A 57671-nucleotide genomic window follows, 5' to 3' on the forward strand; every position below is an offset into this window, starting at 1 on the left:
AAGAAAATTTTTAAAAAATTTTTTTAAAAAAATTGTGAAAGAAGCAAACGTTTTCTTAAATAATAGGCTTTCCAAGGCCTTTATGTATAAAGTTTGTGAATTAAAAATGCAGATGTAAGGGCTTTACAAAAAGAAAAAAAGTGGTATAATAGTAGGTGAGATATGCAAACGTTTTCTTATATGACGGGCATTTCAAATTTATAAGGAGGTCGAATGATGAATAAACAATCATTCAAAAGTCTATTTAGCTTTGAATTTTGGCAAAAATTCGGTAAAGCGTTGATGGTGGTCGTTGCAGTTATGCCGGCGGCGGGTCTGATGATCAGTCTTGGTAAAACGATTGCAATGATTAACCCAGAACTTGGTTTCTTGGTAACTACCGGTGGTGTTCTTGAACAAATCGGTTGGGGGGTTATCGTTAACCTTCACATTCTTTTTGCATTGGCTATCGGTGGTAGCTGGGCAAAAGAACGTGCAGGTGGTGCCTTTGCGGCAGGTCTATCCTTTATCCTGATCAACCGTATCACTGGTGTGATGTTCGGTGTAACAGGAGATATGCTGAAAGATCCAAAAGCACAAGTTCATACTCTTCTTGGTGGATCTATCAAGGTTGCTGATTACTTTACGAGTGTTTTAGAATCACCTGCCTTGAATATGGGTGTTTTCGTTGGGATTATTGCTGGTTTTGTAGGGGCAACAGCCTTTAATAAATACTACAACTACCGCAAGTTACCAGATGCCCTATCATTCTTTAACGGGAAACGGTTTGTTCCTTTTGTCGTTATCCTTCGTTCTGTAATTGTGGCTCTTGTCTTGTCATTCTTATGGCCAGTAGTCCAAACAGGAATTAACAATTTTGGTATTTGGATTGCTAACTCAAAAGAGACTGCTCCAATCTTAGCACCATTTGCCTTTGGTACTTTGGAACGTCTCTTGCTTCCATTCGGTCTTCACCACATGTTGACCATTCCAATCAACTATACGCAATTGGGTGGTACTTATCATATTCTAACTGGTATTGATCAAGGTAAAAATGTATTTGGTCAAGATCCACTTTGGTTGGCTTGGATCACAGACTTAGGAAATACAAAAGTTTCTGACCCTGCTACATACCAACAATTATTGGATACCTTTACACCTGCTCGTTTCAAAGTGGGACAAATGATCGGTTCATTCGGTATCTTGATGGGGGTTGCCCTTGCCATTTACCGTAATGTAGACCCTGATAAGAAACACAAATACAAAGGGATGATGATTGCGACTGCTCTTGCAACCTTCCTCACAGGGGTTACAGAACCAATCGAGTACATGTTTATGTTCGTAGCTATGCCTCTTTACCTCGTTTATGCAGTGGTACAAGGTGCAGCCTTCGCGATGGCAGATGTCGTCAATCTCCGTGTCCATTCATTTGGATCTATTGAGTTCTTGACTCGTACACCAATGACCATTAAAGCCGGTATTGGTATGGATATCATTAACTTTATCTGGGTAACTGTTCTCTTTGCAGTGATCATGTACTTCATTGCAAACTTCATGATCCAGAAATTTAACTACGCAACTCCTGGACGTAACGGAAACTACGAACAAGCTGAAGGTGGATCAGATGAGTCTGAAACTTCAGGTTCAGGTAAAGTAGCTGCAGCTTCTCAAGCAGTTAACATCATTAACCTTCTTGGTGGACGTGCCAACATCGTCGATGTGGATGCATGTATGACTCGTCTTCGTGTGACTGTTAAGGACGAAACTAAAGTTGGAACAGAAGAACAATGGAAAGCTGAAGGAGCTATGGGACTTGTCATGAAAGGACAAGGGGTCCAAGCGATTTACGGTCCAAAAGCTGACGTATTGAAATCAGATATCCAAGATTTGTTAGATTCAGGTGAAGTGATTCCTGAAACTCTTCCAAGTCAGCAGACAGCGACTCAACAAGCGGAAGTTGCCTTTAAAGGGGTGACAGAAGAAGTTCACTCAGTTGCTGAAGGACAAGTCATTGAATTAGAAAAAGTTCAAGATCCAGTCTTCTCACAAAAAATGATGGGTGACGGATTTGCAGTTGAACCAGCAAATGGTCAGATTGTTTCACCAGTAGCTGGTAAGGTGACAAGCGTCTTCCCTACCAAACATGCCCTTGGTTTGGTAACAGAATCAGGTCTTGAAGTTCTCGTTCATATCGGTCTTGATACTGTAAGTTTGGAAGGCAAACCTTTCACAGTGAAGGTAGAAGAAGGACAAACAGTGGCAGCGGGAGATTTATTGGTAGAAGCAGATTTGGATGCTATTCGTGAAGCTGGACGTGCAACTACAACAGTTGTAGTCTTCACAAATGCTGCAGCTATTCAATCTGTCACTCTTACACAAACTGGTCAACTTCCAGCAGATGCTGTGGTTGCTAAAGTTGAATTATAATCTATGAGAGTCATTCCTTGTATCCATTGGATACAAGGAATTCTCTATTAGGAGAGTAGGATCATGAAATTTTTAACTTTAAACACTCATAGTTGGATGGAAGAAAATCCCCAACAAAAATTCGAGGACTTAGTAACAGACATTATTGAAAAGCAATACGATCTGATTTGTTTCCAAGAAATCAATCAGGCCATCGAAAGTCCAGTTGTTCCAGTTAATAACTTATATCATCCAACTCCTTCTGCGGAGCCGATCCATCAGGATCACTATGTTCGTTGTTTAGTTGAAAAATTAGAAGAAGAAGGATTGAGCTACCACTGGACCTGGGCTTACAACCATATCGGTTATGACCGTTATCATGAAGGTGTAGCAGTTCTATCACGTACCCCAATCCAGGCAAGCGAACTCTTGGTTTCAGATGTGAATGATCCAACAGATTATCATACACGACGGATTGCCATTGCAGAAACCCAAGTTGATGGGAAAGAAATTGCGGTTGCCAGTGTCCACCTTTCTTGGTGGGACAAAGGTTTCCAACAAGAGTGGGCACGTTTAGAAGAGCGCTTTAGCCAATTGCAAAATCCCTTGATTTTAGCTGGAGACTTTAATAATCCTGCTGGGCAAGAAGGCTATGAGGCCATTTTAGCGAGTCCGCTAGCTCTTCAAGATAGCTTTATTGAAGCCCGTCAGACCAAGGGGACTTACACAGTAGGTCCTGGAATTGATGGATGGGATGATAATCAGGTACCTTTGCGGATTGATTATGTTTTCACTTCAAAAGAATGGGTTATCGAACGACTAGAAGTTGTGTTTGATGGTTCCAACCAACCTCTCGTCAGCGACCATTATGGTTTGTCAGCTGACTTGCATTTACCATAAGATTCAAATCCCTATGCCTTTAGGAGGCTAGGGATTTTCTTTGTTTCGCTTGCTTTCACTTTAGCCCTAAATATGATAGAATAAAGTATTAAGAAACGATAAGGAGGGTGTCCATGCGGTGTCCAAAATGTGGCGGAAACAAGTCTAGTGTTGTAGATAGTCGCCAGGCAGAAGATGGGAAAACGATTCGTAGAAGAAGAGAATGTGATGAATGTCATCATCGCTTCACCACTTATGAACGAGTAGAAGAGCGGACTCTTGTTGTGGTGAAAAAAGATGGCACCCGGGAACAGTTTTCTAGAGATAAAATATTTAATGGGATTATTCGATCAGCTCAGAAACGTCCCGTATCGAGTGACGAAATTGAGGAAATTGTGGTGCGCATCGAACAAAAGATTCGAAGCCAGAGTGAAAATGAGATCCAGAGTGACTACATCGGATCACTGGTCATGGACGAGTTAGCAGAGTTGGACGAAATTACCTATGTCCGCTTTGCGAGTGTTTATCGTAGTTTCAAGGATGTTGGTGAATTGGAAAGTCTCTTAAAACAGATTACCAAAGGAACGAAGAAGAAAAAGGAAAAATAGATGAAGCCCAATACTTCATTTTCTTTCTTGCAGAATAATTATTTGGCGCCTACAGGAGCCTCCTTTACGCATCTGTATGGACCAATATTAGGTGTTCAAGCAAGTCAATTATATACTTTTCTGCTGAGTCTCTATGATCAGGGGAAAGAAAAACGGCTGATTGCTGTCATTTTAAATCATCTGGATCTAGGTTTTGCTCATTTTCTCGAAAGTCTAGACCGCTTGATTGCCATGAATTTATTAGAAGTTTATGAAACAGAAGAAGGACTTCAGTTCCGATTTGTGCCTCCGCTAGAAGCAGATCAATTTTTTGCCAATGTTGCTTATCAGAAATTGCTGGAGAAAAAAATAGGAGAAGTGGCAGTTCGTGACTTGCTTCCTGAAAAACCTGAGGGCGAGAAACGGAAGGTAAACTTTGCCTCTGTCTTTGGGATTGATAGTGTTTCGACCCCTCAGAGGAAAACATCTTCCTTCAGTTTGGAGCACTTTAAACAATTAATGGCGCGAGATGGTCTCCGTTTTGAGAACGAACAAGAAGACATCTTGCTTCTCTATGCTATCACAGAAGAGAAGAATTGGACTTGGTATGAGACCTATCTCTTGGCCAAGGAGACAGCGGCTAATAGGCTCATTTCGACCAAGCGGATGAGACAGAAATTAACCCAACAACCACAGGAAAAAGGTAAGGATGAGTTCACTCCGCAGGAAAGAGCCATTATCCGGGAAGCAAAAAATAAGACCAGTCGTCAATTTTTAGCAGGAATTAAAAAAGCACGTAAGGCTGTCGTGACCCAATCTGAGCGTCAAGCGATTTCTGATTTGGCCCAGTTAGGCCTATTAGATGAAGTCATAAACGTGATCTTGTTGTTGACCTTTAATAGGGTTGCTTCTGCCAATCTTAATGAAAAATATGCCTTGAAAGTTGGGAATGATTTTGCGTATGAGGGAATTAAAACGGCTGAAGAGGCTGTCCTGAAGATCCGCCAGCGCCAAGACTCCCATGCACAAAAAGCAAAAGAGAAAGCGACTAAGAATGGACAAGCGACTGGAAAAACCAATGTTCCTAAGTGGAGTCAGCCTAACTATACCAATCAGACCAGCCAGGAAGAACAGGCTGATCTGGAACAACAAAAACGGGCCTTGCTCGAGAAATTAAATCAAGGAGGGGAGTAAATGGAGAGCGTAGGGAAAACCATGTCCCAGATGAATCGATCACAGCAGTTCAATTATGAAGAATTGGTAGCTCAAATTCTCGCCGAACCTGAGATTGCAAACTTTATTCAAAAGGAAGCCTTGTCGGAAGCAGAAATCCGTCGTAGCATTTCCAAATTTAACCAATACATCAGTGAACGGAATCGTTTTGTCCTCGGGGATGAAGATTATATTGCAAGAGGGTATAAGCCTGTATTGGTCATGAATGAGGGCTATGCGGATGTTTCCTATGAAGAGACACCTGAGTTGATCGAGGCACAAAAACAAGCTGCTATCAATAAACGCTTGCAACTGATCAACTTGCCAAGCACCTTGAAGGAAGCTTCCTTAGCGAAAGTCGACTTGGATGATCGGGGACGTTTTGGAGCCTTTGAAGAGTTAGCCAATTTTGTTGCTTCCTATCCTCAAGCCCGGAAAGGAATTTTTCTATACGGAGATTTCGGAGTTGGGAAAAGCTATATGATGGCAGCTCTTGCTCATGACTTATCTGAAAAACGTCAGGCTTCCTCCACCATTCTACATTTCCCAAGCTTTGTCATCGATGTCAAAAATGCCATTAATACAGGCCAGGTTAAAGAGATGTTGGATCAGGTCAAGAAGGCTGAAATTTTGATTCTTGATGATATTGGGGCAGAGCAGATGTCGCCTTGGGTCCGGGATGAAGTCTTGCAAGTGATTTTGCAACATCGGATGCAGGAGATTCTTCCAACCTTCTTTACTTCGAATTTCAATTTTGAAGATTTGGAACGTCATTTTGCTACATCTCGGAATGGAGATGAGACTTGGCAAGCCAAACGTGTTATGGAGCGAATTAAGTTCCTGGCTAAAGAAGTGCGCCTAGAAGGAGAAAATCGCCGATGAATACCGTTATTGATTTGATGAAATCTCATTCCTCTGTCCGTCGCTTTAAGGAGGAGGACATCAAAGAGGAAGACCTTCAAGCGATTCTAACAGCAGGACAGATGGCTTCCTCTTGGAAGAACTTCCAGTCTTATTCCATTATCTTAGTGAGAAGCCAGGAAAAGAAAGATGCTCTCTATCAATTGGTCCCTCAGGAGGCGATTCGTCAATGCTCTGTTTTCTTACTGTTTGTAGGAGACCTCAACCGAGCTGAAAAAGGGGTTCGGATGCATACGGATCAATTCCATCCAGAAGGACCAGATAATTTATTGATTACTTCTGTAGATGCGGCCTTGGCAGGTCAGAATACCTTGCTGGCTGCTGAAAGTCTAGGCTACGGAGGAGTCATTATTGGTTTGGTTCGGTATGAAGCAGCTGAAGTGGCGAAACTATTTAACTTACCAGACTACACCTATCCTGTCTTTGGGATGGCTTTAGGAGTGCCGAATCAGAACCATCCTATGAAGCCCCGCCTTCCTTTGGAAGCTGTTGTCTTCGAAGAAAGTTACCAGGAGCAGACTCCTGAAGTGATTGAAGTCTTTGATCGAGTACAGACTACCTATGCTGGAGCACGGGCAACGGATACTTGGAGCCAACGCTTGGCTGCCCAATTTGGACAGGAAGAACCAGCTGCTACGGCAGAATTATTAAAGAAACACCAACTAGAAAAATAAGAGAAAAGAGGACACCATGGCTTTACCTACTGTTGCCATTGTAGGACGTCCAAATGTCGGGAAGTCAACGCTCTTTAACCGGATTGCCGGTGAGCGGATTTCCATTGTCGAGGATGTCGAAGGGGTTACTCGGGACCGTATTTATGCAACGGCTGAGTGGCTCAACCACCAATTTAGTATTATTGATACTGGCGGGATTGATGACGTGGACGCACCTTTCATGGAGCAAATCAAGCACCAAGCGGAGATTGCCATGGATGAAGCAGACGTCATTGTCTTTGTCGTATCTGGAAAAGAAGGGATTACCGATGCAGATGAGTATGTGGCTCGGATGCTCTACAAGACCCATAAACCAGTCATTTTAGCAGTCAATAAAGTCGATAATCCAGAGATGCGAACTGACATCTATGATTTCTATGCTCTTGGCTTGGGAGAACCCTTGCCAGTGTCATCTGTGCACGGGATTGGTACAGGGGATGTCTTGGATGCTATTGTTGAAAACCTTCCGACGGATCGGGAGCCAGAAAATCCAGATGTCATTAAGTTCAGCTTGATTGGCCGCCCAAATGTCGGAAAATCTAGTCTGATCAATGCCATCCTTGGGGAAGACCGCGTCATTGCCAGTCCTGTAGCAGGGACTACGCGGGATGCGATTGACACCCATTTCACCGATGCAGAAGGCCAAGAGTACACCATGATTGATACAGCCGGAATGCGAAAATCTGGTAAAGTATATGAAAATACAGAGAAATATTCTGTGATGAGGGCTATGCGGGCTATCGATCGCTCGGATGTGGTCTTGATGGTCTTGAACGCAGAAGAAGGAATCCGCGAGTACGATAAGCGGATTGCCGGATTTGCCCATGAAGCTGGGAAAGGGATGATCATCGTGGTCAATAAGTGGGATACCCTTGAAAAGGATAACCACACCATGAAGCAATGGGAAGATGATATTCGAGATCAATTCCAATACTTATCTTATGCACCTATTATCTTTGTCTCTGCTTTGACCAAACAACGCTTGCACAAGTTACCAGATATGATCAAGCAGATCAGTGAAAGCCAAAATACACGGATTCCTTCAGCTGTCTTAAACGATGTTATTATGGATGCCATCGCCATTAATCCGACGCCGACAGATAAAGGAAAACGTCTGAAAATCTTCTATGCGACTCAGGTTGCTACCAAGCCACCAACCTTTGTAGTCTTTGTCAATGAAGAAGAGCTCATGCACTTCTCTTATCTTCGTTTCTTAGAAAATCAAATTCGGAAAGCCTTTGTCTTTGAAGGAACCCCAATCCATTTGATTGCTCGGAAACGGAAGTAGGTGTTTATGAAAATTTTGAAACAAGGACTCATGCTGCTTGTCTCATTCTTTGTATTTCTGGGACTAACAGCTTGTAGCGTTGAAAGAGAAGAGACCTACGAGAAAAACTATACAGATAGTCTTGTTCGAGTGACGATTCGACATAGATCCAATCAAATGATCTCTGAAGAGTTTTGGGCTGATAATTTTAATTTAAATATTGAAGATGATTCTGAATTCGAATATATTAAAAAAGAAATTGTTGATCCTAAAAAAGGAATTTCAGGCTATACAACAGATGTGACTCGTACGAAAGAGAACGGGTTGATGATTCATAGCAAGATCATCTACCAAGACTTAGATGTTGAAGCCTTAAATAAAGCCAATGGTGAGAAAAAAACGATTGGAGAACTGGCCGATTATTCCGATCATATCAAGAACCTCAAAAAAGAAGGTTATAAGAGAGTAAAATAAAAGGAACACACCTGGTGTTCCTTTTAGAATCTAAACAAACCATTTTTAACATAAAATAGCTAGCTATAATTCAAATAATGACTTTTATTTTTGGAGTCATTCAAGTAGATCTGAAACTTTCCACCGTGAGTAAAGTGCTAGAAACAAGATTGTTTCTAGCACTCGGGAGTTTTGGAACCTTAGGTCCAAAACTAAGTCATGGAACTTCATAGAAGTTCGCTGACGTCCGTACTCACCTACGGGAAGTTTCTAAGAATACTTCTTCTTTAATTTGAATGGAAAAAAAGTAGAGTAGGTGATAGTAAAATCAGGCATTGAATTCTTTACAATTCTTTGTCTTTTTTTCTATTTTAGAAGGGATATGATATAATAAAGAGATAAACATAAGGTGGTAAATATGGCAAAATTAATTCCTGGGAAAATCCGTTCAGAAGGAATTCTTCTTTATGAAAACGGAAAAGTAACCCTACAGGAAATGAAGAATCAGTACCTCTATTTTAGAATTGAAAATGAGTCCCTCCGCTATAGTCTAGATGATCAAGCAATTTTTTGTAGTTGTGAGTTTTTCCAGAAGAAAAAATTCTGTGTGCATTTAGCCGCAGGAGAAGCCTTTTTAAAAAATGATGAAGAAGGGAAGGAACTCTTGCTTGGTTTGGAGCAAGATGCAACAGAAAGTCAAGAAACAAAGGAAAAAGTATCTTTTGGAAGTTTGTTTTTAGATCAAGTCCTACCAAAAATTGAAAGCAAAGAAGTCCGATTTGGTCTCTCAGCAACCGGTCATATAGACGACTTTTCCGGTCAGTTTTTGTGGACCCTACGTATCTATCGTAGACCGGATGAGAGATCTTATGTGGTGCGGGATGTTGTAGCTTTCTTGCAAGCTATCAGAAAACAGTCCCATTTTGCGATTGGAAAAAGTTATTACGAGCCGATTTCCTATGCAGCCTTTGACCCTGAGAGTCGTGCCTTGATTCGATTCTTAGAAGGCTTGTTATCGGGAGATACGGTGCATGATGCCCTCTTCTTTCCAAATGGTGGACGTCATCTTTACTTTCCAATGAGCTTCTTTGAAGAAGCTGTGCAATTATTGATGGACCTACCGTCCTTTACCCTTGAAGTTGGACTGGATACCTATCAGGAAGTATTCTTTCAAGAACTCCAGGAAGATTCCGGCTTGTTTTCTTTCCAAGTAGTGGAAATGAAGGAGTTTATCGAACTACAGGTCCAAGTGGCTTCTTATAAAATGGTGGAAGGTCGCTTTCTTTTGGCGAATGGTCATTTTTACCAAATATCACCGCTTCAAAAGATTTTGATTGAGGCTGTGCAGAGTTTACCCCTTTCCAGTGATCAGAAAAGACATGTTCAATTTGATTTGTCTGATCAGACCAAATTAACCTATAGCTTAGAGCAATTCAGGAAAATTGGTGAGGTGAAAGCACCAAGTAATTTCTATATTCACGATTTTCAACCTCACTTTGCTTTTGATTTATCGGAGCAAGGAGAAGTGCTACTGGATCTAGTTTTTGTCTACGAGGACCGCATCGTTCGATCTGAGAAAGAACTTAAGGATCTGCCTTATTCCAGTAATTTTGATAAGGAACGTTTGGTTTTTGAAACCATCTTGACAGCTGGCTTTACCAATCAATTTCAATCCAAACGAGCTCCCCTCCTTCCCAAGCAGATCTATCCCTTCTTTCAGCGGACCCTTCCCTTGTTTGAAGAACTGGGAGAGGTCGAAGTTTCGGACAAGTTGTTAGACTTGTATCAGGTTGAAAAGCCGACGATTGCTATTCAAACCAGTGGTCGCCTCCTTGAGATTGGTTTTGAATTTGACTCCATTGATCCCTCTGAGATTGAGCAAGTTATGAGTGCCTTGGTTGAGAAGAATGACTATTATATCAGTCAATCAGGAAAGGTTCTAATCTTTGATGAAGAAACCAAGCGGATCAGTCAGACCTTATTGAATCTTCGTGCAAAGAAGACAAAAACAGGTCAGTTACAAACCAATCGCATTGCAGCATTCCAGCTCTCCCAGTTATTTGAGTCAGCTGACAATGTCCAATTTTCTGAAGAGTTTCGTCACTTGGCTCATGATTTGATTCATCCAGAGCAATTTCCATTAGGTAAGCTACAAGTAACTGCTAAACTTCGAGATTATCAGGAAGTCGGAGTCCGCTGGCTATCCATGCTCAATCACTATGGTTTTGGGGGGATTTTGGCAGATGATATGGGGCTTGGAAAGACCCTCCAGACCATTGCCTTTCTCTCAAGTGTTGCGACGGCGGATTCTAAGATTTTGATTTTAGCCCCATCTAGTCTAATCTATAATTGGAAAGAGGAATTCGAAAAGTTTGCTCCACAAATGGAAGTGGAGGTCATCTATGGCCTCAAAGCAAGTCGAGACGAGGTGATTGCAAGCAACCCTCAGGTAGCAATTACCAGTTACGCTTCCTTCCGCCAGGACGTAGAGCAATACGAAAAAAATCAGTACCAATATTTAATCTTGGATGAAGCCCAGGTCATGAAAAATTCCCAAACCAAGATTGCTCAATACTTACGGAAATTCGATGTTCCTCATACCTTTGCTTTGTCGGGAACGCCAATAGAAAACCATGTAGAGGAACTCTGGTCGATTTTCCAAATTGTTCTTCCTGGTTTGTTTCCGGGTAAAAAAGAATTTAAACAATTGAGTCCAGCGACTATTTCTCAATACGTCAAGCCCTTTATCATGAGACGGAAAAAAAGTGAAGTCTTGCAGGAGCTTCCAGATTTGATTGAGATGACCTATAAGAATGAATTGGCTGACGATCAAAAAACGATCTATTTAGCCCAGTTGAAGCAAATGCAAGACCGCATTCTAAGCTCTTCTGAAGAGGAACTCAATCGCAGTAAGATGGAAATCTTATCTGGTTTGATGCGTCTTCGTCAGATTTGTGATACTCCATCCCTCTTTTTAGAGGACTATACTGGAGAAAGTGGGAAGCTGGATAGCCTTCGAGAATTGCTAGAGCAGATCAAAGATGGAAACCAACGAGTGTTGATCTTCTCACAATTTAGGGGCATGTTGGATATCATTGAAAAAGAGTTGGATGCTCTGAAGATGACTTCGTTTAAAATCACAGGATCTACGCCAGCTAATGAGCGCCAAGATATGACTAACGCATTTAACTCCGGTCAAGGGGATGCCTTTCTCATTTCCTTGAAAGCAGGTGGAGTTGGCTTGAATTTGACAGGTGCTGACACGGTTATTTTAGTTGACCTATGGTGGAACCCTGCGGTAGAAGATCAAGCCATTGGTCGTGCCCATCGAATGGGACAAGATAAGAATGTTGAGGTTTACCGAATGATTACTCGTGGGACCATCGAAGAAAAAATTCAAGAGCTCCAGACCAGTAAACGTCATTTAGTTTCTACCATATTAGATGGTACCGAAACGCGCTCCAGTCTTTCTATTGAAGAAATTCGGGAAATTTTGGGTATTTCGGTAGAATAACTTGAAAAATAAAATGAATAGTTTATAATTAATGAAGTGTCGAAAGGAAGAAATAGGATGACGGATAAGCATTTCCCTCAAGTAGCAGATGATGAATTGATGCTAACTCAAATGCCCCATATGAATTTATATGATGATGGGGACTTCATTAGTAATATTCTTGGGGAGTATACAGATAAAAACTATTTAGAATGGGAGCCGATTGCTACTAGAAAGGTAGCAGAGCAACCTTATCAAAAAAATCTACAAAAATCCCTTCAAAAACCATTTGAAGTGCCTAAGTCAAGAAGGCAGCCAATGACTCCTGATTTCAAGGAGCCTGTTGATAAAAAGAGCCCGGCGAATCGCTACGCAGAGGAAGCTCGGGAAGCAGCGCGTGCCGATTTGAAAAAGAAGCGGACGGCTCCGTATTTAACAGCAGATATTGCATCTAAACCCAATCGTAAAAAATTCACCCCTTCTTTCATGCCAAAAGGGAAGCCGACAGCTCCTTTTCAAAAAGAAAATCCAGGTGAATTGATCAAATATGGTGAGCGACTGAAACAAGAGCAATTGATACTTTTAGAAGGTGCTGAGGAACATCCAGTTCAAGAATCCCACCAAGAAGAGAAACCCCAAAAAAATAATTTTGATTTCTTGAAAAAGAGTCAAATCTATAACAAGGATCAACAAAACATTCCAACGAGACTCATTAAACAAGAACTCAATGTGACCAATCTGGACTAGCGAGAGGAGAAACTATGTCAAAAACATTTCATTTTATCGGAATAAAAGGAGCTGGTATGAGTGCCTTGGCTCTCATGCTCCATCAGATGGGACACACTGTACAAGGATCTGATGTAGAGAAATATTACTTTACTCAAAGAGGTCTAGAACAAGCAGGGATTACCATCCTACCATTCAGCGAAGAAAATCTTACTGGAGATCAAATCTTGATCGCTGGAAATGCCTTTAAACCTGAGAACAACGTAGAGATTGCTTATGCAGATGCTCAAGGCTATACCTATCAACGCTACCATGAATTCTTGGGTGAATTTATGCGTGATTTTGTCAGCATGGGAGTAGCAGGAGCTCACGGGAAAACCTCTACTACAGGGATTTTGTCTCACGTTCTGTCTAATATCACAGATACTAGCTATTTGATTGGGGATGGAACTGGTCGTGGTTCGAAAGGTGCTAAGTACTTTGTCTTTGAATCAGACGAGTACGAACGTCACTTCATGCCTTACCACCCAGAGTATTCAATCATCACCAATATTGACTTTGACCATCCTGATTACTTTACTGGCTTAGAAGATGTCTTTAATGCCTTCAATGATTATGCCAAACAAATTTCCAAAGCCTTGTTCATCTATGGTGAAGATCCTGAACTTCGTCGGATCACAGCCAAGGCTCCGATTTACTACTATGGATTTGAAAAAGAAGGCAATGATTTTGTAGCCAGTGATCTCTTGCGTTCTACTACGGGATCAATCTTTAGTGTTCACTTCCGTGGAGAAGATTTGGGACAATTCCAAATCCCATCCTTTGGACGTCACAATATCATGAATGCAACAGCAGTCGTTGGTTTGCTTTATATAGCTGGATTCGATCTTGATTTGGTTCGGGAACACTTAAAAACATTTGGTGGGGTCAAACGTCGCTTTACAGAAAAGATTGTCAACGATACCGTCATCATTGATGACTTTGCCCACCATCCAACTGAGATTATTGCCACTTTGGATGCGGCCCGTCAAAAATACCCAAGTAAGGAAATCGTAGCGGTCTTCCAACCTCATACCTTTACTCGGACGATTGCCCTCTTGGATGAGTTTGCGGATGCCTTGAACCAGGCAGATGCGGTCTACTTGGCACAGATTTATGGATCAGCTCGCGAAGTGGATCATGGGGATGTCAAAGTCGAAGATCTAGAAGAAAAAATTATCAAGAAATCCGGTGTGATTACAGCTGAAAATGTTTCTCCACTCTTGGATTATGACAATGCTGTTTATGTCTTCATGGGAGCAGGAGATATCCAGACCTATGAATATTCATTTGAACGTTTGCTTGGGAACTTGACCAATAACGTTCAATAAGGAGATACCATGCAACCAAGCGTTAGGATTCGGTTTGCTAAAGAAAATGATTGGGATGAGATCGAACAGATCACGTCCCAAAATTTTTCTTTTCAAAGAGAGAAGCTACAAGAACTGAATGGGTTTAGGACCCTGGTCTTGGAATTTGAAGGGCGAGTGATTGGAACTTGCCTGATTCAGATGGATGAACAATTCGAGAATCCCTCTTTAAAATTATTGTGGTTGGAAATTCTTCCAGACTTTAGAAAACAAGGGTTTGGCACCTTGCTACTCGCCACACTCAAGTCTCTTGTAGCTCAAGAATCCTTGTTAGAGATCCATGTGACCTGCCAGGAGGAGTTGATTCCGTATTTTGAAATGAATGATTTCCAACTAGAGATAGGGGATAAGGAAGAAGGAGTTGAGGGGTATCAACTAATGTGGTACTTGCCCCTATAGAAAGGAAGAAAAATGAACATTCGTCGTGCAACTATTGATGATTTAAAAGCCATCGTTGCCATAGAACTAGAAAATTTTAGTCCAGAAGAAGCAATAGATAAGACAGTGCTTGCAAAACATATTGAAACGTTTAATAATAGCTTTATAGTCGCTGAAAAGGATGGCCAAATTCTTGGCTATCTAGAAGGCCCAGTGACACAAACTAGATATGTTGATGACCATTCTTTTACGGCAGACGTAAAGGACGAGTCCCATCTACCAGGAGGTTATATTACCCTTACGAGTCTTTCGATTTCTCAGTCTGCCCAAGGTTTAGGAGTTGGGAAAGCACTACTTGAAGCCATGAAGAATCTTGCCTTAGAAGAAGGACGGGAAGGGGTTAGTTTGACCTGTCATGATTACTTGATTGAGTATTATGAAAGGAACGGCTTTGTAAACGAAGGACGCTCGGCCTCTAACTATGCTGGGGAAGTCTGGTACGATTTAGTATGGGAGGTCCCATCAAGTAACTGATCAATAGGATTTAAGGCCCTCAAGCCTCGTTCCTATTGCTTTTCTATCCCTTTTAAGATATAATATTAAGGATTATGACAAGGGGGGTCAAGTATTTGACTGAAAACCAACAAGAGAATGAGAAATTATTAAGCTTCAAAGAGCGGATTCTCCGTGATCTTGAAGAAGCCAATAAACAGATTGTACAGGTAAAAAAAGAAAATGACTTACCTGTTCAAGAAATCACTATTCCAGAAATCAAAGAAGACGAGACGGAAGGGGCACTTTCTGAGCTTGTGTCAGAAGAGTCCGAAGTTCAGGAAACCGTAGAGATTCCAGAGAAAGTAGAAAAAGTAGAAGTACCAGAGGTTACAGAGGTTCCTGCAATTCAGGAAGTAGCCGAAGAGAACCAAGAAGAAACACCTCTACCAATCAAAGAGCCAACTCGAGAAGCAGAAAGCTCAAGTCAGCCTGTGGCTGTTTCGAGAAAAGAAAAACCTGTATCTAGTTTTTCGCGCAAGGATCGGGATCAACGCGTTCAGAAAAAGAAAAAGCAGAACACCATTGCGAAACGAATCGTCTTGACGGTTCTAGGAATTCTTTTTGTCTTAATGGTTGCAACTGGAATTTTTGCAGTGACCTATGTTCAATCTAACTTAAATGCTATGGATGCCAAGGCTACAGAGTTTGTAACCGTTGAAATTCCTGCTGGTTCTAGCAATCGTGAAATTGGGACTATTTTGGAGAAAAAAGGCTTGATTAAGAATGGCCAGTTCTTCAACTATTACACCAAGTTCAAGAATTATGGGAACTTCCAATCCGGTTATTTCAATCTTCAAAAAAGTATGGATCTCGATACCATTATTCAAAAATTGCAAGAGCAAGGATCTAAAACTCCGGAACCACCAGTCTTAGGAAAAATTACAATTCCTGAGGGCTACACGATTGATCAAATCGCGGAAGTGGTTTCTGTGGATGCGAGCTCCAAATCTGGTGCCAAGACTCCGTATACGCAAGAAAAATTCCTAAAAGTCATCCAAGATGATGCCTTTATTGAAAAGATGGTAGCCAAATATCCTAAGTTACTAGCAACCTTGCCGTCCAAAGAAAGTGGCGTACGCTACCGCTTGGAGGGATATCTCTTCCCAGCTACTTATGGCTATGGAAAAGATAGTAAAATGGAAGATCTTGTAGACCAGATGTTAGCTGCAATGGACCAAAATCTTTCAGCCTACTATGATACCATGGAAGCTAAAAATATTGATGTCAATGAGGCATTGACGCTGGCTTCTTTGATTGAAAAAGAAGGTGCTACCGATAAAGATCGCAAGGATATTGCAAGCGTCTTTTATAACCGTTTGAATCAAGACATGCCTCTTCAAAGTAATATTGCCATCTTGTACGCACAAGGTCAATTAGGCAAGAAGACGACTCTAAAAGAAGACGCAACGATTGACACCAATATTGATTCACCTTATAATATCTACAAGAATACTGGTTTGATGCCTGGTCCAGTAGATAGTCCAGGGGTATCTGCAATTGAAGCAGCCGTTAACCCAAGCAAGACAGACTACCTCTACTTTGTAGCAAATGTAGAGACTGGGGAAGTCTATTTTGCAAAAACTTATGAGGAACACACTAAAAACGTGGAAGAACACGTGAATAGCAAATTAACAGAAAGCAGCTCAAACTAAGGAGGATGTGGCATGCCACACCTTTTTAGTTCGAAAAAATAATAGAAAAGAGAAAGAAATATGGCAGAAAAAACCTATCCAATGACCCTAGCTGAAAAGCAAAAGTTAGAACTAGAATTAGAAGAATTGAAATTAGTTCGTCGTCCAGAAGTTGTAGAGCGGATTAAAATTGCTCGTTCTTACGGAGACCTTTCAGAAAACAGTGAATACGAAGCAGCTAAAGACGAACAGGCTTTTGTTGAAGGGCAAATCTCCAGCCTCGAAACAAAGATACGTTATGCTGAAATTGTCGACAGCGATGCTGTCGCTGTTGATGAAGTAGCGATCGGAAAAACAGTTACCGTGCAAGAAATTGGCGAAGACGAAGAAGATGTTTACATTATTGTTGGTTCAGCTGGAGCGGATGCTTTTGCTGGTAAGATCTCAAATGAAAGTCCAATCGGTCATGCCTTAATTGGTAACAAAACAGGGGACACTGTGACGATTGAAACTCCAGCAGGAAGCTACCAAGTGAAAATCTTAAACGTTGAAAAAACAGAATAAAAAATGAGAGTGAGTCACTCTCATTTTTTTGTAGAAATGGAAAAGCCAAGATGATATCTCGGCCTTTTTGCTAGTGTTAGTTACGGTTGCGTTGTTTTCCAGCGTTTCGTTTTTTGTTTCCGTTAGTTGGAAGGGAACGTTTAGCGTTGGTTGGATTAGTAGGTGTGATATCTTTTTTTACACGACGTCCATTGGATGCTGGAGCTTTTGGAGGGTTGTTTTTATATTCCTCAGCAACTTGTTTCCGTAATCTTGGACGGATGAGGTAGTTGATGACAAATTGTTGAATAATCTGTACGAAACCACCGACTACCCAGTAGAGAGTGACACCAGCTGGCGCCATCAAAGAGAAGACGGCAATCATAATTGGGCTTACGAGAGCTGTTTTCTTCATAGTTTCTCTTTGGTTTTCATCTTCGATACCATGGAGAGAGAGCATACTTTGAATGTAGTAAAGAACAGCAACAACTAAGGTTAAAGCAAGACTTTTTGAACCGAGACCAATACCAAGAAAAGAGTCCTTGCTAATACCAGGAGTGTATTGAGCTGCAAAATAAAGGGCAGAGAAGAAAGGCATTTGAATCAACAAAGGCAAACAGCCAATGCCGCCGAATGGGCTGACACCATTTGCTTTTTGAGCATCCATCAATTCAGAGTTGGCCAATAATTTCTCTTCTTGAGTCTCCGCATTTTTGATGCGTTCTTGGATCGGCGCAAAGATTGGTTTGAGGTAGTTCATCTTCTCAGACTGGTAGGTTGCTTTCCAAGATTGATAAATACCTAGAGGGAAGATGATGATTCGAACGATTACGGTTACTAAGATAATCCCCAGTCCAAAGCCAAGGCCAAGATCTGTCGCAAAGAAATTGATGGCTTCCCCCATCGGTTTTCCAATGAGGTTCCAGACGAAACCGGTTGGTTGTTTGGTTGTCTTGTCAATGCTGACACATCCTGTTAAGAGGAGGAGAGCAGACAAGCTGAGAGCAGCAAGTAGATAACGTTTATATTTTTTCACGAGTTATAATCCTTTAATTTTAAATAATACCTTTCTATTCTACTGTTTTTTTATCAAATTAACAATAGTTCTCTGGACTTAATTTGAAATTTTAAAATCTTTGTAGGGTTCGAAGTTTGCCAGATGGACGTCCAGATAAGCAACCTTTGAAAAAGGAGTAGGACCTTTTCGTATTTCTTGGATAAATTTGGCCATGCGGGCATTGTCTTCACAGGCCGCAAGGATAGTGACTGTGCCGTCATCATTGTTCCAGACCCGGCCTGTAATACCTCCAATATCTAATGCTAAGCTATAAACTCCCCAACGGAAGCCAACACCTTGAACCCGACCTTGGGCCGTCATTTCAACTTTTTGCATGCTTGTCCTCCTTGTGATGGAATTCCTACTCAGGACGGAGAAGCTCCTCCTGTGAATGTGGTATAATAGTCTTATGAATATTATAACCTCTAAGTCCAATAATGGAATCAAAAAAGTTAAAAAACTTCATCAAAAAAAATACCGAATCGACTCCTACCTGATCGAAGGCTGGCATCTTTATGAAGAAGCTATCAATCATCAGGCTCCGATTGAACAAGTATTTGTTCTGGAAGAGTTTGTAGATAAGATCAAGAAAGATACGAAGGTGACCATCGTAACTCCTGAAGTTTTAGCAGAAATTGCTGATTCCAAAAGCCCTCAAGGAATCGTGGCAGAAATTAAGATACAGCCAATCCAGCATCTTCAGCTGGCTCAAGGACGGTATTTATTGTTAGAGGATGTTCAAGATCCAGGAAATGTCGGAACCATGATTCGGACTGCTGACGCAGCAGGCTTTGACGGGGTGCTTCTAACCGATCAATCAGCAGATTTGTATAATATGAAAACCTTGCGCTCTATGCAGGGGAGTCATTTTCATCTTCCTGTTATCCGTCTGCCTAAAGAGCAACTCTTAACAGCCATTGAAGAAAGTCAGCTACCCATCTATGCGACCACCTTGTCTCAGGATTCTATTGACTATAAGCAAGTGGAGAAAGTCCCTGCTTTTGTGCTGGTCATGGGGAATGAAGGACAAGGTATTAGTGATCAGATGGCTGAGAAGGCAGATCAGCTCGTTCATATCACTATGCCAGGTCAGGCAGAGAGTCTGAATGTCGCTGTTGCTGCAGGGATTTTGATCTTTTCTATGATTGAAGAATAGTGCGTTAGTCAGATAGAGGAGGTGAGACGCATGTATCGACAAGATAAAGAATATATGGCTGAAGTCGGACATTTGATCCAGCATCCCAAGCTTCAAAAATTAAAGGAAATTCCCCACCATATTCATTCCAACCGTTTGGAGCATTCCATTCACGTTAGCTACACTAGCTACCGCATTTCTAAGAAGATGGGCTGGGACACTAGAAGTACGGCAAGGGGAGCTCTCTTACACGATCTTTTTTACTACGATTGGCGGCAGGTCAAATTCAATAAGAGCCATGCCTGGGTATATCCTCGGATAGCTGTCCGAAATGCAAAAAAGATAACAAGCCTCAATAAAAAAGAAGAGGACATCATCCTCAAACATATGTGGGGCTTGACGCTTGCTCCACCTCGCTACAAGGAATCTTTTCTCGTGACCATGGTCGATAAATACTGGGCGATTAAAGAAGCCTCAGAACCAATGAGAAAAAAGTGGTCAAAGAGGAGACTTTTCCATCGAAAAATGTTAAAATCATAATAATTTAAGTTTGAAAGGAATGATTGATGATGAATCAACAAACCGTTATCCACGAACAAAGTGGTCTTAATAGCTTTTATAGCAAAATTTATTCTCTAGTTGGAGTTGGAGTTGGAATCTCAGCTGTTGTATCAGCTTTGATGATGACCCTTTTCCAAGAAACCTTCATATATATTCTAACTCAGGCTCCATGGGTCTACTATATTGCTATTGCCGTTGAATTGATTTTGGTCCTGGTCGCTTCGAGACAATCTGTGAAAAACAATCCCATGGCCTTGCCTCTCTTTTTAACTTATTCAGCTCTGAATGGCTTTACCTTGAGTTTTATCATTGCACGCTATGCTCAAGCGACAGTTTATAAAGCCTTCGTCGTTAGTGCCTTGATGTTCTTCATCATGTCAGCTATTGGTCGTGTGACCAAAAAAGACTTGTCTGGAATGGGACGAGCATTTATGGGAGCCTTGATTGGTATAATCATTGCTTCGATTGCGAACATCTTCTTACAAAGCTCTGGTATGGATTATGTCCTTAGCATTCTTTGTGTTATCATCTTTGCAGGTTTGACTGCTTGGGATAACCAAAAGATTCGTTATGTCTATGAACAATCCAATGGTCAGCCAACCAATGGATGGGTTGTTGCTTTGGCTTTGGAACTCTATCTTGATTTCATCAACTTGTTCATCAATATCTTACGTATTTTTGGACGCAACGATTAATAGAAAGAGCCGGGGAACCGGCTTTTTTTGTTGGAAAACTTGTGATATACTAAATAAAATTGATAGAAAAGAGAATCTTCACATGAAACGTCCATTTATTAGTAGAGAAAATTTAAAACAAATTACGGAAACCTATCCAACTCCCTTTCACCTATATGATGAAGCTGGGATCCGGCAGACAGCTCGTGCCCTCCATCAAGCCTTTTCTTGGAATCCAGGCTTTAAGGAGTATTTCGCTATCAAAGCGACCCCTAATCCAGCCATCCTAAAAATCCTCAAAGAAGAAGGCTGTGGCGTGGACTGTGCTAGCTATGTGGAGCTGCTGATGGCACAAAAATTAGGGTTTACAGGCCAAGAAATCATGTTTTCTTCCAACAATACACCGGCTGAAGAGATGGTCTTTGCCCGTCAGCTAGGAGCGACTATCAACTTGGATGCCTACGAAGATGTAGCCTTTCTACAATCTGTTGCGACACTACCGGAGATCATCTCTTGCCGCTATAATCCAGGAGGGGTGTTTGAACTGGGAACGGATATCATGGACCATCCTGAAGAGGCTAAGTTCGGCATGACCAAGGAGCAATTGATCCAAGCATTTACGGAGTTGAAAGATTTAGGAGTCAAACGATTTGGGATCCATGCCCTCTTAGCTTCGAATACCGTCTCCAATGATTACTATCCAGAATTGGCTAAGCAATTATTCCAGTTGGCAGTAGAAGTGGTTGAAAAGACAGGGGTTACCTTGGACTTTGTCAACCTCTCTGGTGGGGTTGGAGTGAACTACAAACCAGAAGACCAACCAAATGATATTGCTGTGATTGGGGAAGGTGTTCGTCAGGCTTACGAGGACATTTTAGTTCCAGCAGGCTTGGATCAAGTGAAAATCTATACAGAATTAGGCCGCTTTATGCTAGCACCACATGGCCTATTGGTCACCCATGTCACCCATAAGAAACAGACTTATCGGACCTATCTAGGAGTAGATGCTTCGGCTGTCAACCTCCTCCGTCCCGCTATGTACGGGGCCTACCACCATATTACCAATCTCGATCGTCCAGATGGAGAGACAGAAGTAGTAGATATTGTTGGTAGTTTGTGTGAAAATAATGACAAGTTTGCCAAAAATCGGGAATTTCCTGTTTCTGAGATTGGGGATCTTTTGGTCATCCATGATACAGGAGCGCATGGTTATTCCATGGGCTATCAATACAATGCCAAGCTCCGCTCTGCCGAGATTTTATTAGAAGAATCGGGCCAAACTCGTCTTATCCGACGGGCCGAAAAACCTGAGGATTACTTTGCAACATTGTATGGCTTTGACTTTGAAAAATAGGGCCTTTTTGGTATAATAGAAAATGTGTAAATATTGAATTTAGGAGAAAAACACTTATGTCTACACTTTTGACAATTTTATTGATTATCCTTGCCTTCTTTGGTGGAATGTTGGCAGGTATGTACCTACTTCGCAAGCAGTTTGAAAAAGAATTTGCATCAAACCCACGTTTGAATGTTGAAGCAGTCCGTACATTGTTGGGAGCTAGTGGTCAACGTCCAAGTGAAGCGAAGGTGCAACAAGTTTATCGTCAAATTCTGAACCAACAAAAAGCATCTTTGAATACGAAGAAGAAATAAAAGCAAAACAGATGATACAATAAAATAAGTAGGGGGACTTTAAGATTTTTCTTGGTCCCTTGTTTTGAAAGGAAGGCAGATGGACAATCGACCAATTGGTTTTTTGGATTCGGGTGTCGGAGGGTTAACCGTTGTTCGCGAATTGATGCGGCAACTTCCCCATGAAGAGGTGGTCTATATTGGTGATTCCGCTAGAGCACCTTATGGCCCGAGACCAGCAGATCAAATTCGTGACTATACTTGGGAGATGGTTCGTTTTCTCCTAACGAAAAATGTGAAGATGATTGTTTTGGCCTGTAATACGGCGACAGCTGTTGTATGGGAAGAGGTGAAAGAAGCCTTGGACATCCCAGTTCTAGGAGTGATTTTGCCAGGAGCTTCCGCAGCAATCAAGGCGACAAAAAGCAAACGAATTGGAGTCATTGGGACCCCGATGACGGTTGCTTCAGATATTTATCGGAAAAAAATTCAAAGCCTGTCACCAGAAATGGCAGTAGAGAGTTTAGCTTGTCCGAAATTTGTCCCTCTGGTTGAATCCAATGAGTTGCAGTCCAGTGTTACAAAAAAAGTTGTCTATGAAACCTTGAAACCTTTGGCTGGGAAAGTGGATACACTGGTTTTGGGATGCACCCATTATCCGCTCCTTCGCCCTATTATTCAAAATGTCATGGGGCCAGAGGTTCAGTTAATTGATAGCGGTGCTGAGTGTGTCCGCGACATCTCAGTCTTGCTCAACTATTTTGAGATTAATCGCAGTCGCCAACTGGAGGATTGCCACCATCAGTTTTATACAACGGCCAATGCAGCCAGTTTTGCAGCGATTGCTAAGACTTGGTTGCATCAAGTCGTTCATGTGGAGCATGTAGAATTATGAACCAAAAGATATATGAATACAAAGACGCCTTAAATTGGTTTCTAGCTGAATGGGGAGATCGGAGTGACTATAACGAATATAGCGAAGTCTCTTCAGAAGCTTCTGAGCTTGTTGACCTAGTAGAATCACTAGTTGGAGACACAGACTTGGGCTTTCCCCTAAATGTAACGGTTGTTCGTTACGCCTCTAGTTTGCAGTTTTTGACCTTCCTCTTTCAAATCGTTGAGGAAACACTAGGTCGCAAAATTGAAATCGTGCAACGTCAAGGAGCTCTTCTCATTGTAGAAGGAGAGCAGTTGCTCTCAGTCTATCTGCCAAAGAATGGTCTTCCACTTGCAGATTTTTTGGGCCAGGAAGGTCTTAAGGATCGCTTGCTAATTGCTACTCGGAATGAAGGAAAAACCAAAGAGTTTCGTCAGATCTTTGGGCAAATGGGCTTTGAAGTTGAGAATCTCAATGACTATCCAGATCTTCCAGAAGTCGCTGAAACAGGAATGACATTTGAAGAAAATGCTCGCCTAAAAGCTGAGACAATTTCACAGCTAACAGGGAAAATGGTGTTGGCGGATGATTCAGGACTCATGGTCGATATCCTTGGGGGCTTACCAGGTGTCTGGTCTGCTCGCTTTGCAGGTGTGGGAGCGACCGACTTAGAGAACAATGCCAAGCTCTTACACGAGTTGGCGATGGTCTTTGAATTGAAGGATCGGTCAGCAAAATTTCATACAACCTTAGTAGTTGCCAGTCCTGGTAAGGAGAGCCTTGTTGTGGAGGCGGATTGGCCAGGATATATCAATTTTGAACCAAAAGGTGAGAACGGGTTTGGCTATGATCCCCTCTTTCTAGTAGGAGAAACAGGTAAGACATCTGCTCAACTAACTCTAGAGGAGAAAAATCAACAATCGCATCGTGCTTTAGCCGTGAAGAAATTAGTAGAGGTATTCCCAGCATGGCAGAACAAGTAATCATCGTCATGAGCGATTCTCATGGAGATCGTCAGATCGTAGAAGAGATCAAAGACCACTATAAAGGAAAGGTCGATGCCATTTTTCACAACGGGGATTCTGAGTTAGAAAGTACCGACCCTGTATGGGAAGGCATTCATGTTGTCAAAGGGAACATGGACTTTTATGGGGAGTACCCTGAACGTCTGGTGACGCAATTGGGTCCTACTCGGATTATTCAAACCCATGGTCATCTTTTCCAAATTAATTTTAGTTTTCAAAAGTTAGATTTGTGGGCCCAGGAAGAAGATGCAGATATCTGCCTCTATGGCCATCTGCATATTCCGGATGCTTGGAAGGAAGGGCGTACCCTTTTTCTGAACCCTGGGTCAGTCAGTTTACCGCGGGGGCCCATTCAAGAGTGCCTCTATGCTAAAGTGGAAATTGATGCAGATTCCTATCGAGTTGAATTTTTAAATCGGAAGCATGAGGTCTATGAACCTCTTACAAAGGAGTTTGATAGATGATCGCCAAGGAATTTGAGGAGTTTATTCTCCGAGAAGAAAAGACTTTTTTGACTCCAGCTCGCAATTTGGCTGTCTTGATTGATACGCATAATGTGGATCATGCCATCTTGGTGCTGAGTCAAATTAGCTACACTCGTGTTCCTGTTGTGACCGATCAAATGATATACGTAGGGACGATTTCTTTAACAGATATTCTTTCTTACCAAATGAAACATGATTATTCTGATGAAATCTTTTCATCCATGGACATCGTTCATATGACAAAAACGGATGGGGAGCGCCTTGGAAAAGAGTATACTGTGACGGAAGTCTTGCATAAGTTGGTAGAGGAATCCTTTCTACCGGTTGTTTCAGAGGATGGAGTCTTTGAAGGAATCATCACTCGAAAATCCATTTTAAAAGCCATCAATTCCCTCATGCACAATTTCTCAAATGAATATGAGATGAGGAAAAAATGAAAGAATACATAGCTAGTTTTATCAAAGAAAAAGACTTGAGTGAAAATTCACAGACGGCTTATTCTTATGATTTGGATCAGTTCGTGGATACTGTTCATAACCATGTCTCAGATACCAATCTTCGGATTTATCAAGCTTCGATTAAAGATTTTAAACCAGCTGTTCAAAAACGGAAGCTTTCAGCCGTCAACCAATTTTTGTTTTATCTTTATCAACATCAAGTTATCGAGGATTACCATCGCTTGGTCCTTCCGAAAGTCTCTGTGCCGAAAAGCCACGACCAAGAACTATTGGACTTATCCCTCTTGTGGGAAGGGTCAGAACTATCCCAAGGCCGCTTGATTGCCCTATTGATTGTCGAGATGGGCTTGTTGCCTAGTGAAATTCTTCAGTTGAAAATCGTTGATATTGAACTCGACTTTCAGGTTTTACGAGTAGGAAAAGAAGGACAAAAACGGGTCTTGCGTATTCCGGAAGCTCTTCTAGGAGAGTTGACGGATTTGATGACGGGGACTTATTTATTTGATAACAAGGGCAAGGCCTATTCACGTCAGTGGGGCTTCCGTCAATTAGAGTCCTTCCTGTTGGAAAAAGGATTTGAGAATCTTTCGGCGCAATCCTTACGGGAACAATACATTTTAAAACAGAGAGAGCAGGGGATGGATCTGTTTAGCATCGCCCGCGAGCTCGGTTTAAAAACTCTTGTTACCTTAGAAAAGTATAAGTAATGGATATTAAAATAAAGGATTTTGAAGGTCCCTTGGATCTTCTTTTACACCTCGTTTCAAAATACCAAATGGATATTTATGAGGTTCCTCTAATTGAGGTGATTGAGCAGTACTTGGCCTATCTAACAACCCTTCAAGCCATGCGGTTAGAGGTTGCTGGTGAATACATGCTGATGGCCAGTCAGTTGACCTTGATTAAGAGTCGGCGTCTCCTTCCAAAAATTGCGGAGCAAGCAACGGATGAAGAAGATTTGGAGCAGGACCTCCTGTCTCAAATCGAAGAGTACCGGAAGTTTAAACTACTGGGTGAAAAAATGGCCCTTCAACACGAGGAGAGAGCCCAGTACTTTTCAAAACCCAAAACGGAATTAGTCTATGATGATGATGAATTGGTCCATGACAAGACCACGATAGATCTTTTCTTGGCCTTTTCAAAATTGTTAACGAAAAAGAAAGAAGAATTTCGACAAAATCATACGACTATTGTTCGAGACGAGTATAAAATTGAAGACCTGATGAATGTCGTTCGTCACTTGTGTCAACCTGGTAAGAGAATCTTGCTACAAGATATTTTTGAGGAAGCCAAGGATGTCAACGAACTGATTACAGTCTTTTTGGCGACTTTGGAATTAATTAAAGTACAAGAAGTTGAGGCTCTTCAAGAAGAACCATTTGGAGATATTATTTTAGTAGGATTAAAGAATGAGTAAAATTGCAGAGATGGAGGCCCTCTTGTTTGTTGCAGGAGAAGATGGTTTAACGGTGAGACAGATTGCCGACCTCTTATCCCTTCCTCCCACAGGGGTGATTCAAAGTTTAGAAAAATTGGCCCAGAAATATGAGCAGGATCAAGATTCTAGTATGGCCTTATTAGAGACAGCGTCAACCTATAAATTAGTGACCAAATCCCAATATGCAGAGCTGTTACGTGAGTATTCAAAGTCACCAATGAATCAAAGTCTCTCTCGTGCCGCCTTGGAAACTCTCTCTATCATTGCCTATAAACAGCCGATTACTCGGATTGAAGTCGATGATATTCGAGGGGTTAACTCAAGTGGAGCTATTTCAAAATTACTTTCTTTTGAGTTGATTCGAGAAGATGGGAAGAAAGAAGTCATTGGGAGACCTAATCTCTATGTGACGACAGATTACTTTTTGGATTACATGGGGATAAACCATCTAGACGAGCTACCAATTGTTGAAGAGACTGAGTTAATCGGTCAAGAAAGCCAATTATTTACAGAAAGAACTGAGGAAATTGATGAGAATTAATAAATATATTGCTCATGCTGGTATCGCAAGCCGCCGCAAAGCAGAGGCATTGATTAAGCAAGGCCTTGTCACTGTAAATGGCCAAGTGGTCCGTGAATTGGCGACGACGATCAAGTCTGGAGACAAGGTAGAAGTAGAAGGTCAACCAATATACAATGAGGAGAAGGTTTACTACCTCTTAAATAAACCAAGAGGGGTCATCTCCAGTGTATCAGACGATAAAGGGAGACCAACTGTTATTGATTTGTTACCGCAAGTCAAGGAACGGATTTATCCTGTCGGTCGTTTGGACTGGGATACTTCTGGTGTCCTGATTTTGACCAATGATGGTGATTTTACGGATGAAATGATCCACCCGCGTAATGAGATTGATAAGGTTTATGTTGCGCGCGTGAAGGGATTGGCGAACAAAGAAAACTTGCGTCCCTTGACTCGTGGTGTGACCATTGATGGCAAAAAGACCAAGCCAGCTACCTATGAGATTCTAAAGGTTGATCCAGAAAAGAATCGCTCAGTTGTCCAATTGACCATCCATGAAGGACGCAATCACCAAGTCAAAAAGATGTTTGAAGCCGTTGGCCTCTTGGTGGATAAATTGTCCCGGACCCAATTTGGAAATCTAGACGTTTCTGGACTTCGTCCTGGTGAATACCGCCGTCTCAATAAAAAAGAAATTAGCCAATTGCATACCCTTGCAGTGACAAAGACGAAAAAATAATGAAGAAATGTGCGATCGGCCTTGTTCGTCTCTATCAACGCCTTCTTTCTCCCCTCTTTCCACCTTCCTGTCGCTATAGTCCTACCTGTTCCAACTATATGATCCAGTCTATTGAACGGCATGGTTTGAAAGGGATTCTGATGGGGCTTGCTCGGATTCTTCGTTGCCATCCCTGGAGCAAGACTGGAGTAGATCCAGTTCCAGATCATTTCAGTCTGAGAAGCCACCTAGAAGAAGAGAAAAGCGAAAATTAAGTTAGAGCAAACTTCTATAAGAAGTCATACTCAGAGCAAAGAAAAAAGTTTTGGAAATTCTCCAAAACTTTTTGTTTTTAGCGATCTGACCAGGTGCGAGGCATAAAGAGTAGTAACATCGGGTAGATCTCTAACCGTCCTGCAATCATGGCAATTGATAGTAAGAATTTAGAGATGGGGCTAAAGATAGCGAAGGTATCCGTTGTCCCAATCATCGGTCCGATATTGTTAAAGCAACTAAAGACTGCACTGACAACCGTCATAAAATTGTTGCTGTCAAAGCTGACAACCGCAATGAGGGCGATTGTAATCAAGGTATAGACTACGAAATATTTTAAGATTTTGTGCTGGGTGTCTTTATCCAAGGCAGTGCCATTCACATGCAGGGTCATCACCCGATTGGGCGAGAGAGTCGAACGAATTTGATTCTTCCCGATCCGAGCTAGAATTAAGCAGCGAATCACTTTTAGTCCCCCAGCCGTTGACCCAGCGGATCCACCAACCACCATGAGCATGAGAAGGAGGAACTGAGAAAAGAGCGGCCAATCAACAGTATTGCCAAAACCAAATCCAGTCGTGGTAATGACATTGGAGACTTGGAAAAAGGACATTTCAAAACTATCTGCAAAATTATGATAGAGATGGAAAATGTTGCAGGCAATCAGAAGGGAAGAAACCCCGACAATCATCAGGTAGGTGCGAAGTTCTTCATCGCCGAAGAAGGCTTTGAACTTGCGAAGCATGATGTAGTAATAAAGGTTAAAATTGACCCCAAAGACCAAGACTCCAAAGCTGACCAAATAGGTGATGAGCGTCGAATGGTAGTGGGCAATCCCGTCGTTGAAGACGGTGAATCCACCGGTACCAGCAGTTCCCATAGCAATGATAAAGCTATCATAAAGAGGCATGCCAGCACAGAAGTAGATCACGACAAAGAGGAAGAAGAGGGCCAAATAGAGGTAATAAAGGATTTGAGCTGTGTTCTTCAATTTGGATACAATTTTACCAAATACGGGACCAGGCACTTCTGCCTTCATCACTTCGAGGTGGCTGTTCTTGTTATTGTCCATAATAGCTAGTGCAAAGACTAGCACCCCCATCCCTCCAATCAAGTGGGTGAAACTACGCCAGAAAAGAAGGGAAGGACTGAGGACGGAGACGTCATTTAAAATGGTTGCCCCTGTAGTCGTAAAACCAGAGCTAACTTCGAAAAATGCATCAATGATGTTTGGGATTTGTCCTGAAAAGACAAAAGGAAGAGCACCAAAGAAGGACCAGAGGATCCAACACAAAGCCACAATCAGAACGCCTTCCTTAGCATAGATGTGAAAATCTTTGGGTTTGAAAAAGGAACCAATGCCTCCCAATATAAGGAGGATGGCAATGGTTGCAAATAGGGAGATAAAGACAGTTGGGCTATCCTTGACAACAAAATCGTTCTTTAGATTGAGAAGTGCAACCACAATCGGCACACAGAGCAACATGGCTTCAATCAGAAGGAGTTTTGCTAAAAGGTAGCGAATCATACTTTTGTTCATGGCTTACCCCTCTAACAAATCATAGATTTTAGTGATGTTGCTGATTAGGGTAGTAACGATAATGCGATCCCCTATCAAAAGATGGTCATCTCCAGTTGGGAAAATAGCTTTCCCGTTTCGAATAATGGCTGCGATGAGAACACCTTTTTTCAATTTCAGTTGTGCCAAAGGTTTGCCCGTCATTTTGTTTTCTTCGCGAATCTGGAATTGAAGGGTCTCGATTTGACCGTTGGCGACGTGGTGCAAGGCTTCAAGATTTGAATAGCGGGCATTATAGCGACCACGAATGAAGTGCATGATGGTGTCCACTGCAATGCCTTTGGGTGTCACAATACTTGAAAAATCTTGCCGATCAATAATTTCCAGTAGGCTAGTCCGGTTGACCTTGGTAATATTCTTTTGAACACCTACGCTATTTAGGAACATAGAAGCGATAATATTTTCTTCATCGACCCCTGTTAGAGTCGCCACGGCATCAAAGTTACCTGCGCGCTCTTCCATTAGAATATCTTTTGATGTCCCATCTCCCTGGATAACATAGAGATCAGGGAATTCTTGACTAAACCATTCTGCCCGTTTTTGATCGATTTCAATGACTTTTAAGTCGATCTTCCGTTTGCTATTTTCCAAAATATTTAGGAGGTAGTAAGAAATCTTGCCAGCTCCAATCAAAAGCAGACTTTTAACAACTTGCGGTCGAATGCTATTGTGGAAACTTACAATTTCGACTCGATTTCCAGTCATGAAAATCTTATCAAAGGCTTGTAAAGTGAAGTCGCCATCTGGAATCGTTAACTGACCTTGCCGTTCGATAGCACAGATAATGATGTTTCCGTATTTCTTTCTGAATTGAGAAAGAGTCATCTGGCAGAGCGGGCTTTCCTCCTTGATTTTGAACTCCATGAAGGCCACTCGACCACCAGCGAAGTGCTCAACAGATAAGGCATTTGGGAAGTCAATGCTATTAGCGATATAGCGAGCAGCAAGAAGCTCAGGATTGACGACTAGTGAGAAGCCGAGAATATTTTTCTCTTTAAAATAGGAATTTGAGTATTCCGGATTGCGGACCCGGACAATGGTTTCTTTGGCTCCCATTTTTTTGGCTAAGACGGCAGAAACCATGTTAACTTCGTCTTGCTCTGTCAGGGCGACAAAGATGTCACAGTCGGCCACATCTGCTTGTTCTAGAATCTTAAAGTTGGCACCATTTCCAACAATACCAATGATATCGTAGCGTTTGGTAATGTGATTAACGACGGCTTCATCTTGTTCGATCAAAATGACATCGTGATTTTCTGCGACGAGGGAACGACAGAGTGCTGTTCCGACTTTACCGCCTCCAACTACAATAATTTTCATGAATATTTCCTCCAAAGTATGATTCTATCTTACTCTATTTTCAAAAAAAAATCACCTTTTAATAGTGGAAATAGGGCATAAAGAACCAGATTCTCTAAACTACATGAAAGAGGATGTAAAAAAGTGAAATTTTTTTGTCGAAATAGTTGACAGGAGGCATGAAAGTGGTATACTGATACAGTAACCTCATTGATTTACCTCAAACCTGTTGTGAGTTAAGTTAATGAAGTCGTAACCACGCTGTTTGCTGAGCTTGACTCCGGGCAGTGTGGCTATTTTTTTGCCAGAAATGAGATTGTGATGAATATTGAAGAATTAGCTTATACAGAAACCAAATCAAAAAACCATGTAGTTCTCTATCAACCTCAAATCCCCCAAAACACAGGGAACATTGCTCGTACTTGTGCAGCTACCAATGCCCCCCTTCACATCATTCGGCCCATGGCTTTTCCTATCGATGATCGGAAGATGAAACGTGCGGGACTGGATTATTGGGATAAGTTAGATGTTCGCTTCTACGACAGCTTGGATGAATTTATGGAGGCCGCAGCTGGAGGAAAGGTCCACCTGGTTTCAAAATTTGCTGACCAGACCTATTCAGATGTGGATTACAATGATGATGCAGAACATTATTTCATTTTTGGTCGCGAGGACAAAGGTTTGCCAGAGGATTTTATGCGGCTTCATGCTGAAAAGGCGATTCGGATTCCGATGAATGATGAGCATGTTCGAAGCTTGAATGTCTCCAATACCGTTTGTATGATTGTATACGAAGCCCTCAGACAACAGGAGTTTGCAGGCTTAGAGTTGGTCCATCAGTATGAGGGAGATAAGTTGAAGTAGGAAGAGGCTCTTTGCAAAAGGGGTTTCGTTGTAACTTTTGATATTACAAAACACTTGCAATAGCAGGTGTTTTTTGTTATGATTAAGGAGTCTTCAGGGCAGGGTGTAATTCCCGACCGGCGGTGACTTTTACTAGGAAATGCTCTTTTCCTTTTCTACTTTGTTGCCAAGCTTTGCCTAACTAAAAGTTATGCCTAGAGCTTGTCGCCTCGTCTAAAAGAAAAATCTCCATTTCCATACTCTAAAAGAAGTCCGCGAGCGCAAGCTGATGTGGTGTGACTCCACAACCGACAGTATAGTCTGGATGGGAGAAGACGAGAGAGGAACAAACCTGTTCTTATTGATGATGGACTTGATGGAAATTTTGTTGATTTTATAAGAAATTAGTCTTTGCGCTTTTTCTTGTAGCATCAGGGCTTTTTTCGTTAAGTATTAAGGAACTGTTTAAGTTTTCTTTAAAACGATTGAAATAGAATAAGGTTAAGGGAATCTTTCCAACTTCTTCTAATTTTAGTAAAAATTGGAGGAACCTGTGATGACAAATACTCGTAAACTGACCCTAGTGGCTGTTTTATCTGCACTTTCTTTTCTATTGATGTTTTATCAACTATCAATAGGGATTGATTTTTTAAAGGTTGACTTTAGTACGATTCCAATCTTACTCGCCTTAGTTCTATTAGATTTGAAGAGCTCAGTTGTGGTGGTTTTGATTCGATCGCTTCTCAAGTTAGTTTTGAATGGTCGAGGAGCTGAGACCTTGGTTGGCTTACCAGTTAACATAATTGCTGTCTTAGTCTTTGTCTTAGCATTTGCAGTCATTTGGAATAAGAAGAGAAACCAGGTTCGGTTTGTGATTGCTAGTCTAGTTGGGACCATTGGTTTAACCATTTCCATGCTCCTAGTCAATTACTATTATGCCATCCCTCTCTATGCTAAATTTGTTGGTTTTGACATAGCAAAGATGGTCGGAGTTGAAAAGTATCTTCTCAGTATGGTTGTTCCCTTTAATCTAATAGAAGGACTGATTTGGGCTGTGACCTTCTGGATGGTATACGCCGTCGTACAGCCCCTACTTAAAATCTATGAAAAATAAACAATCTCATTTTTTAAAGGGCTCTTTTGCCCTTTTGTTATTTATGATTCTGGGCTATGTAGTCAAATTTTATCCTGAAAATTTAGTCGGAATCGATCAACCGATTCAATCGGCTATTCGCGGGGATTTACCAGCCTATTTGACAGCCTTCTTTACCCGTGTCACAGTGCTGATGAACACACCAGTTGTTGCATCCTGGGTTGGCGTCATTGTCCTCTTCTTTGTCTGGAAGAAATGGTATACGGAGGCCCTCCTCCTCACCGGGAGTTTGGTTACAACTGGATTACTCGTGGTGATCCTGAAACACATCTATTTACGCCCACGGCCAGCACTGCAACATTTGGTCCAAGAAGGGGGCTATTCTTTTCCAAGTGGTCACTCCTTAGCCGCCACCCTCGTCTTCGGTAGTTTGATCATTGTGGTAGGGCAACGGATGACCTCTCAAGTCGGGAAAGTCCTGGCTCAGATTGCCCTCTTCCTCTGTATAGTAACCATCGTTGTATCTCGTGTCTATGTTGGGGTTCATTACCCGACAGACGTCACAGGAAGTATACTTTTGGGATTTGGTCTTTTGCAAATGGTCTTTCCTTATTACGACCGTTTGCGTTTTGAATGGCGCTTTAAGAGTAAGCAGAAGTAAAGCATGAACGATTTATTTGAAGAAAAGGTCCTAAAGGTCGTTGCTCAGATTCCCCTGGGATGTGTGGCCACCTATGGTCAAATTGCCCAACTCATTGGATATCCTCGTCACGCCCGCCAGGTCGGCAAGGTCTTGGCTACTTCTACAAAAGCTGTGACCTATCCCTGTCATCGGGTCGTGACCTCTACTGGTCGCCTGGCTCCTGATTGGGAAGAGCAAGGCACGCTTCTCTGGGCAGAAGGGGTGGAATGCAAATCCAACGGTTGTGTGGATCTTAAAAAATACAAATGGAAAGCAGAGGAGACTCAACTTTGAGTTCACTCTGCTTTTTTGCTATAATGAGGGGTATGAAATCCTATACGACCTTAAATGATTATTACCGAACCTTATTTGGAGAAAAGACCTTCAAAGTCCCAATCGATGCGGGCTTTGACTGTCCCAATCGTGATGGAACTGTTGCTCGTGGGGGCTGTACTTTTTGTACAGTTTCTGGCTCTGGGGACGCCATCGTAGCACCAGATGCCCCTATTCGGGATCAGTTTTACAAAGAAATTGATTTTATGCACCGCAAATGGCCCGATGTCAAAAAGTATTTGGTCTATTTTCAAAATTTCACTAATACGCATGAATCCGTCGATGTCATTCGGGAGCGCTATGAGCAAGCCATCAATGAACCGGGTGTCGTAGGGATTAACATCGGGACACGACCAGACTGCTTGCCGGATGAAACATTGGCCTATCTAGCAGAATTGACAGAGCGCATGCATGTGACTATTGAGCTGGGTTTGCAGACGACCTATGAAACGACATCTGGATTGATCAACCGAGCCCATAGCTATGAACTCTATGTGGAAACGGTGAAGCGGATTCGCCAACAGGTCCCTAAGGCAGAGATTGTTTCACACTTAATTAACGGTCTTCCAGGGGAGACGCATGAGATGATGGTGGAAAATGTCCGCCGTTGTGTAACAGACAACGATATCCAGGGCATTAAATTGCACCTGCTCCATCTGATGACCAATACCCGGATGCAACGAGACTACCATGAAGGGCGATTGCAATTGATGAGTCAGGAGGAATACGTGTCGGTCATCTGTGACCAACTGGAGATTATTCCCAAGGAGATCGTCATCCACCGGATTACAGGAGATGCTCCACGCGAAATGCTGATAGGACCGATGTGGAGTCTCAATAAGTGGGAAGTACTGAATGCTATTGAAACAGAAATGCGTCGCCGTGGAAGTGTTCAAGGTTGTAAAGTAGGAAAATAGGAGGAGTAGCATGTTGCGACCATTAGAGATGGCCCATGATTTTCTTAGGGAGGTCATTACAGATCAAGATACTGTGGTTGATGCGACCATGGGCAATGGGCATGATACCCTTTTCTTGGCGAAACTAGCCAAAGAAGTCTATGCATTTGATATTCAAGAACAGGCCTTGATCCATACGCAAAAGCGCTTGGAAGAAGCAGGACTTTCCAATGCCCATCTTCTTTTAAAGGGGCATGAAGAAATAGATCTTTATGTGGACCAGGTCAAGGCGGCTATCTTCAACTTAGGCTATCTTCCTTCAGCAGACAAGTCCATCATTACCCAGCCTAAAACAACGATCCAAGCCATCGATAAACTTTGTCACTGCTTGATCAAGGGTGGGCGGATTGCCATTATGATCTATTATGGTCATGAGGGTGGGGACCTAGAAAAAGATGCTGTCTTGGAGTTTGTCTCCCAACTTCCTCAACAAGAATTTACGGTCACTAGTTACCGGACCCTGAACCAGATCAATCATCCCCCATTTTTGGTCATGATCGAAAAATTAGAAAGTTACCGTCATGGATAAAGAATTTTTAAAAAATAAAATTGATACTCTTCGCCACGATTTTGTGGAGTCCACCTCTCATGAACGTGCCGTTGGTTTTTTAGATGAAGCACGGATGAGCAAAAAGATGATCAAAATCAAGAAGAAGTTGGTTTCTCTTGAAATGGAACGTTGCCAGAAGAAAATTGAGCACAAGGATCTGACAAAGATTGATCAAAAGATCCAAGAACAAAAGCAACTCTTTGAGGATTGTTGTAACCAACGATCAGGAGGATAAGGGATGGAGATTCTTGTATACGCCATTGTCTTTTCATTGATCCTGATTGTCTCCAATGCGACCAATAAGTTGATTCCGACTTTACCCCTCCCTTTGATCCAGATATTATTGGGGATTGGGATTGGCTTTCTCTTACCCAATTCGGAGTACCACTTAGATACCGAGCTCTTTTTGGCCTTGGTTATTGGACCATTACTCTTTCGAGAAGCAGAAGAAGCAGACATTACCTCGATTCTGAAGCACTGGCGCATTATCGCCTTTTTAATCTTCCCAGTTATTTTTATTTCGACCCTTAGCTTGGGGTGGTTGGCCCATCTCTTGTGGCTAGGAATTCCACTAGCGGCCTGTATGGCAGTAGGAGCAGCGCTCGGGCCGACTGATTTGGTGGCTTTTGCCTCCCTTTCGGAACGCTTTACCTTTCCAAAACGAATCTCCAACATTCTAAAAGGAGAGGGCTTGCTCAATGATGCTTCAGGTTTGGTGGCCTTTCGTGTGGCTCTAGCTGCTTGGACCACTGGAGTATTTTCCTTGGGCCAAGCTAGTTGGGACTTGGTCATCTCTATTTTAGGAGGGTTTGCGGTCGGGATTGTGACAGCTGCTGTCAACCGTGGGCTTCAAAAATTACTGCTCAGTGTTCGGGCAACGGATATTGCCAGTGAACTCATTTTAGAATTGAGTCTCCCCTTACTGACCTTCTTTATCGCAGAAGAGATCCATGTATCAGGGATTATTGCGGTTGTCGTGGCTGGGATCCTAAAGGCTAGTCGGTTTAAGAAAATTACCCTACTAGAAGCCAAGGTGGATACGGTCACGCATACGGTATGGAATACAGTCAATTTTGTCCTCAATGGGTCTGTCTTTGTCCTCTTGGGGATGGAGCTGGAGATGATTTCTGAGCCAATTTTGAGGACTCCCTTTTACAACAATCTGCTCTTGATTGTGACTGTTCTCTTATTGACGGGGCTCTTGTTCCTGATTCGCTTTTTGATGGTGTATGGATTTTACTGGTATCGGGGTTTCCGATTGAAAAAATCCATTGATAAGTATCTGAAAGATGCCCTCTTGTTGACCTTTTCAGGGGTCAAAGGAACAGTGTCCATCGCAACCATTCTCTTGATACCGACGCATCTAGAAGCAGAATATCCAGTTCTCTTGTTTTTAGTAGCAGGGGTCACCTTGTGTAGTTTCTTAATCGGACTTCTCGTCCTCCCAAAACTATCCGAGGGCAAAGAGGAATCCAATGATCATTTGATGCATATTGCTATCTTGAATGATGTCGTCATGCTATTGGAGAAAGAGTTGACGGTGACCAAACAGAAGGGTCCTTTATACGCGGCGATTGATAATTATCATGGACGGATAGAAAATATGATTCTCAATCAGGAGGATAAAGCGACTCAAAGAGACTGGGAACAACTAAAACTCCTTATTCTTAGTATTGAAAACGATGGCTTGGAACAGGCTTATGAAGAAGGAAAGATTCGAGATAGAAGTTACCATGTCTACCAACGTTATCTTCGATCCATGGAGCAGAAGGTCAACCGCAATCTGTCATCGCGCCTGACCTATTATTTCTTGGTACTCTTCCGCTTGCTCCGACTGCTGTTGCACGAGCTTGTGACCTTTGGATCCGGTATTCGGGCATGGAAAAACGGAGAGAATTACAAGCTCGAAGCCATCGACTATGACCAGATTGCTGCCTTGTATCTGGCCAATACGGAAATCATTATCGAGAGTTTGGAAAACCTAAAAGGGATTTATCGGAGTACCTTGATTTCCTTCCTTCAAGAATCTCGTCTGCGGGAAACATCGTTGATTACCAGTGGTGCTTTTGTAGAGCGGGTTATCAATCGCATCAAGCCCAATAATATTGACGAGATGCTAAGAGGCTATTACTTAGAAAGAAAATTGATTTTCGAATATGAGGAGCAGCACTTAATTTCGGCCAAGTATGCGCGTCGCATGCGCCAAAATGTCAACGAATTGGAAAACTATTCCTTAAGAGAAAGTGCCAATACTCTTCCTTATGACATGATCAATTATGCTCGGAATCGGTAAAAGTGAGTTTCCGCTTTAATAGAAGAAAAGAGATTGGTGACGCTTGACCCAATCTCTTTGTTTTGTATCTTAGTAAGTCTTTTTACTGCTCTGGCTGGATATAATAGCGTTCTTCCCCGATTGGAATCAGCTGGACCTTTCCCCCGTAAAAAGCTGATAGCGTTTCTTGGGTGAGAATTTCCTCCTTAGGTCCTTGGGCAAAACTTTGTCCCTCCTTGAGGAGAAGGACATGGCTAAAGGACTTGGTGATTTCCTCTGCATGGTGGGTGACAAAGAGAATGGTCGGCGCCTTTTCCATCTGCTTTATCTGTTGGATTAGCTGAAAGATCGCTTCCCGAGCAAATAAGTCAAGCCCACTAGAGGCTTCGTCAAAGATGAGAAGATTGGGCTCTTCCATGAGACTACGGGCGATAAGAATCGTCTGTTTTTCCCCTTGAGAGAGAGTCCGGTATTTTCGCCCAATCAAAGAAGCAGCACCGATGCGACGCAGCATGGATCGTGCTTCCTCAAGTTCTTTATCTCCATAAGCTGTATAGAGAATGCTACTCTTGTATTTCCCTGTGAGGACGATTTCTTCTGGGGATAGAGATTCAGGGATGCGCTCAGAAATAAAGGAGCTGACCACTCCGATTCGCTTGCGGAGCTCCGGAATGCCTCCTTGTCCAAATTGTGTTCCAAGGACAGAAACCTCCCCTTCCGTTTTCCAATATTCCGCCATTAGGAGACGGAGTAGGGTCGATTTGCCAGCACCATTCAGTCCAAGGATGGCCCAGGTTTCCTCCTTATTGACGGTCCAATTCAAACGGGAAAGGAGATTTTTTCCTTCTTTTCTGAGAGTGACGTCTTTCAGTTCAATTAAGCTTTCTTTCATCTTTTTAACCTTCATAAAAATATTCTCTATTTTACCATAAATATGATAAAATAGCAGATAGGAGGAAAGGGATGTTTCATAAAAGTAAATTATTTTTCTGGACCTGTGAAGTCCTATTATTAACGATTATATTCTATATTTGGGGAAGTATGGGAAGCCTGATCTCTCCCTTTGTATCCGTTCTGAATACCATTATTCTTCCATTTTTGATTGCTGGTTTCTTGTACTATATCACCAATCCAATCGTAGAATTTTTGGAAAAGAAATTTCATCTGAATCGAATTTGGGGCATTTTATTAACTCTGGTAACCCTTTTTGGATTGATTATTTATGGGATTGTTTATATCCTGCCTATTTTGATCAACCAGTTGACAAGCTTGATTAATTCAACCCAAGGTTTGTATTGGGAAGTGCAAAGTTTTGTGACGAAGTTATCGAAAAATCCGGCCTTTCAGAGTATCAATATCCAATCAACTATTCAGCAGTTAAACCTGTCTTATGTGGATATTCTTCAAAATATCTTAAACAGTGTGACCAATAGTTTAGGTAGTGTGGTGTCAACGATTGTCAATACACTCTTCATTTTGGTGATGACACCGATATTCTTGGTATACTTCTTGATTGATGGGAAAAAACTGTTACCGATGTTAGAGCGGACTATCCTGAAAAATGATCGGCGGAATATTACCTCTCTCTTAGTGAGTCTCAACCAAACAGTTTCTCGCTATATTAGTGGGATTTCTATCGATGCTTTAATCATCGGGACTTTAGCCTTTATTGGCTACAGTTTTATCGGTTTGAAGTATGCCTTGGTCTTTGCCATTTTCTCAGCCTTGGCCAACCTCATTCCCTATATTGGACCGACGATTGGCTTGATTCCTATGGTGGTTACCTATGCCTTCACGGATTTCAATATGATGATCAAAGCGGTTATCTTCATGCTCATCGTCCAACAGATTGACGGAAATATCCTCTACCCTCGGATTGTGGGAGGGGTGATGAAGGTGCATCCCATTACCATCATGGTCCTCTTGCTCTTATCAAGTAACATCTATGGTGTGATTGGGATGGTTGTGGCCATTCCAGTTTATTCGATCGGTAAAGAGATCGTGAAATTCCTCGCGGCCTTGTATGAGAATCATAAAAAGACAAAGGAACAGCGCAAGCAAGAAGAGTTTGGAATCATTAATAAATCCTAACAGAATAAACGAGAAGGGAATGGGTGACCATTCCTTTTTGAGTATAGACTTAGAAAGGATAGGCTAAGGACTTGAATCGTAAACTTTTACCTTTCCTTTAAGACAATATGTTATAATGAATTAGTAATGATACAAGATCAAGGAGTTTCTATAAGATGATAGAATTGCTTGCCAAGAAGCAGCGACGCCAAATGCGTTTGCTAGAAACATTAATTCGTGAAAAGCGCTGGTTTCATTTGAAGGAACTCGCTGAAATGTTAGATTGTACAGAGCGGTCATTAAAGGAGGATCTTTCAAATTTACGGACGGTCTTTAATGAATTTTTGATTGAATCCTCGACAAATGGTATTAAAATTAGCTATGACGATTCAATTGGGATTGAGGTGGTGTACCATCACTTCTTTAAAGAATCTACAACTTTCTCCCTCTTGGAATACTTGTTCTTCCATAAGGATGTTTCCAGTGACTTAATTTGTAGACGGTATGATCTCAGCCAGTAATCATTTTATCGCTTGATTCGAAATATCAACCAAATTATTCAGGAAAAGTACAATATTCGAATCACCTTGAATCCTCTAAATATTGTGGGGGACGAAGTCGATATTCGCTTTTTCTATTCCCAGTATTTTGCAGAGCGGTATTATTATTTAGAGTGGCCATTTCCAGATATCAGAGAGCAAGTCATCATTGATTTCTTCACCTTCTTCAAATTGACAGAAATCCCACTGACTTATTCGATTTTCCATTCCTATAAAATTATGCTGACGGTCTACCTATACCGGATTAAGCAAGGTTATCGAATTGAAGGGGCCAATAATTTTGAACAATACGCCTATCTCTATCAGGAACTACCAAAAATCAATGAGATGCTTCGTTATTTTGGCTTGCAGTTGGGTGTGGAATTTAACGAAGAAACCATAGAACAACTCTTTATTATCTTCTTACAGAAACGCTTCTATTTTACTCCACAGGGTCTGATTGACGCTACAGAGGAAGACGCTGTTACAAAAAAATCCTATATTTTAGCCTCTCAATTTCTTGATCACCTGAGTGAATCTTATGGTTTAGAACTTGAGAATTATGAAGAGATGATCATACATATTCACAACACTGCCTATTTGGAGCGGCGTGAAATCTTTGGTGAATTTCTTCTCTATGATACTAAGAGCTATACCAATGAGGATTATCGAACCCTCTTCCCTAAATTTTATCTGGATGTTGAAACTGGTTTGTATCACTATCTCAAAGAGATGGGCTTTCATGAAAATCCTGAAAACCTCAAGCATCAGATTTATACCGTATTTTCACATTGGGAAAATCTATTGCCTCAACTATTAAGGAGACGGACAGCTGTCAAGGTCTTAATCATTAGCCGATACGATGACCACGATGCTAAGTCCATGATTGATTTCTTATAATTTTATTGTACGGATAACTCTGAGTTTTCACAGGTCATCAAGCATGACTTTAAACTTCATGAATTAGAGCACACTGAGTATGATGTCATTGTTGCCAACTTTATGATTCCGGATATAAAAGGGAAAAAATTTATTTGTACAAGTAGTTTGACCCTTTTGGAATTTGTAGAAAAACTGAATGTACTCTTTTATGATTTTACACGTTATGGAGTATAACTGGCCTTCCCTCCTCTTTTAGAAGGGAAATTTTTGCGACTATGCACCATTTTAAAAAATATGATATAATGGGCATTATTACTATACATTGAGGAGAATATCCATGGAAGACCCTGGCAGTCAGGATTTAATACTGCAATTTGTTTTACTATTTGTATTGACCTTATTAAATGCATTTTTCTCTGCAACGGAGATGTCGATGGTATCGCTGAACCGTTCTCGAGTAGAGCAAAAGGCTGAGGAAGGTGATAAGAAATATATTCGTCTCTTAAAGGTATTGGAAAATCCCAACCACTTTTTATCTACGATTCAGGTTGGTATTACCTTGATTACCATCTTGTCTGGGGCAAGCCTAGCAGATAATCTTGGGAAAGTAATCGCTTCTTGTATGGGAAATACGGAGACAGCACGTGCGATAGCTAGCTTCCTCTCACTGGCTTTTTTGACCTATATTTCGATTGTATTTGGTGAGTTATATCCGAAGCGTATTGCCATGAATCTGAAAGATAGCTTGGCTATTCGAACGGCTCCAATTGTTATTTTACTAGGAAAAATCGTTAGCCCCTTTGTCTGGCTCTTATCGGCATCAACCAATCTGGTCAGTCGTCTGACCCCTATGCAATTCGATGATGCAGACGAAGAGATGTCACGGGATGAGATTGCCTATATGCTGGCTAAGAGTGAAACGAGTCTGGATGCTGACGAGATTGAAATGTTGCAAGGAGTCTTTTCACTAGATGAGCTGATGGCGCGTGAGCTAATGGTTCCTCGTACGGATGCCTTTATGGTGGATATCCAAGATGATACCAGAGAAATCATCGAAAGTATCTTAAAACAGAATTTTTCTCGTATTCCTGTCTATGATGATGACAAGGACAATGTCATTGGTCTGATCCATACCAAACGTTTGCTTAATGAAGGTTTTGTGAATGGATTTGATAACATCGCTCTTCGCAAGATTCTTCAGGAACCGCTCTTTGTACCGGAAACGATCTTTGTTGATGATCTTTTAAAGGAACTCCGGAATACACAAAATCAGATGGCCATTTTGCTCGATGAGTATGGAGGAATGGCTGGTCTGGTAACCTTGGAAGACCTTCTTGAGGAAATTGTCGGGGAAATCGATGATGAGACTGATAAGGCTGAAAATGACGTATTTGAAATTGAGCCTAACCTCTATATTGTGCAGGGGATTGTGACCTTAAATGACTTTAATGAGTATTTTGATGTGAAGCTGGAAAGTGATGATGTGGATACCATTGCAGGCTACTACCTAACTGGGGTTGGTCGCATTCCAGGTCACAAGGAACGCTTGAGTTTTGAAGTAGACAGCATGAAGAAACACTTGATCCTTACAAACGATAAGGTGAAAAATGGTCGTGTTACCAAGGTGAAGGTTGAGGTCAGTGATCTAGTCGATGAAGACGAGCAAACGACAAAAGTTCAAGAATAAAGAACATCAAATCAGGGAGTTTCCCTGATTTTTTTATATTCATTTTAGTTGAGTTTGCATCTCTAACCAAATTAATTTATAATAAAATAATTAGTGGTTATAAGGAGATAGCAATGAAACAAGAAGAATGGTTAGCAGAGTTTGAGAGAGCCCACGGTCGACCAGCCAATCAAGAGGAGATCCAACAGGTTTTTGGTACGTTTGGAAGTCATGAAACACAAGCGACACCGAATACGCCCGTAAACCCAATTCAATCTCCATTTGAGGGTGCAGCACCTGTTTCCAGTCAAGGACAATTTGGAGGTCCCTTACCGTTTCCAGAACAAGCCAAATTTGGAGGAGCAGCGCCAGCCCCAGAGCAAACACCATTTGGAGATTCGATACCAGCATCAGAGCAAACACAATTTGGAGGAGCAGCGCCAACTCCAGAGCAAACGCCATTTGGAGGTGCAACACCAGCCCCAGAACAAACACAGTTTGGAGGTACAGGCCAAGCCCCATTTGGAGGTGCAAGTCCAACTCCAAATCAATTCCAAGGTGGAACAAGTCCTTATCAGCATCAAGGACAGGCTTTTGGACAAGGTGGAACTCAGCCACAAGCTCCTGTTCAGGAGGCGGCTCAAGCAGGAGCGCCCTTCGCATCTTATAACAACGCTCAGATGCAGGGAGGCTATAAAAACAATGGGCAACTGAATTACCAGACTAATTCCCCATATATGGGACAAGCTCCAATGCCAGGTAAGAAGTCTAAAAAAGGGCTGATTATTGGTTTATGTAGTCTTGTTGCTGTTGCAGTTTTATCTGTACTTGCATTTTTCTTATTTGCTAAAAATCCAAATAGTATTCAAGGAAAATGGTCAGCTACTCCTGAAATGAAAAAGACAATGAAGTCTGCTTTTTCTGGCACCTTCTCGGCTACATCAGATATTTCAAGTGAATTTATAAAAGACATTGATATGATCGTAGAGGTAAAGGGGAAAAAAGTGACCATCAGTGTGGTTGGTAAGATTGATTTCAAGGGAGCTGCAAAGGAACTCTATGATGATGGAGACAATGATTTTTACTCTGTTGAGGATGCCTTAGACTATATCCAGGAAAAAAGTGAGAGTTCTTATTTAGAGGATATGGGCCTTGAAATCGATGTGAAGAAAGGTACCCTTAAAATGGTAGCCTTTGAAGGTGAGCTTGATGAAAAAGGTCACCGATTCATTCAGTATGAAGATTCGAGTTATATCCTTCAATACGACCTCAAGTATAAAATTAAAAATGGAACCCTGAAAGTTTCCGTGGATGAAGATGACTATGGAATAGAATACTCCTTTAAAAAATAAGATATTCGCTCATTTAGTGCCCTAATCGGGCACTTTTTTTGTTGATATACGTAGAAAAAAATAAGATAATTAGAAAAATTCTGAATTTAGGGTTGACAGCCTGAAAAATTTTCGGTAAGATAGTCAACATAAAAAAACGAAAGCAGAATCTTATGAAAAACACGAACTCCACATTGTTGAATCAAAACTTTTACTTTAGCTACTTTAGATAATGTTTGTAGACATGAACTCATGGATGCAAACGAAACGAGCAATTTGTTTGTATCTATGTGGCTAAGATTTTTGATTGTGGTCCATATAGATGATATCTAAATGGACGGCAATGCTGGCATACTTTTAAGTTTGTGAGGAATAATACCAACCGTTTAGAATCATCTAAACGGTTTTTTGTATTCTGTTTGAATGTTTTAGAGAAGGAGACATGTTTCATGAAAATTGTAAAGAAGTTAATTGCCCCGGTCCTGGTAGTTGGTCTACTAATGACCTCCCTCTTGACCCTCCACCACTTGAAGACCTCTAAGCATCAAAAGATCAAGATTGGGATTTCCCAGTATATTACCCATAAGTCTCTAGATGCGACTCGAAAAGGCTTTGTCGAAGAGTTAGCCAAACAAGGTTATGTGGATGGAGAAGAGATTGAAATTGATTATCAAAATGCCCAAGGGGAGCAGCGAAATTTGAAAAATATTTCAAATCAATTGTCACAGGAAAGTGATCTGGTATTTGCCATTGCGACTCCGTCAGCACAAAGTATCGCCAATACAAGCAAAACGACTCCTGTAGTATTTTCTGCAGTGACGGATCCTCTGGCTGCCAAGCTGGTCAAGAACTTGGATCAACCTGGTGGCAATGTGACAGGAACGAGCGACCAATCTTCAGATGCCATTGCTACGCAAGTCGATCTGATTCAAAAGGTTTTGCCAACAGCTAAGACAATCGGGATCCTCTATACGCAAAGTGAACCCAACTCAGTCGTTCAAAAAGAGGAAGCTAAGAAGGTCCTTGAGGCCAAAGGCTACCGTGTCGTCGAGAAGACTATCTTAGACAGTAATAATGTGAAAGCGGCAGCGGACAGTTTGATGTCAGAAGTCGATATGGTCTTTATTCCAACAGACAACATCATTTCTTCCACTATGGAAACCATTAAGCAAGTGTCTTTGAAACATCAGGTTCCAGTTATTGGAGGCTCGATTGAAATGGCCCAAGTAGGCGGGCTCTATACCTATGGGACAGACTACACCGAGTTAGGGCGTCAATCTGCCCGGATGGCGATTCGTATCCTGAAAGGGGAAAAGGCAGCCGAACTGGCAGTGGAGGCGCCTAAGAATCTAGAATTGTATGTCAACAAAGAGATGGCTAAGAAATTAGGAATTGATCTCTCTGGTATGAACGAAAAGAAATAGGAGATGGATGATGGATTTAGTATTATCAAGTTTATCTGAAGGTTTATTGTGGTCGATTATGGCCATTGGTATTTTCTTAACATTCCGCATTTTAGATATAGCGGATATGACAGCAGAAGGGGCTTTCCCGCTTGGGGCTGCAGTCGTTGCTTCCCAAATCCAAGTAGGGCAAAACCCTTGGCTAGCGACCCTCTTCTCGATTTTAGCAGGGATGCTAGCAGGATTGGTCTCTGGTATTCTTCATACCAAGATGAAGATCCCAGCGCTCTTAACAGGGATTGTGACTCTGACGGGTCTCTATTCGATCAATATTAAGATCATGGGGGGCGTCCCTAATTTATCCATTGGAGATTCTAGTACCATTTTCAAGTCTGTGATGGGCTTGGGTTTGTCCAATGAGGAGGCTGTTTTTGCTGTTAGTATTGCTTGTTTGTTATTGGTCTGTCTGATTTTGACCCTCTTGATGAAAACCCAGATTGGTTTGGTTCTTCGTTCGACTGGTGACAATATCCCGATGAGTGAGGCCAATGGGGTGAATGTGGACACCATGAAGATTTTCGGTTACATGATTTCCAATGGCTTGGTGGCATTGTGTGGGGCTCTCTTCGCTCAGACAGATGGCTTCTCAGACGTGACTTCTGGTACAGGGACCATCGTCGTAGGTCTCAGTGCTGTTATTTTAGCAGAAGTCTTGATCCATGATTTGACCATTGGAGGACGCTTGCTTTCGATTGGAGTGGGGGCAATTGTCTACCGCCTCATTATCCTCAATATCTACGAAATTCCAAACCTAGACCAAAATTTGGTCCGTTTGTTTAACGCCATTCTCTTGGCCTTGGTCTTGTTCGCACCAGAAGCCCAGAAACGTCTCAAGATTCGTGGATTGAAATTAACCAGCAACTAGAAGGAGAAGATAAATGGCAACATTGTTAAAAATTGAAGATATCCATAAGACATTCGAAGCAGGTACGGTCAATGAAAATCATGTTCTCAAAGGCTTGGATCTGACAGTAGAAGAAGGAGATTTCATTTCTGTCATCGGAGGAAATGGAGCCGGTAAATCGACCTTGATGAATATTCTGGCAGGTGGCCTGCAAGTGGATCAAGGGGATATCATTTTGGAAGGGAAATCGATTAAGCAGACCAGTGTTCGGAAGCGTGCGAAAGATATTGCGCGTGTTTTCCAGGATCCTAAGATGGGGACGGCTTCCCGCTTGACCATTGAAGAGAATATGGCCATTGCTAAAAAACGGGGAGCAAGACGGGGACTCAGTTGGGGGGTCAAAGAAAAAGACCGCGAAGAATTTAAAGCAGCCTTGAAGGAACTCAATATTGGTTTGGAAAATCGCCTCAAAGTGGACACGCAATACTTATCAGGGGGACAGCGGCAAGCTTTGACCTTGGTCATGGCAGCCTTGGTCAAACCAAAACTCTTGCTACTGGATGAACATACTGCAGCGCTCGATCCCAAGACCAGTGAAATGGTCATGGAATTGACGCAAAAGATTGTGGAAAGCCATGATTTGACAACCTTGATGATTACGCATGACATGAATCATGCCATCGCATATGGCAATCGTTTGATCATGCTCTACCAAGGCAAGATCGTGGTCGACGTTAAAGGAGAAGAAAAGAAGAACCTGACGGTTGAAGACTTGATGCGCCTTTTCCATCAGAATAGTGGTGAAACCTTGGTGAGTGACGAATTGGTTTTAGGATAAACGAAAAAGGATGGAGATTCCATCCTTTTTATTGATCTTGTCAGCCACATCAAGCTAAACCTGTTCCTTTTTCCCAACGAAGCTAGCTGTGAGGACAAGGCTAAGTCCTGCTAAGAAGAGGAGGTATGGACGTTGTTCCTGATTGGTTTTTGGAAGTTGTCTTTGCGAAGCCTGGTCTTGTTTAGAGTTGGGAACACTCATTATAGTATCATCGGCCTTCCTTAGACTTATGCTCTCTGAAACTGGCTTGTTTGGCTCCCTTCTTTCTGATAGAGTCGGCTCCACTTGTTCACTGGAGTCTGACTGGTAGACAATGGCATAGGTTCCTAACTCTTGTGCCATGAATTCAATCATGCCCTCTCGTAGTGTAAATGCTAATGGTTGGAGTTCTTGATTAGGAGACAAGACATAGACTTGCTTCACTTCTTTTGATAGTGGAAGTCGAACCAATACACTTCCTTTTACTGGAACTGGATTCCCTTCTTTATCCTTGAGTTGAAGGTTGAAAGCATCGTAGGTTTTGCCAAAGAGTCCTTGGTCAAGGACCTTTTGAATCTCTAAATGACTGTCACTACCAATCTCATTTTCTCCACTAATGACCTCTACCTGGCTTGCTTGGTCTTTCAGTACTCGAAGGACATATTCAGGTAGAGAGTGGATAGTTGCCTCCTGTCCAGCAGTGCCGATTGGCTCTGTGTACTCAGGAAGGGTCACCACAGGTGGTTCTTGGTCTCCCAAACTTGTCACAATAGCCGGTAAGAGAGAGACGACCGGACTAGTGATGGTCTTTCCTCGGATGGCATAGGCTGAGATAATCTGAGTTTGTTTTTGATGAGCAGTTTCTGGGATCGGCAATTCAACTTGCTGGTCCTTAATCTCTAACACTCGATTTCCATCTGATAGGATGACGTGTTGCTCCTCCGTTTTTTTGAGGAAAACAGGATCTTTTTCCCCAGGGAAATGAAGGGCAATAGCATCCCACTCCCCAGACGGAAGTGTGAGGGTAATGGTCTGATCGCCTGCTTTTATTGGGGCCAGGCTTGGAGTACCGAGGGATACTGTTGACGGCTTCAGGATGTCAAATGAATCCAGAGAAATCATTTTTCTGTCATCAGGAGAGTTAGGATCGACTGTCAAGGTGAGGATATGATCTCCATTGCTTAAGTTTGAATACTCGCCAATTAACACATTCTTTTCATAGTCAGCACTTGAGTAGAAGTCCAAACTTGACATTTCTTTTCCATCTATGGTGACTAAGGCTTTTCCATAGTCAGAAGATTTTAAGCCGTAAATGTGAATACCTGTACCAGTGAAAGGAATGGTTGCCTTGGCCTCTGAATACTGAGATGGATCCACGTTTTGGAGAGTCGCGTATTTTTCTGTCGTTTGATATAAGCCTGATTCGCTCCAGTCCTTGAACAAGGATCCATAGTGGATACGAGAATCTCTGTCATCCATCTTTTCAACAGTCGCCCCTTGACCTGGATAGATTTTAAAGTAATCCAAGGAAATTTTTGAGCGTTCATTCCCTCGGTTCAAGTGTTCCTTCTTCACGGTTAGAGTCAGGAGGTGCTCTCCATCAGGAAGTCCTGTGAAACGACCGATTAGAGCACTTTTTTCCGTCTCTCCCGAGGTGTGGAAATCCAGGTCTCCTACTTTCTTGCCATCGATTTGAACTTCCGTTAGGCCTAATTCAGATGATTTGAGACCATAGATTTCAATTCCTCGTCCATTAAAAGAAATTCTAGCAGTAGCATCGTTGTTAGAATAACTATCGACAGTTAGGTCAGCATATTTTTCGGTTCCTGCAAATAGGTCAGCATCCTCCCAGTTATGGAAGGCAGGACCGTATTGAACACGAGGATCTCTGTCGTCCATCCATTCGACAACTGGTTGGATGGACGCAGATTCGGATACTTGTCTTGAGTGATCCCCATTTATGGCTCTAACAGTATAGCTATAGCTATGGAGAGAATCAATGGAGCGATCGATGAAATGAGTGACATTGGTTAGGAATTCCTTGATAGAAGGAGCATCACTGCTTTCGTTATTACTTTCTCGACGGATGACATAGTGGGTCGCATCTGCAACCGGATTGAAATCGAGTTCAGCAGTTACAGCATCCTTTCTCACAGCAGATAGGCGAGTGAGCCGCTCTGGTAACTTTTCAAAGGTGATCTGATCCCCTTTTTGAGTGGCAATCTGAATCCGATTGTCTTTGAGAAGAGTTGGTTTGATTTCTTTCCCGTTAATCTTGACAATACTTGATTCGATATCCGGATAATCGACCACTAAATCTCCACCTGCATGGGAAAGGAAAGCTAAAGTCTCAAGATTTTTTTCTTTCCATTTCATGCTGACTTCAAAGTTGCCACGGGCCACGAGACCTGAGACTTGACCGTCTTTCCAAGCATCTGGAAGGGCTGGTAATGGGGCAATATAGCCAGTGTGAGATTGAAGGAGCATTTCTGCCATCCCACTGGTTGCACCAAAGTTCCCATCGATTTGGAAAGGTGCATGGGTATCCCAGAGGTTTTCTAGAGTTGAAGATTTTAGCTGTTCTGCCAATAAACGATGAGCGCGGTTTCCGTATAAGAGACGAGCCCAGAGGTTAATTTTATTAGCCTTGGACCAACCTGTACCGCCATCTCCACGATGGTTTAAGGTTGCGCGTGCGGCCTCCAGATATTCAGGCTGGTCCTTATCAAATAGAGTACCTGGGAAGAGTCCAACTAGATGGGAAACGTGACGGTGATGATTTTCAATGCCTTCGTTGGTGAATTGAGGACTGTCTTCTTCGTACCATTCCTTGATACGGCCGTCTTGGTTGATGTGAAGAGGTTTTAACTTGTCAAATTTAGCCTTCACTTCTGTCACCAAATCTTGGTCGACCTTCAGATGATTGGCTGCTTCCATATAGTCTTGGAAGAGCTGCCAAACTAGAGATTGGTCAAAGGTATTCCCAATCGTGATAGTTCCATGTTCTGGCGAGTAGGATGGAGAAGAAACCCAACGGTCACTAGCCTTGTCGTAGTGCAAGAAGGAATTCCAGAACTTAGCAGTTTCCTTGAGCATTGGATAAATCTTTTCTTTAAGATAAGTTTCATTCTTGGTGAATTTGTAGTAGTCATAGACGTTTTGCATCATCCAAGCATTGGCAGCAGGAGACCAACCCCAATAATAGTTCCAGCCAGGAGTAGTCCAGCCAAATGGTGTCGCCTGAGTATGAACCAACCAACCGTTTTCTTGACCTTCTTTGGATTCGATACCTGCATATTCTTTAGCAGCGATACGGCCATAATAGCGCATGTCATCGATATAATTGATCATTGGCTTAGCTGTTTCTGCGAGATTACTCATATAGGCAGGCCAATAGTTCATTTGTAGGTTGACATTGAGGTGGTAGTCAGCGTTCCAAGGTGGATTATCTACAGCATTCCAGACTCCTTGCAAGTTGGCAGGGAGGGCGTCTGTCCGGTTACGAGAAGAACTGATCAGTAGGTAACGTCCGTATTGGAAGAAGAGTTCTTCTAGTTTTTGCCCTTTTGTTGGATTATAGGTTTGGAGAGCTTCTTTTGTCGTTTGGCTAGACTTGTTGCCACCCAGATTCAGTTGGACACGATTGAAGAGACGCTGGTAGTCCTCGATGTGGTCATGTTTCAGAGTTTCATAATCTTTGGCTTTAGCAGCCTCGACGATCGATTTGACAGTAACTTCTACATCAATATCTTTGCGGTAATTGGTTTTTGGATTTTGAGCATAATTAGTCTTGGCACTGAGTAAAAGGGTCGCATAGCTGGCTCCAGTGACAGTCAAATAGCCATCTTGGGCAGTGACTTGTCCGTCTGTCTTGATTCCAAGATAGGAGGCAAATTGAAGGCCATTGTCTTTGACAGTCCCCTTGAGGAAGATACCATTTGAATCGGTCGTGACTGTCCCTTGTTTATAATTCGAATATTCCCAAGAGTAGTCACCATTCGCAAGTAAATCCTCTGTCAAGCTATTCCAAAGGGTAAAATCGAGGGTCTTATCCCCTTTTTTACTCAAATGGGTCACAGTAACATCATCTGGATAGCTAGAGAAGGTTTCGCGTTTAAAGGTGGTTCCATCCTGGCTATAAGAAGTAGTCGTGATAGCTTCGGTAATATCTAAGTCACGGTGATAGTCGGTAACGTTCTCCAAACCTTTCTTTTGGTTGTTAAAGACCATAAAGATATCACCGAAAGATAAGTAGCGTCCGTATTGAGAGTTGTTTGGGCCTACTAGATTTTCTTCGGCTAACTGTTTCGCTTTTTTGCTGTCTCCAGCTTCAAGGGCCTTACGGATTTCTGCTAAGACTTTGTAGCGATCTTGATAGTTTCCCCCGTTGTAGTCGGTGCTATCCGGTTGTGGTCCACCAGACCAAAGAGTTTTTTCGTTGTATTGAATTCTCTCCTCGCCGATGAGTCCGAAAACCTTAGCGCCCATTTCTCCATTTCCGACTGGGAGAGCTTGTTTTTCCCACCCATCATAGGTAGCAGCAGCAGGTTGATTGTAGCTTAAATGATAATCTGTTTGTTTGGTCACGGGAGTCTCAACTTTCATAGTTTCCCTTTCTTCATTTGGCTCAATCGAAGTAGTCGAAGTGGCTGTATGCTTGCTTTGAACTTCTGTATCAGGTGACGAGCTTTTTTCTTCAGAAATAGGAGCGATATACGGATTTTCTGGTTTGGCTTCTCCGGTTCCATCAGTCGGGCTCTCTATGGCTGGGGCAGCTTCAAGGTGGTTGCTTTCGTTTTGGCTTCCAACAATACTATCAGCACCTACCTGGTGTGAGCCGAGAAAAATGGCTCCTAATAAAACAGAAGCCGTACCAACAGTTAGTTTGCGGATACTATAACGACAGGATTTTTCCAAAAATCTTTGGTCCATAGAACTCTTCTCTATTCTTTTGAGACCGCTTACATTTTCAATTAAAGACAGTCCCTTCATATTTATTTCTATCATACCCAATTTAATAGGGAAACAGGAAAATGTCAATAGCTTTTAGGTAAGATGCATATTTGAGAGTGTTATTTCTTGAAATAGTAGAGAAATACGAGATAAATAAGCTATTATTTAGGACTGAAAATGGTTTTCATTTTCGGATATCGTAAAAAAACAGTTGAGTCCATTCTCAACTGTCAGAGGAGTACTTTATTTTTGATTTCTTTTTGCATAGTCGACAAAATGGAATTTATCTAATTTGTGACGGCTTTCAGTGAACTGGAATTGGCGTCCGTCTGCTAGGTGAACTTGGGAGCGGACCGTCACCACGTGTTGGTCTTTTCCAAGATCCAGTAAGATTTTGTTGCGATTATCGATTAGTGAGATCAAGATTCTTAAGATATTAAAAAAAAGAAAACGGCTCTTCGTTTTCTTTTTTTGCCATAGAAAATAGGTAAGAGTAACAGCGACTGGAAGGGCCTGTACTAATACAATGGGTTGAAATTGAAAAACAGTTTATTTTCTAAAAAATCATTAAAATCCTTTTATTCACAAGGAATCATGGTATAATAAAACCATAAAACGTTTTCAAGAGAGAAGGACAAGACATGGAAAATGAAACAGTTGACTATGGAAAAGTAACAGGAATGGTACACTCTACGGAAAGCTTCGGTGCAGTGGATGGACCAGGGATCCGTTTTATTGTCTTTCTTCAAGGCTGTCAAATGCGGTGTCAGTATTGCCATAACCCTGATACTTGGGCTATGGAAACCAACATGTCTAGAGAACGAACAGTAGATGATGTATTGGAAGAAGCCCTCCGCTATCGTGGATTTTGGGGTCAAAAAGGTGGGATCACGGTCAGTGGTGGAGAAGCCCTCTTACAGATAGACTTTTTGATTGCCCTCTTTACTAAGGCTCAAGAGTTGGGCATTCACTGCACGCTCGATACCTGTGCTCTGCCTTTCCGCAATACCCCTCGTTACCTGGAAAAATTTGATAAATTAATGGCAGTGACAGACTTGGTGCTTCTGGATATCAAGGAAATTAACGATGAACGGCACAGATTTGTAACCAGTCAGACAAACAAGAATATTTTGGCCTGTGCCAAGTACTTGTCTGATATTGGAAAACCCGTCTGGATTCGCCACGTCTTGGTACCAGGCTTAACAGACCGCGATGATGATTTGATCGAACTTGGGAAATTTGTTAAAACCCTCAAAAATGTTGATAAATTTGAAATTCTGCCTTACCATACTATGGGGGAATTCAAATGGCGGGAATTGGGCATTCCATACAAGTTGGAGGGTGTGAAACCACCGACAAAAGAACGGGTTCAAAATGCGAAGGACTTGATGGAAACGGAAAGTTACCAAGATTACCTGAAACGGGTTAAAGGATAAAATAAATCGAGACAGTTGGTCCTTTCAGCTGTCTTTTTCTGATGAAATGAACAACTATTCCCTTTCTTTAAACGGAAAAACGTGCTAAAATAGAGTGAATATACAAATGAAAATGAAGAGGTAGAAACATGTCAAAAATTCTCGTTTTTGGTCACCAAAATCCTGACTCAGATGCCATCGGCTCATCTGTAGCTTTTGCTTATCTTGCAAAAGAAGCTTATGGTTTGGATACAGAAGCAGTGGCTCTTGGAACTCCAAATGAAGAAACAGCTTTCGTGTTGGACTATTTTGGTGTGGAAGCACCACGCGTCATCACATCAGCTAAAGCAGAAGGTGCAGAGCAAGTCATCTTGACGGACCACAATGAATTCCAACAATCTGTTTCAGATATCGCTGAAGTAGAAGTATATGGTGTGGTGGATCACCACCGTGTGGCTAATTTTGAAACTGCCAGCCCACTTTACATGCGCTTGGAACCAGTTGGATCAGCTTCATCTATCGTTTACCGCATGTTCAAAGAGCATGGTGTAGCTGTTCCTAAAGAAATCGCAGGTTTGATGCTTTCAGGTTTGATTTCAGATACTCTTCTTTTGAAATCACCAACAACACACCCATCCGATAAAGTCATTGCTCCTGAGTTGGCAGAATTAGCAGGTGTGAACTTGGAAGAGTACGGTCTTGCTATGTTGAAGGCTGGTACAGACTTGGCCAGCAAATCTGCTGAAGAATTGATTGACATCGATGCTAAGACTTTTGAACTCAACGGAAATAAGATTCGTGTTGCCCAAGTCAATACTGTTGATATTGCTGAAGTCTTGGAACGCCAAGCAGAAATCGAAGTAGCAATGCAAGAGGCTAATGCGGCAAACGGCTACTCAGATTTTGTTTTGATGATTACAGACATCGTCAATTCAAACTCAGAAATTTTGGCTCTTGGTTCAAACATGGACAAGGTCCAAGCAGCTTTCAACTTCAAACTTGAAAACAACCACGCTTTCCTTCCAGGTGCTGTTTCACGTAAGAAACAAGTGGTGCCTCAGTTGACTGAAAGCTTTAATGGGTAATTCTTAATGAATATTTGGAACTGTTAATTTGACTATTTATAGAAGGTGATAGCATGATGCGATTGATTGAAGGACTGCGCTTTTTGGTTGAGGTTGTGGCAATCCTTGGTCTTTTCTCCGTATCTGTGATACAAATTTCTTGGCTGGAAAAATTCCTATTTTTTCTTCTAGCAGTTCTATTAATCTTATTTTGGGCGCGATACATGGCACCAAAATCTCCATATGCTTTTAAAAAATGGCATCGCCTTGTTGCTGAGACGTCGATTTTTATTTTAGTTAGTGGTAGTTTTTGGCATTTGTATGGATTGCAAATAGGAATCCAATACTTAGTTCTGTCTTTTGGAAGTTTGGGTCTGCTTTATTATTTTCAGCTAGAGTGATTCTTATAATATAGTTAATGAATTATTTAAATGGTAATTATTTGACTGGAGATTGACACGAGAAAACGGTGTTTTCCATATAGCTAAAGGGGTTTCGGCTCCTTTTTTTCTAGGAGAGAAAGATGTTAGAAAATGGCGATTTGATTTTTGTGAAGGACCTTTCAGATATGGGTCAGGCCATCCAGGCTTCTACTGGGAACTATAGTCATGTAGCAATCTTTTTGGACGGTTTCATCTACCATGCTAGTGGGCAAGCTGGTGTCATTTGTCAAGAACCGGCTGAATTTTTTGAACCAACTCATCTCTACGATCTTTATGTCTATCCAGAGCTGGAAGCTGACTTGGTAAAGGAGAGAGCTAGCAAACATTTGGGTGCACCCTATAATGCCTCTTTTTATCCAGATGGGTCTGGCTTTTACTGCTCTCAGTACATCGCTGAAATCCTACCGATTTTTGAAACTATTCCCATGAAATTTGGGGATGGGGAGCAGGAGATTAGTGATTTTTGGAGGGAATATTACAGCAAACTCGAACTTTCTGTGCCTCTGAATCAACCAGGGACCAATCCTAGTCAACTAGCAGCATCCCCTCTTTTAGAATGTAAAGAAAGGAATCTTCATGATTCAGATTTTTAATCCCTCCCGTTTGACTCGGAAGCCATTTTTTATAGATTTGGTGGACTATCTGGACCAGCATGATGATGTGATCCTCCGAGAAATCAAGGCCCAGTTTCCAGATCGGCCAGTAGACAAGCTGATGGAAGAGTATATCAAAGCGGGCTTCATCCTTCGAGAAAATAAACGCTACACTCTCAATTTGCCTTTCTTAGAGTCAGCTGATCGAGTTGAACTGGATCAAGAGGTCTTTGTTCGAGAGGACAGTGCAGTTTATCAAGAATTAAAAGCCAAGGTCTTCCAAACAGAACTCCACAATACTACCAATGCAGCAATTCTCATAGAGGAGACTGACTTCGAACGAAATGCACAGACACTTTCCAATTACTTCTACAAGGTGCAACACCAATATCCATTGACAGAGGAACAAGAAAAGCTCTATGCTATTTTGGGCGATGTCAATCCCGAGTATGCTCTCAAGTATATGACCAGCTTTTTGCTCAAGTTCCTCAAAAAAGAAGTAGTCCAGCAAAAGCGCAGAGACATCTTTGTCGATAGTTTAGAAGTCTTAGGCTATATCCGCAAAAATGATGAAGGCAAATATGAATTAGCAGTGGACTTGGACAAGGAAAGGCTGATGTTTATCAAACAATAAACAAGGCTAGGAAAATTTCCTAGCCTTGTTTCGTTTGATTATAGATAACGTTCAGCAATGGCGGCATCACCCGGATATTCTTCTTTTACGCCATTGACGATTTGGTAGCAGTCAGCTCCTTTTCCAGCGATAATAACAGCATCTTCAGGCTTGCTAGTCGTTGCCATAGCCACTTGAATGGCTTGCTCGCGATCTGCGATTTTTTCGACAGGTCGCGTGATGAAACTACTAATCTCTTCAGCGATAGCCAAAGGATCTTCATAGTTGGGATCATCAGCTGTGAGGAAGACTTGGATCTCAGGATGTTCTTCTAAAAGTAAGCCAAAGTCTTTGCGGCGGCTCTCTCCTTTATTACCGGTTGATCCAAGGACCAGTGAAATGGTCCCCGTTTGATGGGTTTCAACAACTGAGAGTAGTTTTTTCAAGCTATCTCCATTATGGGCATAGTCGATGAAGACCTTGGCCCCATTTTTCTGAGTCAAGACTTCCATTCGGCCAGGAACGCGCGTCTTAGCAATCCCTTTTTGGATATCCTCGAGGCTCGCACCTAGACGAAGGCAGGCAAGACCTGCAGCCACAGCATTTTCTTGGTTGAAGTGACCGATGAGCTGGGTATCGTAGTCGCCAGCTAACTTGCCTGTGACAGAAAAGCTAAAGGCTTTTGAGTTCAGAACTTGGTTACTTGATTGACTACCGTAGAAGTCGTGGTCTTGCTCAGCGACTTGTTCCGCAAGAATCTCAAAATGATCCATATCGCTATTGACGACAACAGCATGGCTATTTTCCATCAAGAGACGTTTGTGGTAGAAATAGTCTTCAAAGGTTGGATGTTCAATTGGTCCAATATGGTCAGGGCTGATGTTGAGGAAGACACCGACATCAAAGGTCAGACCGTAAACCCGTTTCACCAAATAAGCTTGGCTAGAAACCTCCATAATCAGGTGGGTCCGATCGTTGGCAACTGCTTGGGCCATCATTTCAAAAAGATCAATGCTTTCTGGAGTGGTCAAGGTTGATTTGAAGAAGGTCTTGCCATCCAAGGTTGTATTCATAGTGGATAGCATGGCTGGACGGTGTCCTTGCTCAAGAATCTTGTAGGCATAGTAAGCAGAAGTCGTTTTGCCCTTGGTTCCTGTAAAAGCTAAGAGTTTTAGCTGGCGCTCAGGGTGGCCATAGAATTCCATGGCAATCAAGCTCATAGCCTGTTTGATATCCGTAACGATAATGGCTGGGATGCTGACCTCAAAGTCTTGCTCAGCGACATACCACTGGAGACCTTGCTCGATCGCTTGCTCCAAAAATTCCTTCTTGAAATTAGCCCCCTTGACAAAAAAGAGGGTCTCGG

The 57671-nt window shown here is 42.0% G+C and carries 56 protein-coding genes, 2 pseudogenes and 1 riboswitch (1 of these 59 running past the window's edge); of the genes and pseudogenes, 50 read left to right on the forward strand and 8 right to left on the reverse strand.

Going from position 1 to position 57671, the window contains the following annotated elements; all coding sequences use genetic code 11:
• Window positions 1–216: 216 nt before the first annotated feature.
• The 15 genes from QZ158_RS00005 to greA all read left to right on the forward strand — a co-directional run bounded on the left by QZ158_RS00005 (window position 217) and on the right by greA (window position 17173).
• Window positions 217–2406, forward strand: coding sequence for a PTS transporter subunit IIBC (locus QZ158_RS00005; protein ID WP_293872762.1), 2190 nt, complete (start codon window positions 217–219; stop codon window positions 2404–2406).
• Between the two features lie 63 nt (window positions 2407–2469).
• Window positions 2470–3285 (forward strand): endonuclease/exonuclease/phosphatase family protein, encoded by an 816-nt coding sequence (locus QZ158_RS00010; RefSeq protein ID WP_293872764.1) that lies wholly within the window; start codon window positions 2470–2472, stop codon window positions 3283–3285.
• A gap of 113 nt (window positions 3286–3398) precedes the next feature.
• The gene (gene nrdR / locus QZ158_RS00015; protein ID WP_293872766.1) at window positions 3399–3872 is read left to right on the forward strand and encodes a transcriptional regulator NrdR; all 474 of its coding nucleotides are present in this window, start codon (window positions 3399–3401) and stop codon (window positions 3870–3872) included.
• Complete coding sequence (locus tag QZ158_RS00020) at window positions 3873–5045, forward strand: DnaD domain protein (RefSeq protein ID WP_293872768.1); 1173 nt, start codon at window positions 3873–3875, stop codon at window positions 5043–5045.
• Complete coding sequence (dnaI, locus tag QZ158_RS00025) at window positions 5046–5945, forward strand: primosomal protein DnaI (protein ID WP_293872770.1); 900 nt, start codon at window positions 5046–5048, stop codon at window positions 5943–5945.
• Complete coding sequence (locus QZ158_RS00030; RefSeq protein WP_293872772.1) at window positions 5942–6658, forward strand: NADPH-dependent oxidoreductase; 717 nt, start codon at window positions 5942–5944, stop codon at window positions 6656–6658. Before dnaI ends, QZ158_RS00030 begins: the two co-directional genes overlap by 4 nt.
• A gap of 16 nt (window positions 6659–6674) precedes the next feature.
• Window positions 6675–7985, forward strand: coding sequence for a ribosome biogenesis GTPase Der (gene der / locus QZ158_RS00035; RefSeq protein WP_006595767.1), 1311 nt, complete (start codon window positions 6675–6677; stop codon window positions 7983–7985).
• Window positions 7986–7991: 6 nt separating this feature from the next.
• Complete coding sequence (locus QZ158_RS00040) at window positions 7992–8438, forward strand: hypothetical protein (RefSeq protein ID WP_293872779.1); 447 nt, start codon at window positions 7992–7994, stop codon at window positions 8436–8438.
• Window positions 8439–8835: 397 nt separating this feature from the next.
• Window positions 8836–11931, forward strand: coding sequence for a DEAD/DEAH box helicase (locus QZ158_RS00045; protein ID WP_293872781.1), 3096 nt, complete (start codon window positions 8836–8838; stop codon window positions 11929–11931).
• A gap of 57 nt (window positions 11932–11988) precedes the next feature.
• The gene (locus tag QZ158_RS00050) at window positions 11989–12657 is read left to right on the forward strand and encodes a cystathionine gamma-synthase (RefSeq protein ID WP_293872783.1); all 669 of its coding nucleotides are present in this window, start codon (window positions 11989–11991) and stop codon (window positions 12655–12657) included.
• Window positions 12658–12671: 14 nt separating this feature from the next.
• On the forward strand, window positions 12672–14006 hold the full coding sequence (gene murC / locus QZ158_RS00055) for a UDP-N-acetylmuramate--L-alanine ligase (RefSeq protein ID WP_293872784.1): 1335 nt from the start codon (window positions 12672–12674) through the stop codon (window positions 14004–14006).
• A 9-nt stretch (window positions 14007–14015) separates the two neighbouring features.
• On the forward strand, window positions 14016–14444 hold the full coding sequence (locus QZ158_RS00060) for a GNAT family N-acetyltransferase (protein ID WP_293872786.1): 429 nt from the start codon (window positions 14016–14018) through the stop codon (window positions 14442–14444).
• Window positions 14445–14456: 12 nt separating this feature from the next.
• A complete protein-coding gene (locus QZ158_RS00065; protein ID WP_293872788.1) occupies window positions 14457–14957 on the forward strand; it encodes a GNAT family N-acetyltransferase in 501 nt (166 codons plus the stop codon).
• Window positions 14958–15031: 74 nt separating this feature from the next.
• On the forward strand, window positions 15032–16630 hold the full coding sequence (mltG, locus tag QZ158_RS00070; protein WP_293872790.1) for an endolytic transglycosylase MltG: 1599 nt from the start codon (window positions 15032–15034) through the stop codon (window positions 16628–16630).
• A gap of 60 nt (window positions 16631–16690) precedes the next feature.
• Window positions 16691–17173, forward strand: coding sequence for a transcription elongation factor GreA (gene greA, locus QZ158_RS00075; protein ID WP_048688326.1), 483 nt, complete (start codon window positions 16691–16693; stop codon window positions 17171–17173).
• 76 nt (window positions 17174–17249) lie between these two features.
• Here the strand turns inward: greA and yidC are convergent, their stop codons facing one another.
• Window positions 17250–18188: a membrane protein insertase YidC gene (gene yidC, locus QZ158_RS00080; protein WP_048688323.1), complete on the reverse strand. Its 939-nt coding sequence runs from the start codon at window positions 18186–18188 to the stop codon at window positions 17250–17252.
• Window positions 18189–18266: 78 nt separating this feature from the next.
• Window positions 18267–18545 carry an acylphosphatase gene (locus QZ158_RS00085; protein ID WP_293872796.1) on the reverse strand — a complete coding sequence of 93 codons (279 nt, stop codon included), beginning with the start codon at window positions 18543–18545 and terminating at the stop codon, window positions 18267–18269.
• A 73-nt stretch (window positions 18546–18618) separates the two neighbouring features.
• Here QZ158_RS00085 and QZ158_RS00090 point away from each other — a divergent pair, with 73 nt between their 5' ends.
• From QZ158_RS00090 to yidD, 14 genes are all read left to right on the forward strand, one after another.
• On the forward strand, window positions 18619–19365 hold the full coding sequence (locus QZ158_RS00090) for an RNA methyltransferase (protein ID WP_293872798.1): 747 nt from the start codon (window positions 18619–18621) through the stop codon (window positions 19363–19365).
• 30 nt (window positions 19366–19395) lie between these two features.
• A complete protein-coding gene (locus QZ158_RS00095) occupies window positions 19396–19884 on the forward strand; it encodes an HD domain-containing protein (protein ID WP_293872800.1) in 489 nt (162 codons plus the stop codon).
• 29 nt (window positions 19885–19913) lie between these two features.
• On the forward strand, window positions 19914–20600 hold the full coding sequence (locus QZ158_RS00100) for a Bax inhibitor-1/YccA family protein (RefSeq protein ID WP_006595780.1): 687 nt from the start codon (window positions 19914–19916) through the stop codon (window positions 20598–20600).
• A gap of 82 nt (window positions 20601–20682) precedes the next feature.
• Window positions 20683–21933 (forward strand): diaminopimelate decarboxylase, encoded by a 1251-nt coding sequence (locus tag QZ158_RS00105; protein WP_293872802.1) that lies wholly within the window; start codon window positions 20683–20685, stop codon window positions 21931–21933.
• A gap of 56 nt (window positions 21934–21989) precedes the next feature.
• A complete protein-coding gene (locus QZ158_RS00110) occupies window positions 21990–22232 on the forward strand; it encodes a YneF family protein (RefSeq protein ID WP_293872804.1) in 243 nt (80 codons plus the stop codon).
• A 79-nt stretch (window positions 22233–22311) separates the two neighbouring features.
• On the forward strand, window positions 22312–23106 hold the full coding sequence (gene racE, locus QZ158_RS00115) for a glutamate racemase (RefSeq protein ID WP_006595783.1): 795 nt from the start codon (window positions 22312–22314) through the stop codon (window positions 23104–23106).
• The gene (locus QZ158_RS00120) at window positions 23103–24071 is read left to right on the forward strand and encodes a nucleoside-triphosphate diphosphatase (protein ID WP_293872807.1); all 969 of its coding nucleotides are present in this window, start codon (window positions 23103–23105) and stop codon (window positions 24069–24071) included. The genes racE and QZ158_RS00120 overlap by 4 nt, the downstream gene beginning before the upstream one ends.
• Window positions 24056–24577, forward strand: coding sequence for a metallophosphoesterase (locus QZ158_RS00125; RefSeq protein WP_293872809.1), 522 nt, complete (start codon window positions 24056–24058; stop codon window positions 24575–24577). Before QZ158_RS00120 ends, QZ158_RS00125 begins: the two co-directional genes overlap by 16 nt.
• Window positions 24574–25035, forward strand: coding sequence for a cyclic-di-AMP-binding protein CbpB (gene cbpB / locus QZ158_RS00130; RefSeq protein ID WP_293872811.1), 462 nt, complete (start codon window positions 24574–24576; stop codon window positions 25033–25035). Before QZ158_RS00125 ends, cbpB begins: the two co-directional genes overlap by 4 nt.
• The gene (xerD, locus tag QZ158_RS00135; RefSeq protein ID WP_293872813.1) at window positions 25032–25763 is read left to right on the forward strand and encodes a site-specific tyrosine recombinase XerD; all 732 of its coding nucleotides are present in this window, start codon (window positions 25032–25034) and stop codon (window positions 25761–25763) included. Before cbpB ends, xerD begins: the two co-directional genes overlap by 4 nt.
• Entirely contained in the window at window positions 25763–26473 is a 711-nt protein-coding gene (locus QZ158_RS00140; protein ID WP_293872815.1) for a segregation/condensation protein A, read from the forward strand. The genes xerD and QZ158_RS00140 overlap by 1 nt, the downstream gene beginning before the upstream one ends.
• A complete protein-coding gene (gene scpB, locus QZ158_RS00145; RefSeq protein WP_023024095.1) occupies window positions 26466–27035 on the forward strand; it encodes an SMC-Scp complex subunit ScpB in 570 nt (189 codons plus the stop codon). Before QZ158_RS00140 ends, scpB begins: the two co-directional genes overlap by 8 nt.
• Window positions 27025–27753, forward strand: coding sequence for a pseudouridine synthase (locus QZ158_RS00150; RefSeq protein WP_293872816.1), 729 nt, complete (start codon window positions 27025–27027; stop codon window positions 27751–27753). The genes scpB and QZ158_RS00150 overlap by 11 nt, the downstream gene beginning before the upstream one ends.
• Complete coding sequence (gene yidD, locus QZ158_RS00155; RefSeq protein WP_293872817.1) at window positions 27753–28007, forward strand: membrane protein insertion efficiency factor YidD; 255 nt, start codon at window positions 27753–27755, stop codon at window positions 28005–28007. The genes QZ158_RS00150 and yidD overlap by 1 nt, the downstream gene beginning before the upstream one ends.
• A gap of 77 nt (window positions 28008–28084) precedes the next feature.
• On the opposite strand, the gene QZ158_RS00160 is transcribed toward yidD, so the two are convergent.
• Together QZ158_RS00160 and trkA are read right to left on the reverse strand one after the other, a co-directional pair.
• On the reverse strand, window positions 28085–29545 hold the full coding sequence (locus QZ158_RS00160) for a TrkH family potassium uptake protein (protein WP_293872818.1): 1461 nt from the start codon (window positions 29543–29545) through the stop codon (window positions 28085–28087).
• A 3-nt stretch (window positions 29546–29548) separates the two neighbouring features.
• Complete coding sequence (gene trkA, locus QZ158_RS00165; protein ID WP_293872819.1) at window positions 29549–30904, reverse strand: Trk system potassium transporter TrkA; 1356 nt, start codon at window positions 30902–30904, stop codon at window positions 29549–29551.
• 300 nt (window positions 30905–31204) lie between these two features.
• Between trkA and QZ158_RS00170 the strand changes: the two genes are divergently transcribed.
• The 8 genes from QZ158_RS00170 (at window position 31205) to QZ158_RS00205 (ending at window position 37633) form a co-directional block, all read left to right on the forward strand.
• Window positions 31205–31747 (forward strand): tRNA (cytidine(34)-2'-O)-methyltransferase, encoded by a 543-nt coding sequence (locus QZ158_RS00170; RefSeq protein WP_048688281.1) that lies wholly within the window; start codon window positions 31205–31207, stop codon window positions 31745–31747.
• An 85-nt stretch (window positions 31748–31832) separates the two neighbouring features.
• Window positions 31833–32067: riboswitch (FMN riboswitch) on the forward strand.
• A gap of 215 nt (window positions 32068–32282) precedes the next feature.
• On the forward strand, window positions 32283–32840 hold the full coding sequence (locus QZ158_RS00175) for an ECF transporter S component (protein WP_293872822.1): 558 nt from the start codon (window positions 32283–32285) through the stop codon (window positions 32838–32840).
• Window positions 32830–33480, forward strand: coding sequence for a phosphatase PAP2 family protein (locus QZ158_RS00180; RefSeq protein WP_293872824.1), 651 nt, complete (start codon window positions 32830–32832; stop codon window positions 33478–33480). The genes QZ158_RS00175 and QZ158_RS00180 overlap by 11 nt, the downstream gene beginning before the upstream one ends.
• 3 nt (window positions 33481–33483) lie before the next feature.
• Window positions 33484–33795 carry an MGMT family protein gene (locus QZ158_RS00185; RefSeq protein WP_048688271.1) on the forward strand — a complete coding sequence of 104 codons (312 nt, stop codon included), beginning with the start codon at window positions 33484–33486 and terminating at the stop codon, window positions 33793–33795.
• Between the two features lie 23 nt (window positions 33796–33818).
• Window positions 33819–34751, forward strand: a complete 933-nt coding sequence (locus QZ158_RS00190) for a TIGR01212 family radical SAM protein (RefSeq protein ID WP_293872889.1) — start codon at window positions 33819–33821, stop codon at window positions 34749–34751.
• Between the two features lie 10 nt (window positions 34752–34761).
• Complete coding sequence (locus tag QZ158_RS00195) at window positions 34762–35319, forward strand: class I SAM-dependent methyltransferase (RefSeq protein ID WP_293872826.1); 558 nt, start codon at window positions 34762–34764, stop codon at window positions 35317–35319.
• A complete protein-coding gene (locus tag QZ158_RS00200) occupies window positions 35312–35575 on the forward strand; it encodes a hypothetical protein (RefSeq protein WP_293872828.1) in 264 nt (87 codons plus the stop codon). The genes QZ158_RS00195 and QZ158_RS00200 overlap by 8 nt, the downstream gene beginning before the upstream one ends.
• Before the next feature lie 3 nt (window positions 35576–35578).
• Window positions 35579–37633 carry a sodium:proton antiporter gene (locus tag QZ158_RS00205; protein ID WP_293872830.1) on the forward strand — a complete coding sequence of 685 codons (2055 nt, stop codon included), beginning with the start codon at window positions 35579–35581 and terminating at the stop codon, window positions 37631–37633.
• 82 nt (window positions 37634–37715) lie between these two features.
• On the opposite strand, the gene QZ158_RS00210 is transcribed toward QZ158_RS00205, so the two are convergent.
• Window positions 37716–38519, reverse strand: coding sequence for an ABC transporter ATP-binding protein (locus QZ158_RS00210; protein WP_293872832.1), 804 nt, complete (start codon window positions 38517–38519; stop codon window positions 37716–37718).
• 56 nt (window positions 38520–38575) lie between these two features.
• On the opposite strand from QZ158_RS00210, the gene QZ158_RS00215 reads away from it, so the two are divergent.
• The 8 genes and pseudogenes from QZ158_RS00215 to QZ158_RS00250 all read left to right on the forward strand — a co-directional run bounded on the left by QZ158_RS00215 (window position 38576) and on the right by QZ158_RS00250 (window position 47245).
• The gene (locus tag QZ158_RS00215) at window positions 38576–39703 is read left to right on the forward strand and encodes an AI-2E family transporter (RefSeq protein ID WP_048688254.1); all 1128 of its coding nucleotides are present in this window, start codon (window positions 38576–38578) and stop codon (window positions 39701–39703) included.
• Window positions 39704–39894: 191 nt separating this feature from the next.
• A pseudogene (locus tag QZ158_RS00220) lies at window positions 39895–40272 on the forward strand (helix-turn-helix domain-containing protein); the annotation flags it as partial.
• The gene (locus tag QZ158_RS00225; protein WP_366928161.1) at window positions 40270–41121 is read left to right on the forward strand and encodes a M protein trans-acting positive regulator PRD domain-containing protein; all 852 of its coding nucleotides are present in this window, start codon (window positions 40270–40272) and stop codon (window positions 41119–41121) included. The pseudogene QZ158_RS00220 and the gene QZ158_RS00225, both read left to right, overlap by 3 nt.
• Before the next feature lie 319 nt (window positions 41122–41440).
• Window positions 41441–42790 (forward strand): hemolysin family protein, encoded by a 1350-nt coding sequence (locus QZ158_RS00230; RefSeq protein WP_293872835.1) that lies wholly within the window; start codon window positions 41441–41443, stop codon window positions 42788–42790.
• A 113-nt stretch (window positions 42791–42903) separates the two neighbouring features.
• On the forward strand, window positions 42904–44121 hold the full coding sequence (locus tag QZ158_RS00235) for a hypothetical protein (protein WP_293872837.1): 1218 nt from the start codon (window positions 42904–42906) through the stop codon (window positions 44119–44121).
• Between the two features lie 428 nt (window positions 44122–44549).
• Window positions 44550–45524 carry an ABC transporter substrate-binding protein gene (locus QZ158_RS00240; protein ID WP_125329102.1) on the forward strand — a complete coding sequence of 325 codons (975 nt, stop codon included), beginning with the start codon at window positions 44550–44552 and terminating at the stop codon, window positions 45522–45524.
• Between the two features lie 10 nt (window positions 45525–45534).
• On the forward strand, window positions 45535–46428 hold the full coding sequence (locus QZ158_RS00245; protein WP_293872856.1) for an ABC transporter permease: 894 nt from the start codon (window positions 45535–45537) through the stop codon (window positions 46426–46428).
• Between the two features lie 13 nt (window positions 46429–46441).
• On the forward strand, window positions 46442–47245 hold the full coding sequence (locus tag QZ158_RS00250) for an ATP-binding cassette domain-containing protein (protein ID WP_293872857.1): 804 nt from the start codon (window positions 46442–46444) through the stop codon (window positions 47243–47245).
• 54 nt (window positions 47246–47299) lie between these two features.
• Here QZ158_RS00250 and QZ158_RS00255 read toward each other — a convergent pair whose 3' ends face one another.
• Window positions 47300–52156, reverse strand: coding sequence for a glycoside hydrolase N-terminal domain-containing protein (locus QZ158_RS00255; RefSeq protein ID WP_293872858.1), 4857 nt, complete (start codon window positions 52154–52156; stop codon window positions 47300–47302).
• A gap of 264 nt (window positions 52157–52420) precedes the next feature.
• Window positions 52421–52603 (reverse strand): annotated as a pseudogene (locus tag QZ158_RS00260) (UTRA domain-containing protein); the annotation flags it as partial.
• Window positions 52604–52818: 215 nt separating this feature from the next.
• On the opposite strand from QZ158_RS00260, the gene pflA reads away from it, so the two are divergent.
• From pflA to QZ158_RS00285, 5 genes are all read left to right on the forward strand, one after another.
• The gene (gene pflA, locus QZ158_RS00265; RefSeq protein WP_048689741.1) at window positions 52819–53613 is read left to right on the forward strand and encodes a pyruvate formate-lyase-activating protein; all 795 of its coding nucleotides are present in this window, start codon (window positions 52819–52821) and stop codon (window positions 53611–53613) included.
• Between the two features lie 128 nt (window positions 53614–53741).
• Window positions 53742–54677, forward strand: coding sequence for a manganese-dependent inorganic pyrophosphatase (locus tag QZ158_RS00270; RefSeq protein WP_293872859.1), 936 nt, complete (start codon window positions 53742–53744; stop codon window positions 54675–54677).
• A 53-nt stretch (window positions 54678–54730) separates the two neighbouring features.
• Complete coding sequence (locus QZ158_RS00275; RefSeq protein ID WP_293872860.1) at window positions 54731–55057, forward strand: DUF2568 domain-containing protein; 327 nt, start codon at window positions 54731–54733, stop codon at window positions 55055–55057.
• A 122-nt stretch (window positions 55058–55179) separates the two neighbouring features.
• The gene (locus QZ158_RS00280; RefSeq protein WP_293872861.1) at window positions 55180–55692 is read left to right on the forward strand and encodes a YiiX/YebB-like N1pC/P60 family cysteine hydrolase; all 513 of its coding nucleotides are present in this window, start codon (window positions 55180–55182) and stop codon (window positions 55690–55692) included.
• Window positions 55676–56326: a DUF1803 domain-containing protein gene (locus QZ158_RS00285; protein ID WP_293872862.1), complete on the forward strand. Its 651-nt coding sequence runs from the start codon at window positions 55676–55678 to the stop codon at window positions 56324–56326. Before QZ158_RS00280 ends, QZ158_RS00285 begins: the two co-directional genes overlap by 17 nt.
• A 38-nt stretch (window positions 56327–56364) precedes the next feature.
• Here the strand turns inward: QZ158_RS00285 and QZ158_RS00290 are convergent, their stop codons facing one another.
• A protein-coding gene (locus QZ158_RS00290; RefSeq protein ID WP_293872863.1) for a UDP-N-acetylmuramoyl-L-alanyl-D-glutamate--L-lysine ligase crosses the window boundary here: on the reverse strand, window positions 56365–57671 show its 3' portion. 139 nt of this gene lie beyond the right edge of the window; only the last 1307 of its 1446 coding nucleotides appear in the window; its start codon lies beyond the right edge, outside the window — the gene reads right to left on this strand; it ends in the stop codon at window positions 56365–56367.

Source organism: Streptococcus sp. A12, assembly GCF_905372335.1.
GTDB lineage: Bacteria > Bacillota > Bacilli > Lactobacillales > Streptococcaceae > Streptococcus.

Bases quoted from the DNA above. Each gene is read 5' to 3' on its own strand.
- greA (WP_048688326.1), top strand. From the start codon at position 16,691: ATGGCAGAAAAAACCTATCCAATGACCCTAGCTGAAAAGCAAAAGTTA.
- racE (WP_006595783.1), top strand. From the start codon at position 22,312: ATGGACAATCGACCAATTGGTTTTTTGGATTCGGGTGTCGGAGGGTTA.
- cbpB (WP_293872811.1), top strand. From the start codon at position 24,574: ATGATCGCCAAGGAATTTGAGGAGTTTATTCTCCGAGAAGAAAAGACT.
- QZ158_RS00190 (WP_293872889.1), top strand. From the start codon at position 33,819: ATGAGGGGTATGAAATCCTATACGACCTTAAATGATTATTACCGAACC.
- QZ158_RS00275 (WP_293872860.1), top strand. From the start codon at position 54,731: ATGATGCGATTGATTGAAGGACTGCGCTTTTTGGTTGAGGTTGTGGCA.
- QZ158_RS00270 (WP_293872859.1), top strand. From the start codon at position 53,742: ATGTCAAAAATTCTCGTTTTTGGTCACCAAAATCCTGACTCAGATGCC.
- QZ158_RS00100 (WP_006595780.1), top strand. From the start codon at position 19,914: ATGAATCAACAAACCGTTATCCACGAACAAAGTGGTCTTAATAGCTTT.
- QZ158_RS00090 (WP_293872798.1), top strand. From the start codon at position 18,619: ATGAATATTATAACCTCTAAGTCCAATAATGGAATCAAAAAAGTTAAA.
- QZ158_RS00210 (WP_293872832.1), bottom strand. From the start codon at position 38,519: ATGAAGGTTAAAAAGATGAAAGAAAGCTTAATTGAACTGAAAGACGTC.
- QZ158_RS00230 (WP_293872835.1), top strand. From the start codon at position 41,441: ATGGAAGACCCTGGCAGTCAGGATTTAATACTGCAATTTGTTTTACTA.
- QZ158_RS00255 (WP_293872858.1), bottom strand. From the start codon at position 52,156: ATGGACCAAAGATTTTTGGAAAAATCCTGTCGTTATAGTATCCGCAAA.
- dnaI (WP_293872770.1), top strand. From the start codon at position 5,046: ATGGAGAGCGTAGGGAAAACCATGTCCCAGATGAATCGATCACAGCAG.
- QZ158_RS00180 (WP_293872824.1), top strand. From the start codon at position 32,830: ATGAAAAATAAACAATCTCATTTTTTAAAGGGCTCTTTTGCCCTTTTG.
- QZ158_RS00280 (WP_293872861.1), top strand. From the start codon at position 55,180: ATGTTAGAAAATGGCGATTTGATTTTTGTGAAGGACCTTTCAGATATG.
- QZ158_RS00200 (WP_293872828.1), top strand. From the start codon at position 35,312: ATGGATAAAGAATTTTTAAAAAATAAAATTGATACTCTTCGCCACGAT.
- yidD (WP_293872817.1), top strand. From the start codon at position 27,753: ATGAAGAAATGTGCGATCGGCCTTGTTCGTCTCTATCAACGCCTTCTT.
- QZ158_RS00240 (WP_125329102.1), top strand. From the start codon at position 44,550: ATGAAAATTGTAAAGAAGTTAATTGCCCCGGTCCTGGTAGTTGGTCTA.
- QZ158_RS00110 (WP_293872804.1), top strand. From the start codon at position 21,990: ATGTCTACACTTTTGACAATTTTATTGATTATCCTTGCCTTCTTTGGT.
- murC (WP_293872784.1), top strand. From the start codon at position 12,672: ATGTCAAAAACATTTCATTTTATCGGAATAAAAGGAGCTGGTATGAGT.
- QZ158_RS00215 (WP_048688254.1), top strand. From the start codon at position 38,576: ATGTTTCATAAAAGTAAATTATTTTTCTGGACCTGTGAAGTCCTATTA.
- QZ158_RS00040 (WP_293872779.1), top strand. From the start codon at position 7,992: ATGAAAATTTTGAAACAAGGACTCATGCTGCTTGTCTCATTCTTTGTA.
- QZ158_RS00170 (WP_048688281.1), top strand. From the start codon at position 31,205: ATGAATATTGAAGAATTAGCTTATACAGAAACCAAATCAAAAAACCAT.
- mltG (WP_293872790.1), top strand. From the start codon at position 15,032: ATGACAAGGGGGGTCAAGTATTTGACTGAAAACCAACAAGAGAATGAG.
- pflA (WP_048689741.1), top strand. From the start codon at position 52,819: ATGGAAAATGAAACAGTTGACTATGGAAAAGTAACAGGAATGGTACAC.
- QZ158_RS00065 (WP_293872788.1), top strand. From the start codon at position 14,457: ATGAACATTCGTCGTGCAACTATTGATGATTTAAAAGCCATCGTTGCC.
- QZ158_RS00030 (WP_293872772.1), top strand. From the start codon at position 5,942: ATGAATACCGTTATTGATTTGATGAAATCTCATTCCTCTGTCCGTCGC.
- QZ158_RS00160 (WP_293872818.1), bottom strand. From the start codon at position 29,545: ATGAACAAAAGTATGATTCGCTACCTTTTAGCAAAACTCCTTCTGATT.
- QZ158_RS00060 (WP_293872786.1), top strand. From the start codon at position 14,016: ATGCAACCAAGCGTTAGGATTCGGTTTGCTAAAGAAAATGATTGGGAT.
- QZ158_RS00285 (WP_293872862.1), top strand. From the start codon at position 55,676: ATGATTCAGATTTTTAATCCCTCCCGTTTGACTCGGAAGCCATTTTTT.
- QZ158_RS00245 (WP_293872856.1), top strand. From the start codon at position 45,535: ATGGATTTAGTATTATCAAGTTTATCTGAAGGTTTATTGTGGTCGATT.
- QZ158_RS00105 (WP_293872802.1), top strand. From the start codon at position 20,683: ATGAAACGTCCATTTATTAGTAGAGAAAATTTAAAACAAATTACGGAA.
- QZ158_RS00205 (WP_293872830.1), top strand. From the start codon at position 35,579: ATGGAGATTCTTGTATACGCCATTGTCTTTTCATTGATCCTGATTGTC.
- QZ158_RS00175 (WP_293872822.1), top strand. From the start codon at position 32,283: ATGACAAATACTCGTAAACTGACCCTAGTGGCTGTTTTATCTGCACTT.
- QZ158_RS00095 (WP_293872800.1), top strand. From the start codon at position 19,396: ATGTATCGACAAGATAAAGAATATATGGCTGAAGTCGGACATTTGATC.
- QZ158_RS00050 (WP_293872783.1), top strand. From the start codon at position 11,989: ATGACGGATAAGCATTTCCCTCAAGTAGCAGATGATGAATTGATGCTA.
- QZ158_RS00005 (WP_293872762.1), top strand. From the start codon at position 217: ATGAATAAACAATCATTCAAAAGTCTATTTAGCTTTGAATTTTGGCAA.
- QZ158_RS00150 (WP_293872816.1), top strand. From the start codon at position 27,025: ATGAGAATTAATAAATATATTGCTCATGCTGGTATCGCAAGCCGCCGC.
- QZ158_RS00195 (WP_293872826.1), top strand. From the start codon at position 34,762: ATGTTGCGACCATTAGAGATGGCCCATGATTTTCTTAGGGAGGTCATT.
- QZ158_RS00120 (WP_293872807.1), top strand. From the start codon at position 23,103: ATGAACCAAAAGATATATGAATACAAAGACGCCTTAAATTGGTTTCTA.
- xerD (WP_293872813.1), top strand. From the start codon at position 25,032: ATGAAAGAATACATAGCTAGTTTTATCAAAGAAAAAGACTTGAGTGAA.
- QZ158_RS00045 (WP_293872781.1), top strand. From the start codon at position 8,836: ATGGCAAAATTAATTCCTGGGAAAATCCGTTCAGAAGGAATTCTTCTT.
- QZ158_RS00235 (WP_293872837.1), top strand. From the start codon at position 42,904: ATGAAACAAGAAGAATGGTTAGCAGAGTTTGAGAGAGCCCACGGTCGA.
- QZ158_RS00020 (WP_293872768.1), top strand. From the start codon at position 3,873: ATGAAGCCCAATACTTCATTTTCTTTCTTGCAGAATAATTATTTGGCG.
- der (WP_006595767.1), top strand. From the start codon at position 6,675: ATGGCTTTACCTACTGTTGCCATTGTAGGACGTCCAAATGTCGGGAAG.
- QZ158_RS00010 (WP_293872764.1), top strand. From the start codon at position 2,470: ATGAAATTTTTAACTTTAAACACTCATAGTTGGATGGAAGAAAATCCC.
- trkA (WP_293872819.1), bottom strand. From the start codon at position 30,904: ATGAAAATTATTGTAGTTGGAGGCGGTAAAGTCGGAACAGCACTCTGT.
- scpB (WP_023024095.1), top strand. From the start codon at position 26,466: ATGAGTAAAATTGCAGAGATGGAGGCCCTCTTGTTTGTTGCAGGAGAA.
- QZ158_RS00185 (WP_048688271.1), top strand. From the start codon at position 33,484: ATGAACGATTTATTTGAAGAAAAGGTCCTAAAGGTCGTTGCTCAGATT.
- nrdR (WP_293872766.1), top strand. From the start codon at position 3,399: ATGCGGTGTCCAAAATGTGGCGGAAACAAGTCTAGTGTTGTAGATAGT.
- QZ158_RS00140 (WP_293872815.1), top strand. From the start codon at position 25,763: ATGGATATTAAAATAAAGGATTTTGAAGGTCCCTTGGATCTTCTTTTA.
- QZ158_RS00250 (WP_293872857.1), top strand. From the start codon at position 46,442: ATGGCAACATTGTTAAAAATTGAAGATATCCATAAGACATTCGAAGCA.
- QZ158_RS00125 (WP_293872809.1), top strand. From the start codon at position 24,056: ATGGCAGAACAAGTAATCATCGTCATGAGCGATTCTCATGGAGATCGT.
- QZ158_RS00085 (WP_293872796.1), bottom strand. From the start codon at position 18,545: ATGCAAAAAGTTGAAATGACGGCCCAAGGTCGGGTTCAAGGTGTTGGC.